General features: G+C 63.4%; 60 protein-coding genes, 4 tRNA genes and 1 rRNA gene (1 of these 65 running past the window's edge). 9 read left to right on the top strand and 56 right to left on the bottom strand.

The window, feature by feature from the left end; translation table 11 throughout:
• A protein-coding gene (locus ACOJCM_RS11110; RefSeq protein ID WP_445212113.1) for a diguanylate cyclase crosses the window boundary here: on the top strand, positions 1–330 show its 3' end. It extends 1,002 nt beyond the left edge of the window; only the last 330 of its 1,332 coding nucleotides appear in the window; its start codon lies beyond the left edge, outside the window; the stop codon is at positions 328–330.
• A 19-nt stretch (positions 331–349) separates the two neighbouring features.
• Here ACOJCM_RS11110 and ACOJCM_RS11105 read toward each other — a convergent pair whose 3' ends face one another.
• The 3 genes from ACOJCM_RS11105 to ACOJCM_RS11095 all read right to left on the bottom strand — a co-directional run bounded on the left by ACOJCM_RS11105 (position 350) and on the right by ACOJCM_RS11095 (position 2,717).
• Entirely contained in the window at positions 350–805 is a 456-nt protein-coding gene (locus ACOJCM_RS11105; RefSeq protein ID WP_445212112.1) for a universal stress protein, read from the bottom strand.
• 99 nt (positions 806–904) lie between these two features.
• Positions 905–2,488, bottom strand: a complete 1,584-nt coding sequence (locus ACOJCM_RS11100; protein ID WP_445212111.1) for a phospholipase D family protein — start codon at positions 2,486–2,488, stop codon at positions 905–907.
• Entirely contained in the window at positions 2,475–2,717 is a 243-nt protein-coding gene (locus ACOJCM_RS11095; protein ID WP_445212110.1) for a hypothetical protein, read from the bottom strand. Before ACOJCM_RS11095 ends, ACOJCM_RS11100 begins: the two co-directional genes overlap by 14 nt.
• Before the next feature lie 132 nt (positions 2,718–2,849).
• Between ACOJCM_RS11095 and ACOJCM_RS11090 the strand changes: the two genes are divergently transcribed.
• Together ACOJCM_RS11090 and rapA are read left to right on the top strand one after the other, a co-directional pair.
• On the top strand, positions 2,850–3,650 hold the full coding sequence (locus ACOJCM_RS11090; RefSeq protein ID WP_445212109.1) for a redoxin family protein: 801 nt from the start codon (positions 2,850–2,852) through the stop codon (positions 3,648–3,650).
• Positions 3,651–3,800: 150 nt separating this feature from the next.
• On the top strand, positions 3,801–6,743 hold the full coding sequence (rapA, locus tag ACOJCM_RS11085) for an RNA polymerase-associated protein RapA (protein WP_445212108.1): 2,943 nt from the start codon (positions 3,801–3,803) through the stop codon (positions 6,741–6,743).
• Here the strand turns inward: rapA and ACOJCM_RS11080 are convergent.
• Positions 6,740–7,648: a TIGR01777 family oxidoreductase gene (locus ACOJCM_RS11080; RefSeq protein WP_445212107.1), complete on the bottom strand. Its 909-nt coding sequence runs from the start codon at positions 7,646–7,648 to the stop codon at positions 6,740–6,742. The genes rapA and ACOJCM_RS11080 overlap by 4 nt on opposite strands.
• 163 nt (positions 7,649–7,811) lie before the next feature.
• On the opposite strand from ACOJCM_RS11080, the gene ACOJCM_RS11075 reads away from it, so the two are divergent.
• The 3 genes from ACOJCM_RS11075 to phrB all read left to right on the top strand — a co-directional run bounded on the left by ACOJCM_RS11075 (position 7,812) and on the right by phrB (position 10,673).
• Positions 7,812–8,192 carry a sirohydrochlorin chelatase gene (locus ACOJCM_RS11075; RefSeq protein WP_445212106.1) on the top strand — a complete coding sequence of 127 codons (381 nt, stop codon included), beginning with the start codon at positions 7,812–7,814 and terminating at the stop codon, positions 8,190–8,192.
• Positions 8,193–8,320: 128 nt separating this feature from the next.
• On the top strand, positions 8,321–9,235 hold the full coding sequence (locus ACOJCM_RS11070; RefSeq protein WP_445212105.1) for a MerR family transcriptional regulator: 915 nt from the start codon (positions 8,321–8,323) through the stop codon (positions 9,233–9,235).
• 19 nt (positions 9,236–9,254) lie between these two features.
• Complete coding sequence (gene phrB, locus ACOJCM_RS11065) at positions 9,255–10,673, top strand: deoxyribodipyrimidine photo-lyase (protein ID WP_445212104.1); 1,419 nt, start codon at positions 9,255–9,257, stop codon at positions 10,671–10,673.
• A gap of 137 nt (positions 10,674–10,810) precedes the next feature.
• Here phrB and ACOJCM_RS11060 read toward each other — a convergent pair whose 3' ends face one another.
• Entirely contained in the window at positions 10,811–12,673 is a 1,863-nt protein-coding gene (locus tag ACOJCM_RS11060; protein WP_445212103.1) for a putative bifunctional diguanylate cyclase/phosphodiesterase, read from the bottom strand.
• Between the two features lie 248 nt (positions 12,674–12,921).
• Here ACOJCM_RS11060 and fabA point away from each other — a divergent pair, with 248 nt between their 5' ends.
• Positions 12,922–13,437: a 3-hydroxyacyl-[acyl-carrier-protein] dehydratase FabA gene (gene fabA / locus ACOJCM_RS11055; RefSeq protein ID WP_445212102.1), complete on the top strand. Its 516-nt coding sequence runs from the start codon at positions 12,922–12,924 to the stop codon at positions 13,435–13,437.
• Between the two features lie 14 nt (positions 13,438–13,451).
• Positions 13,452–14,669, top strand: coding sequence for a beta-ketoacyl-ACP synthase I (gene fabB / locus ACOJCM_RS11050; RefSeq protein WP_445212101.1), 1,218 nt, complete (start codon positions 13,452–13,454; stop codon positions 14,667–14,669).
• Between the two features lie 75 nt (positions 14,670–14,744).
• Here fabB and ACOJCM_RS11045 read toward each other — a convergent pair whose 3' ends face one another.
• The 4 genes from ACOJCM_RS11045 to ACOJCM_RS11030 all read right to left on the bottom strand — a co-directional run bounded on the left by ACOJCM_RS11045 (position 14,745) and on the right by ACOJCM_RS11030 (position 18,527).
• Complete coding sequence (locus ACOJCM_RS11045) at positions 14,745–15,503, bottom strand: lysophospholipid acyltransferase family protein (RefSeq protein ID WP_445212100.1); 759 nt, start codon at positions 15,501–15,503, stop codon at positions 14,745–14,747.
• A complete protein-coding gene (locus tag ACOJCM_RS11040; protein ID WP_445212099.1) occupies positions 15,500–16,393 on the bottom strand; it encodes a sugar nucleotide-binding protein in 894 nt (297 codons plus the stop codon). Before ACOJCM_RS11040 ends, ACOJCM_RS11045 begins: the two co-directional genes overlap by 4 nt.
• Before the next feature lie 34 nt (positions 16,394–16,427).
• The gene (gene ssb, locus ACOJCM_RS11035) at positions 16,428–17,066 is read right to left on the bottom strand and encodes a single-stranded DNA-binding protein (RefSeq protein WP_445212098.1); all 639 of its coding nucleotides are present in this window, start codon (positions 17,064–17,066) and stop codon (positions 16,428–16,430) included.
• A 72-nt stretch (positions 17,067–17,138) separates the two neighbouring features.
• Positions 17,139–18,527: an MFS transporter gene (locus ACOJCM_RS11030; RefSeq protein ID WP_445212097.1), complete on the bottom strand. Its 1,389-nt coding sequence runs from the start codon at positions 18,525–18,527 to the stop codon at positions 17,139–17,141.
• A gap of 162 nt (positions 18,528–18,689) precedes the next feature.
• On the opposite strand from ACOJCM_RS11030, the gene uvrA reads away from it, so the two are divergent.
• Entirely contained in the window at positions 18,690–21,551 is a 2,862-nt protein-coding gene (gene uvrA / locus ACOJCM_RS11025) for an excinuclease ABC subunit UvrA (RefSeq protein WP_445212096.1), read from the top strand.
• Between the two features lie 91 nt (positions 21,552–21,642).
• Here the strand turns inward: uvrA and rplQ are convergent, their stop codons facing one another.
• From rplQ to rrf, 47 genes are all read right to left on the bottom strand, one after another.
• Positions 21,643–22,038, bottom strand: a complete 396-nt coding sequence (rplQ, locus tag ACOJCM_RS11020; protein ID WP_010626491.1) for a 50S ribosomal protein L17 — start codon at positions 22,036–22,038, stop codon at positions 21,643–21,645.
• 39 nt (positions 22,039–22,077) lie between these two features.
• Positions 22,078–23,076 carry a DNA-directed RNA polymerase subunit alpha gene (locus tag ACOJCM_RS11015; protein ID WP_445212095.1) on the bottom strand — a complete coding sequence of 333 codons (999 nt, stop codon included), beginning with the start codon at positions 23,074–23,076 and terminating at the stop codon, positions 22,078–22,080.
• Between the two features lie 82 nt (positions 23,077–23,158).
• Positions 23,159–23,779, bottom strand: coding sequence for a 30S ribosomal protein S4 (rpsD, locus tag ACOJCM_RS11010; RefSeq protein WP_010626489.1), 621 nt, complete (start codon positions 23,777–23,779; stop codon positions 23,159–23,161).
• A 12-nt stretch (positions 23,780–23,791) separates the two neighbouring features.
• Positions 23,792–24,178, bottom strand: a complete 387-nt coding sequence (gene rpsK / locus ACOJCM_RS11005) for a 30S ribosomal protein S11 (protein WP_010626488.1) — start codon at positions 24,176–24,178, stop codon at positions 23,792–23,794.
• A gap of 39 nt (positions 24,179–24,217) precedes the next feature.
• Positions 24,218–24,574: a 30S ribosomal protein S13 gene (rpsM, locus tag ACOJCM_RS11000; RefSeq protein WP_010626487.1), complete on the bottom strand. Its 357-nt coding sequence runs from the start codon at positions 24,572–24,574 to the stop codon at positions 24,218–24,220.
• Positions 24,575–24,696: 122 nt separating this feature from the next.
• Positions 24,697–24,810: a 50S ribosomal protein L36 gene (gene rpmJ, locus ACOJCM_RS10995; protein ID WP_009099023.1), complete on the bottom strand. Its 114-nt coding sequence runs from the start codon at positions 24,808–24,810 to the stop codon at positions 24,697–24,699.
• 52 nt (positions 24,811–24,862) lie between these two features.
• Entirely contained in the window at positions 24,863–26,194 is a 1,332-nt protein-coding gene (secY, locus tag ACOJCM_RS10990; RefSeq protein ID WP_445212094.1) for a preprotein translocase subunit SecY, read from the bottom strand.
• Complete coding sequence (gene rplO / locus ACOJCM_RS10985) at positions 26,195–26,629, bottom strand: 50S ribosomal protein L15 (RefSeq protein WP_445212093.1); 435 nt, start codon at positions 26,627–26,629, stop codon at positions 26,195–26,197.
• A gap of 3 nt (positions 26,630–26,632) precedes the next feature.
• Positions 26,633–26,815 carry a 50S ribosomal protein L30 gene (gene rpmD / locus ACOJCM_RS10980; RefSeq protein ID WP_010626484.1) on the bottom strand — a complete coding sequence of 61 codons (183 nt, stop codon included), beginning with the start codon at positions 26,813–26,815 and terminating at the stop codon, positions 26,633–26,635.
• 5 nt (positions 26,816–26,820) lie between these two features.
• Positions 26,821–27,321 (bottom strand): 30S ribosomal protein S5, encoded by a 501-nt coding sequence (gene rpsE / locus ACOJCM_RS10975; protein ID WP_010626483.1) that lies wholly within the window; start codon positions 27,319–27,321, stop codon positions 26,821–26,823.
• Between the two features lie 11 nt (positions 27,322–27,332).
• Positions 27,333–27,683 (bottom strand): 50S ribosomal protein L18, encoded by a 351-nt coding sequence (rplR, locus tag ACOJCM_RS10970; protein ID WP_111413347.1) that lies wholly within the window; start codon positions 27,681–27,683, stop codon positions 27,333–27,335.
• 9 nt (positions 27,684–27,692) lie between these two features.
• Entirely contained in the window at positions 27,693–28,223 is a 531-nt protein-coding gene (rplF, locus tag ACOJCM_RS10965) for a 50S ribosomal protein L6 (protein ID WP_445212092.1), read from the bottom strand.
• Between the two features lie 9 nt (positions 28,224–28,232).
• The gene (gene rpsH / locus ACOJCM_RS10960; RefSeq protein WP_445212091.1) at positions 28,233–28,625 is read right to left on the bottom strand and encodes a 30S ribosomal protein S8; all 393 of its coding nucleotides are present in this window, start codon (positions 28,623–28,625) and stop codon (positions 28,233–28,235) included.
• A gap of 32 nt (positions 28,626–28,657) precedes the next feature.
• Positions 28,658–28,963, bottom strand: a complete 306-nt coding sequence (gene rpsN / locus ACOJCM_RS10955; RefSeq protein WP_445212090.1) for a 30S ribosomal protein S14 — start codon at positions 28,961–28,963, stop codon at positions 28,658–28,660.
• Between the two features lie 10 nt (positions 28,964–28,973).
• Positions 28,974–29,513 carry a 50S ribosomal protein L5 gene (gene rplE / locus ACOJCM_RS10950; RefSeq protein WP_111413343.1) on the bottom strand — a complete coding sequence of 180 codons (540 nt, stop codon included), beginning with the start codon at positions 29,511–29,513 and terminating at the stop codon, positions 28,974–28,976.
• Positions 29,514–29,531: 18 nt separating this feature from the next.
• The gene (rplX, locus tag ACOJCM_RS10945; RefSeq protein ID WP_086507996.1) at positions 29,532–29,849 is read right to left on the bottom strand and encodes a 50S ribosomal protein L24; all 318 of its coding nucleotides are present in this window, start codon (positions 29,847–29,849) and stop codon (positions 29,532–29,534) included.
• A 14-nt stretch (positions 29,850–29,863) separates the two neighbouring features.
• Positions 29,864–30,235: a 50S ribosomal protein L14 gene (rplN, locus tag ACOJCM_RS10940; RefSeq protein ID WP_010626476.1), complete on the bottom strand. Its 372-nt coding sequence runs from the start codon at positions 30,233–30,235 to the stop codon at positions 29,864–29,866.
• 39 nt (positions 30,236–30,274) lie between these two features.
• Positions 30,275–30,535 (bottom strand): 30S ribosomal protein S17, encoded by a 261-nt coding sequence (rpsQ, locus tag ACOJCM_RS10935; RefSeq protein WP_411796744.1) that lies wholly within the window; start codon positions 30,533–30,535, stop codon positions 30,275–30,277.
• Position 30,536: 1 nt separating this feature from the next.
• Positions 30,537–30,728, bottom strand: coding sequence for a 50S ribosomal protein L29 (rpmC, locus tag ACOJCM_RS10930; RefSeq protein WP_010626474.1), 192 nt, complete (start codon positions 30,726–30,728; stop codon positions 30,537–30,539).
• On the bottom strand, positions 30,728–31,141 hold the full coding sequence (gene rplP / locus ACOJCM_RS10925; protein ID WP_102588120.1) for a 50S ribosomal protein L16: 414 nt from the start codon (positions 31,139–31,141) through the stop codon (positions 30,728–30,730). Before rplP ends, rpmC begins: the two co-directional genes overlap by 1 nt.
• A 15-nt stretch (positions 31,142–31,156) precedes the next feature.
• On the bottom strand, positions 31,157–31,858 hold the full coding sequence (gene rpsC, locus ACOJCM_RS10920) for a 30S ribosomal protein S3 (RefSeq protein ID WP_445212089.1): 702 nt from the start codon (positions 31,856–31,858) through the stop codon (positions 31,157–31,159).
• Between the two features lie 11 nt (positions 31,859–31,869).
• Positions 31,870–32,202 carry a 50S ribosomal protein L22 gene (rplV, locus tag ACOJCM_RS10915; RefSeq protein WP_097790618.1) on the bottom strand — a complete coding sequence of 111 codons (333 nt, stop codon included), beginning with the start codon at positions 32,200–32,202 and terminating at the stop codon, positions 31,870–31,872.
• An 18-nt stretch (positions 32,203–32,220) separates the two neighbouring features.
• Positions 32,221–32,496 carry a 30S ribosomal protein S19 gene (rpsS, locus tag ACOJCM_RS10910; protein ID WP_009098993.1) on the bottom strand — a complete coding sequence of 92 codons (276 nt, stop codon included), beginning with the start codon at positions 32,494–32,496 and terminating at the stop codon, positions 32,221–32,223.
• A gap of 22 nt (positions 32,497–32,518) precedes the next feature.
• Entirely contained in the window at positions 32,519–33,346 is an 828-nt protein-coding gene (gene rplB / locus ACOJCM_RS10905; protein WP_445212088.1) for a 50S ribosomal protein L2, read from the bottom strand.
• Between the two features lie 17 nt (positions 33,347–33,363).
• A complete protein-coding gene (rplW, locus tag ACOJCM_RS10900) occupies positions 33,364–33,660 on the bottom strand; it encodes a 50S ribosomal protein L23 (protein ID WP_111413338.1) in 297 nt (98 codons plus the stop codon).
• Positions 33,657–34,262 carry a 50S ribosomal protein L4 gene (gene rplD, locus ACOJCM_RS10895; protein WP_445212087.1) on the bottom strand — a complete coding sequence of 202 codons (606 nt, stop codon included), beginning with the start codon at positions 34,260–34,262 and terminating at the stop codon, positions 33,657–33,659. The genes rplW and rplD overlap by 4 nt, the downstream gene beginning before the upstream one ends.
• 14 nt (positions 34,263–34,276) lie before the next feature.
• Entirely contained in the window at positions 34,277–34,915 is a 639-nt protein-coding gene (gene rplC / locus ACOJCM_RS10890; protein ID WP_445212086.1) for a 50S ribosomal protein L3, read from the bottom strand.
• Positions 34,916–35,066: 151 nt separating this feature from the next.
• Positions 35,067–35,378 carry a 30S ribosomal protein S10 gene (rpsJ, locus tag ACOJCM_RS10885; protein ID WP_010626466.1) on the bottom strand — a complete coding sequence of 104 codons (312 nt, stop codon included), beginning with the start codon at positions 35,376–35,378 and terminating at the stop codon, positions 35,067–35,069.
• Positions 35,379–35,543: 165 nt separating this feature from the next.
• Positions 35,544–36,737 (bottom strand): elongation factor Tu, encoded by a 1,194-nt coding sequence (gene tuf / locus ACOJCM_RS10880; protein ID WP_445212085.1) that lies wholly within the window; start codon positions 36,735–36,737, stop codon positions 35,544–35,546.
• 29 nt (positions 36,738–36,766) lie between these two features.
• Positions 36,767–38,887, bottom strand: coding sequence for an elongation factor G (gene fusA / locus ACOJCM_RS10875; protein ID WP_445212084.1), 2,121 nt, complete (start codon positions 38,885–38,887; stop codon positions 36,767–36,769).
• Between the two features lie 45 nt (positions 38,888–38,932).
• Positions 38,933–39,403, bottom strand: coding sequence for a 30S ribosomal protein S7 (gene rpsG / locus ACOJCM_RS10870; protein ID WP_010626463.1), 471 nt, complete (start codon positions 39,401–39,403; stop codon positions 38,933–38,935).
• Positions 39,404–39,514: 111 nt separating this feature from the next.
• A complete protein-coding gene (rpsL, locus tag ACOJCM_RS10865; RefSeq protein WP_010626462.1) occupies positions 39,515–39,889 on the bottom strand; it encodes a 30S ribosomal protein S12 in 375 nt (124 codons plus the stop codon).
• Positions 39,890–40,028: 139 nt separating this feature from the next.
• Positions 40,029–44,249, bottom strand: a complete 4,221-nt coding sequence (rpoC, locus tag ACOJCM_RS10860; protein WP_445212083.1) for a DNA-directed RNA polymerase subunit beta' — start codon at positions 44,247–44,249, stop codon at positions 40,029–40,031.
• Between the two features lie 11 nt (positions 44,250–44,260).
• Positions 44,261–48,340: a DNA-directed RNA polymerase subunit beta gene (gene rpoB / locus ACOJCM_RS10855; protein WP_445212082.1), complete on the bottom strand. Its 4,080-nt coding sequence runs from the start codon at positions 48,338–48,340 to the stop codon at positions 44,261–44,263.
• 235 nt (positions 48,341–48,575) lie between these two features.
• Positions 48,576–48,944, bottom strand: coding sequence for a 50S ribosomal protein L7/L12 (gene rplL / locus ACOJCM_RS10850; protein ID WP_445212081.1), 369 nt, complete (start codon positions 48,942–48,944; stop codon positions 48,576–48,578).
• 86 nt (positions 48,945–49,030) lie between these two features.
• Entirely contained in the window at positions 49,031–49,534 is a 504-nt protein-coding gene (gene rplJ, locus ACOJCM_RS10845; RefSeq protein WP_445212455.1) for a 50S ribosomal protein L10, read from the bottom strand.
• 266 nt (positions 49,535–49,800) lie between these two features.
• A complete protein-coding gene (gene rplA / locus ACOJCM_RS10840; RefSeq protein WP_445212080.1) occupies positions 49,801–50,493 on the bottom strand; it encodes a 50S ribosomal protein L1 in 693 nt (230 codons plus the stop codon).
• 2 nt (positions 50,494–50,495) lie between these two features.
• Complete coding sequence (rplK, locus tag ACOJCM_RS10835; protein ID WP_071943762.1) at positions 50,496–50,927, bottom strand: 50S ribosomal protein L11; 432 nt, start codon at positions 50,925–50,927, stop codon at positions 50,496–50,498.
• 92 nt (positions 50,928–51,019) lie between these two features.
• Positions 51,020–51,553: a transcription termination/antitermination protein NusG gene (nusG, locus tag ACOJCM_RS10830; protein ID WP_010626455.1), complete on the bottom strand. Its 534-nt coding sequence runs from the start codon at positions 51,551–51,553 to the stop codon at positions 51,020–51,022.
• 8 nt (positions 51,554–51,561) lie between these two features.
• Positions 51,562–51,930 carry a preprotein translocase subunit SecE gene (secE, locus tag ACOJCM_RS10825; protein ID WP_445212079.1) on the bottom strand — a complete coding sequence of 123 codons (369 nt, stop codon included), beginning with the start codon at positions 51,928–51,930 and terminating at the stop codon, positions 51,562–51,564.
• Between the two features lie 68 nt (positions 51,931–51,998).
• Positions 51,999–52,074 (bottom strand) — tRNA-Trp (locus tag ACOJCM_RS10820).
• Positions 52,075–52,218: 144 nt separating this feature from the next.
• Positions 52,219–52,293 (bottom strand) — tRNA-Thr (locus ACOJCM_RS10815).
• A gap of 34 nt (positions 52,294–52,327) precedes the next feature.
• Positions 52,328–52,401, bottom strand: a tRNA-Gly gene (locus ACOJCM_RS10810).
• 46 nt (positions 52,402–52,447) lie between these two features.
• A tRNA-Tyr gene (locus ACOJCM_RS10805) sits at positions 52,448–52,531 on the bottom strand.
• A gap of 117 nt (positions 52,532–52,648) precedes the next feature.
• Complete coding sequence (locus ACOJCM_RS10800; RefSeq protein WP_445212078.1) at positions 52,649–53,488, bottom strand: type III pantothenate kinase; 840 nt, start codon at positions 53,486–53,488, stop codon at positions 52,649–52,651.
• Positions 53,485–54,468, bottom strand: coding sequence for a biotin--[acetyl-CoA-carboxylase] ligase (locus ACOJCM_RS10795; RefSeq protein WP_445212077.1), 984 nt, complete (start codon positions 54,466–54,468; stop codon positions 53,485–53,487). The genes ACOJCM_RS10800 and ACOJCM_RS10795 overlap by 4 nt, the downstream gene beginning before the upstream one ends.
• 116 nt (positions 54,469–54,584) lie before the next feature.
• A 5S ribosomal RNA gene (gene rrf, locus ACOJCM_RS10790) occupies positions 54,585–54,659 on the bottom strand; the annotation flags it as partial.

Here is a 54,659-nt window from a genome sequence, read left to right as displayed (position 1 = left end):
GATACCGGCGATGCCATCCTCAAGCGCCTCGCCACGCTGGTGAGCCGAACCCTGCGCAGCACCGACCTGCTGGCACGCTGGGGCGGCGAAGAGTTCGTGATCCTGCTGCAGGATACCTCGGCCAAGGGGGCGACCCTTTTTGCTGAGCGGCTGCGCCAGCAGATTGCCGAGACGCGCCTGCACGGGCTTGCCATCACCGTCAGCCTGGGCATCGCCGAATTTCGTCCGGGTAACAGCCCGGAGGGGATGCTGGAGCGCGCCGATGCGGCACTCTATCGCGCCAAGCGCGCGGGGCGTAACCGCGTGGCCATCGCCGAGTCGGATAGCTGACGCGCCGTGCCCGGCAGAATCAGGTGACGGTGACCACCGTGCATGGCGCCGAGTGGGCGACCTCATGGGAAACGCTGCCCATCACCGCCCCTTTCCAGTCACTCAGCCCACGACACCCCAGAACGACGACACCGGCATCCAAGGCCTTGGCCTCGTCGACAATCGCCTCCGCCGCTCGGCCATGGCGTATCACCTCATCAACTGCCAGCCCCGTCATGTCGACCCCACGCCGCGCGTGTTCGAAGACCTGCCGCGCCTGAGGCACGTCCGACTGTGCGAGTTCCTGTCGCCGTTCCTCGGTCAATGGCTGGCCCTGGGTCCCGGCGAGCATCCCCACATCGTCGTCGACGGGCGAATCGGTCACGTGCAGCAGATGCAGGGGGGCGGAGGCCGCACGCGCCAGCTGCACCGCTATGTCCAGCGCCTTTCGAGCATGTTCCGACCCATCGATGGGTACCAGTATCGGCTTCGGCATGGCATTTCCCTCGCGGCTCGATGGAAGGTTGTCCAGCGCAGCATGTGGCTTCCCGGTTAAGGCTAGCCGCTGCCGACGAGGACGCAACGACTATTCACTTCAGAGCCAGGGCTCAAGCAGCGGCAGCCGCCCCAGCAAGGCCCCCAGGCGACGCCAGAAACTGCCGGGCTCGCGCTCGAGCCATGTCGATTCGCCCTGATGCGCCGTGAGCCAGGAGAGTCGACCCTGGCCGTCCCGCTCGACCCGGTAGCTCAAGGCTGGCGACTGGCCGATCTCGGCCAGGGCCTGCAGCTCCCTGGCCAGGTCCCGACTGGTCACCAGCAGGCCCACTTCGGTATTCCACCAGACCGAGCGCGGGTCGGCGTTGGCCGAACCCACGAACACGCGATCGTCGTCGATACCAAGCGCCTTGATATGCAGCGACGACGCCGAGGAGCCCACGCCAAAGCCAACGCTATCGTCGTCGGGCTCGCTCTCGGCACGCATCTCGTACAGGTCAACGCCACTATCGAGCAAGGCGCCGCGCCTCATCTGATAGGCGCCATGCGCCAGCGGCACATCGGTCGCCTCGAGGGAGTTGGTGAATATCTCGACCCTCACTCCGGCCTCGGCCAGTTCGGCGAGCCATTGGGTCGCCTGCTTGCCGGGAACGAAATAGGCGGAAACCACCGTCAGCCTCTCGCTCGGCTCACCGGCCCGCTCGAGCAGTTCGCCGGCCATGGTACGCGCCAGTATAGGTCGACCGCGCCAGGCCAGCTTGCCGGGGGGATCCCAAAGGGCGATGGCCTCCCCCCAGTGCAGCCTGCCGACGAGTGCCCCCTGCTCGGTATCGGCATAGCGTTGGCGAAGGTCGGCGAAGTAGGCCGAATCCGCGTTGGCCGCAAACCACGCGGCAAGTGACGCCAGCAAATCGCGCCAGGCTTGATCGTCGGCGTGATGATAGCGACCGACGGGCTGCGCCAGACCGTGGTTCCAGTAGAGGTGGAAACTCTGCGTCAGCGGCTCCACCACCGGGCCCAGGGCCAGCAGGTCGAGATCGGTGAAATTGCGCGGTTCGCTGGCGCTGTAATATTCATCGTCCAGATTACGCCCACCGACGATGGCCAGCGCGTCATCCACGATCCACAGCTTGTTGTGCATGCGCCGATGCTGACGGGCGGCAAAGGGAACCGAGGCCAGCACGCGGCCGATCAACGTCTCTCGTCCCATGCCCAAAGCGTTGTAGACGCGCACCTGGACGTTGGGGTGGCTATCGAGCGCCGCTAGCGTCCGCCCCTGGCCTACCGTACCGATGTCATCGATCAGCAGCCGGATTTCGACGCCACGCTCGGCGGCACTCAGCAGCCGATACAGCAACACCCGGGTAGTCAGCCCGTCACCGATCAGGTAGGTCTGGATGTCGATGCGGCGATCGGCCTGCTCGCTGAGCAGAACTCGCAGGCTGAAGGCATCCTGGCCGCTTGAGAGCAGCGCGAAGCCGCTCTCGCCAGGATGTTCGGAGCCGCTCAACTGCGCCCATTGCCCCAGCCAGGTGGCCTCGCTCTCAGCCGCAGCCAAGGGCGTGCCATGCTCCCGCGAAACCGGCGCCCCGGCACAGCCCTGCAACAGCACCAGAACCAGACCGCAGAGCGCCAGGCGCCAGTGGCGGCCTCGGCTCGAGCCGTCCGGCTCAGGTGTCGTCATCGTCATCCGCCAGGCGACGCGCCATCGTCTTGCGCGCCTTGTTGCGTCGATAAAGCCGGGCCAAGGCCAAGGCCAGGGCGAACGCCACCATGGCGGCCAGCGTCAGCCCCTGCCAGGGGCGGGCGGCCTCGCCGCCCATCACCGTCTCCAGAGTAATGATCAGGATGAAGCCCAGCGCCTGACTGCCGATGGCCAGGGCGCGCAGGGGATCGAACGACTTGTATGCCATGGAGGGCTCCCGCCGGGTGACAGTGCTGGCCTAGCGCAGTAGGCTTGCCTTGCCTGATGCGATGTTCGGGCAAGTCGATGATTCTACCCGGTCTTGCCGCTTGCGCCGACCCTCATTGCTGGAGCTGTGCCAATGGACGCCTTCGCCCTGGGCCCCGTGCTGATTTCCGTCCCGCGCCTGTATGCCGTTGGCTGCGCTCTGCTTCTGCTCGCCGCGGCCTGGCTGCTGCTGGGGCTGCCCCCTGCCACCCGGGCACGCTGGTTCAACGGGCTCCTTCTGGTCTGGCTGGTTGGCGCGCGTCTGGGCCACGTGGCCATGAACCTCGATGCCTACGCCACCGCCCCGCTGGACGTACTCAAGTTGTGGCAACCCGGCTATCACGGTTTGTGGGGGCTGCTCGCGGCGCTGATCTGGACGGCCTGGTCGCTGCGCGACCGCCTGCTGCCCATGATCGGCGCCATGGGCCTGACGCTCGGCACTTCGGCGCTGTGGCTGGTACTGATCACCCTGGCCCCGCTGGGTGGCGACATGCCGCTTGAGGAGCTACCCCCCGTGACCCTGGAAAATCTCGACGGAGACCAAGTCGCCCTGCATGACCTGCGCGGTGAGCGCGTGGTTGTCAACCTGTGGGCTACCTGGTGCCCCCCCTGCCTGCGTGAGATGCCCCTGCTGGCCGAGGCCGACGCTCGCGAGGACGTCACCGTGGTGGTCATCAACCAGGGCGAGGAGCTGCTGCAAGTGGTGCGCTACCTGGACGAGCAAGGGCTATCCTTCCGCTATCCGCTACTCGACCCCAGCCAGGAGATGATGAAGCGACTGGAGTCGCCGGGGCTACCCACCACCATGCTGTTCGATCGCGAGGGACGCGCCGTGGAGCGCCACGTGGGCGAGCTGTCACGGTCGCAACTGAACGGCTGGCTCGAGCGTCATTGACGCCGCCAAACTCGCCGTCCTACCATTTTCGACTTTTCTCCACCAGCCTTAAGCCACAGCGGGCTTTGCGTTAGAATCCCCCGCCCTGCTGCCGTCGGAATCCGCTCCGCCGGCAGCCCGGGCACCGAATTCCGCATCGACCGAGGCATCATGAGCGACTTTTCACCCGGCCAGCGCTGGATCAGCGACGGCGAGGCCGACCTGGGCCTGGGCACCATCCTGAGTTGCGATCACCGTAGCGTTACCGTGCTGTTCGGCGCCAGCCAGGAAACCCGTACCTACAGCCGCCACCAGGCGCCACTGACCCGCGTGGCTTTCGGCAGCGGCGATCGCATCCAGTCCGCCGAGGGCTGGCGCATGACCGTCGAGGACAGCAAGGAGGTCGATGGGCTGGTCGTCTATATCGGCGAGGACGCCCAGGGACAACTTCGCGAGCTACCCGAGGCCCGCCTGGCCGACAACATGCAGTTCGACCAGGCCCGCGATCGCCTCTTGACCGGCCAGGTCGATCGCAACGACTGGTTCGACCTGCGCTTCCGCACCCTCCATCATCATCATCGCATCGAGCAGAACCCGGCGCTCGGCCTGGCCGGGCCGCGCATCGATCTGATTCCACACCAGCTCTACATCGCCGACGAGGTGGCCCGGCGCCATGCGCCGCGCGTGTTGCTGGCCGACGAAGTGGGCCTGGGCAAGACCATCGAAGCCGGCTTGATCCTGCACCGCATGCTGCTGACCGGCCGTGCCGAGCGCGCCTTGATCCTGGTCCCGCCCAGCCTGATGCACCAGTGGCTGGTGGAACTGCTGCGCCGCTTCGCCCTCGAGGTGACACTGCTCGATGAACAGCAGAGCCTGGCCCAGGCCGAGAGCAACCCCTTCGAATCCGGCCAGTTGATACTGGCCAGCCAGGATTGGCTGTTCGCCAATCCACGGCGTCAGGAACAGGCCGCCAGCAGCGACTGGGACCTGCTGATTGTCGACGAGGCACACCACCTCGACTGGAGTGCCGACCAGGCCGGCCCTGGCTACGCCTGCGTCGAGCGTCTGGCCAAACGCGTACCGGGCGTGCTGTTGTTGACCGCCACCCCCGAGCAGATGGGGCTCGAGAGCCACTTTGCCCGTCTGCGCTTGCTCGATCCGGATCGCTACCACCGTCTCGACGCCTTCCGCGAGGAGGAGCAGCACTACGTGGAAGTGGCCCAGGCCATCGACGCCCTGGAGCACCTGCCCGAGGCAGGCGCCGCAGCTCGCGCCAGCGTGGCGGCGGTGATCGACGAGCCCGACAGCCAGGCCCTGCTCGATACCCTGACCAGCGCCGAAAGCAGTCCCGAACAGCGTGACAGTGCCCGTCACCAGCTGCGCGACCAGTTGCTCGATCGCCACGGCACCGGCCGGGTGATGTTTCGCAACAGCCGCCGCCACGTCGGCGGCTTTCCCGAGCGCCGGCTGCACCTGGCGGAACTTCCGCTGCCCTCGGCCTATCGCCGCGTGCTGCGCAAGCTCGAGCGCGACGAGGACTATCTGGACGAACTGCTGATAGAGACCGGGCTCGACCACCCCGATGTGCTGCTCTATCCCGATGCCACCTACCGGAGGCTCTCCGACGATCCGCTCAATGCCGAACCCTGGTGGCAGATCGACCCGCGCGTGACCTGGTTGCTGGCGCGTCTCGCGGACGAGGGCGAGCAGGGCTTCGCCGATGACAAGGTGCTGGTGATCGCCCATGGGCGCGAAACCGCGCAGGAGCTGGCCGAGGCCCTGCGCGTGCTGGGCGGCGTCCACGCACCGGTGTTCCACGAGGGGCTCACGCTGGTGGAGCGTGACCGCGCGGCGGCGGCCTTCGCCGACGAGGAGGAAGGCAGCCAGGTACTGGTGTGCTCGGAAATCGGTTCGGAGGGGCGCAACTTCCAGTTCTGTCGTCATCTGGTGATGTTCGACCTGCCGCAGCATCCCGACCAGCTCGAGCAGCGCATCGGGCGGCTCGATCGCATCGGCCAGCGCCATGCCATCGAGATCCACGTGCCGCTGTTCGAGGCCAGCCCCGGCGCACGCCTGCTTCGCTGGTATCGCGAGGCCATGGACGCCTTCGATGCGCCGCATGGCGTCGGTAACGAGCTGTTCGACGCCTTCGGCGACGCCATGGCCGAGGCACTGCTGAACGACGAGGCGCTCGACGCTGTCATCGCCGAGACCCGGGCGTTGTTCGAGAACCGCCTGGCCCAGCGCGACGCCGGCCGCAATCGTCTGCTGGAGCTCAATGCCTGCCGTCCGGCCCGCGCCGAAGCGGTGGCCGAAGCGATCCGCGCGCTCGACGACGACCCGGCGCTGCCGCGCTACCTCGACCAGGCGCTGGATATCTTCGGCGTCGACAGCCAGGAGCTGGGCGGCGGCCTGCTGCACCTGCAGCCCGGCCCGCAAATGCTTGACGGCCTGCCCGGCCTGGCCAAGGGCGAGGAGGGCTTCACCGCCACGCTGTCGCGCGCCCGCGCCCTGGCCCGCGACGACGTGCAGCGGCTCTCCTGGGAGCATCCGCTACTACGAGAGATGATGGGGCGGATCCTCGACGGCAACATGGGCAACACCGCCCTGGCGTTGCTCAAGCACCCGGCGATACCTGCCGGTCGTCTGATGGCCGAGCTGGTGTTCCGCACCTATTGCCCCGCACCCGGACGGCTGCACGTCAACCGCTTTCTGCCGCCGACCACGGTGCGCGTACTGCTTGACGAATCGGGTGCGGTACTCAGCGACAAGGTCTCCTTCACCGGCTTGTCGAAAAACCTGAGGAAGGTCAAGAAGGCCATGGCGCGTGACCTGATCCGCAGCCGTCACGACCAGCTGCGCGACCTCCTGGCCCAGGGGGAGCTGGAGGCCGAGCGCGAGTTGCCGAGCATCGTCGAGGCCGCGCAGGAGCGCATGCGCCGCGAACTCGACGGCGAACTCGCCCGTCTCGAAGCCTTGGCGCGGCTCAATCCCGCAGTGCGGGAGGAGGAGCTCGAGGCCCTGCGCCGTGAGCGCGGCGAACTCGACACCGCCATCGACGGCACCCGGCTGCGGCTGGATGCGGTGAGGGTGATCGTCACCGTGGGCGACTAGGCGCCTAGAATATCGGCCAGTGCCTTGCCGAGGGTCGGGAAACGGAACTCGAAGCCGGCCTCGAGCAGGCGCGCCGGGCGCATGTCGGCTCCGGTCAGCAGCAAGCGCGCCATCTCGCCGAAGGCCGTTTCCAGCACAACCGCGGGTACCGGCATGATGGCAGGCCGCTTGAGCTGCCGGGCCAGGGTACGGGTGAATTCGGCATTGGTCACGGGATGTGGCGCGCTGGCGTTGAACGGCCCGTCGAGATCGTCGCGTTGGATCAGGAACAGGATGGCACGCACCAGATCCTCCCGGTGAATCCAGGGCATGTACTGCTGGCCGTCGCCGAAGCGCCCGCCCAGGCCGAGCTTGAACGGCGGCAGCATTTTTTCGAGGCTGCCGCCGCCTGCATCCAGTACCAGACCGGTACGCAGCAACGCAATCCGCGTGCCGAAACCGGCCGCCTCGAGGGCGGCGTCCTCCCAGCGCTTGCACAGGCGATGGGCAAACTCGTCGTGAGGCGGCGTATCCTCGGTCACTTCGCGATCGCCCTGATCGCCGTAAAATCCCATCGCCGAGCCCGACACCATGACCCTGGGCGCCTTGTCGCTTGCCTGCTTGAGCTGTTCGCAGAGGATCCCCAGGTCGCGGGTGACATTGACCCGCGAATCGATCAAGCGTTGTTTCTGTTCATCGCTCCATCGCCTGGCGGCGATAGGCTCGCCGGCCAGGTTGACGATCGCCTCCGGCGGCGCGTCGATGAAGTCGAGTACCGAGCGCCGCACGTCGGCTCCCGAGGGCAACTGGCGTCGGGCATCCTCCGGGTCGCGGGAAACCACCAGCAGGCGATGCCCTGCCTCCTTCAGGCGCAGGCAGAGGCGCTGCCCGACGAAACCACTGCCTCCAGTGACCAATACGCGCATTCGATTCCCCCCGTATCCGGCGGCACCCGGTATGAGACCGTGCTGCCGCCATTCGTTATACAAGCTTTGTACGCCTCTGCTATCCTAGTGGCAACCGGGCATTTTCTTTCGCCGCTGTGGCGACCGTGCCCCACGATTTCGCTTCCCTTGTCGGGAGACTGCCATGTCCTACAGCCTGATCCTGCTCGCCCACGGCTCCAGCGACCCCGCATGGCGCGCCCCCTTCGAACGGCTCCATGAGGCCTTGGCCGCCCGCATGCAGGCATCGTTGAAGCTCGCCTACATGGAGCTTAGCGAACCCTCGCTGGAAAGCACCGTGGCGGAACTCTCTGCTACGGGAATACGACGTGCCGAAATCCTGCCGCTGTTCTTCGCCGCCGGTCGTCACTTGCGCAAGGATGTCCCAGCCCAGGTCGCAGCGCTGCGCAGCGCTCATCCGGGCATCGACCTGACACTGCTGCCGCCGGTCGGCGAACACCCCGCATTCATCGACGCCCTGGCTGCCGTCATCGCCGAACAGGCGGGAGAAGCCCCGTCGACTTGACCATGACCGTCATCAGTTGTACACCGCTCGATTAGCGTACAATATTTATCGACCCGCGGTCGTGGCACGGCAGGCAGCTGTCATCACGCCACGGATTGGGCCAGGACGACAAACAAGCAGAGGCGCGCATGACCCAGAAGGGGAGCCACCCGGCCGACACACCGCTCTATCCGATACGCGAGGTATCCCGTATTACCGGCGTCAACTCGGTTACGCTGCGCGCCTGGGAGCGGCGCTACGGCCTGATCCGCCCCCAGCGTACCCCCAAGGGTCACCGGCTTTATGCGCGAGAGGACATCGAGCGGGTCGAGCGGATCCTGCAGTGGCTGAGTCGCGGCGTGCCTGTCAGCCAAGTCAAGGAGCTTATCGACCAACCCCCGTCGATGACGGCTCCCGAACCCGCTTCAGGCGATTGGCCCAGCCAGCAGCAGCAGCTAGTGACGGCCATCGAAGCCCTCGACCTCGCCCTGATGGAAACGCACTTCACCCAGAGCCTGGCACTCTACCCCGTGACCACTTGCCTGGCAGAACTGTGGCAGCCGGTGGTACGCAAACTCGAGGAGCGCTGGGTCGACCAACTCGGTGCCACCTTGCAGCGACGCTGCCTGGAATCCTTCCTTCGCACTCGCATCGGCATCCGGCTCTACCATGCCAATCAGCGCTCCAGAGGTCCCTTGTTGCTGCTCGCGCCGCTGCCCGACGACCCGGGTCCGTTATGGCTCTTGCTGGCCTCCCTGGCCGCCAGCGATGCCGGTTACCGTGTACAACTGCTGGACAGCGCGCCCCCCTTCGGCGAGCTGCCGCTGGCCGTGGAGCGCCTCCAGGCTGGCGCGGTTGTGCTCGTCAGCGGGCGCGCCGAGCGCGCCGACCTGATCCGACGCCAGCTGCCACGACTTGCCGAGCAGCTCGACGCTCCCCTGGGTCTATGCGGTCCGGTGGCCCGAATCCGCGGAGGCGACCTTTCCGACAGCCTGGTGGAACTGCTGGGTGACGACCTGCCCCTGGCCATGGCGCGCCTCCGCGCTCTGGTCCACGAAACCTGACCGTCACGAGGCGCTCGGCATGGCCTGCTCGCTGGTCTGGTTCCGCAGCGACCTGCGCGTCCGTGACAACACGGCGCTGGCTGCCGCCGCGCGCCATGGAACGGTCATCGCCGTATTCCTGCGCAGCGTCCCCCATTGGCAGGCACACGGCCACGGTGCCAACAAGCTCGACTTCTGGAATCGCGGCGTCGTCGCCTTGGGAGAAGCCCTGGCCGATGTCGGCATCCCCCTGCTGCATCGCGATATCGCGCACTTTGACGAAGCGCCGGCCACGCTGCTCGGCATCGCACAGGAAGTCGGCGCTACGGCACTACACTTCAACCGCGAATACCCGCTCGACGAAGAGCGGCGCGATCAAGCCGTGGTAGCCGCTTTTCAACGGGCCGGAATCAGCCCACGCGGCCATCACGACAGCATAGCCTTCGCTCCGGGCGAGCTGCTCACCGGCAAGGGGGACTTTTATCGTGTGTTCACCCCCTTTGCTCGCGCCTGGCATCGCCAGTTGACGGCACAGCGGCTGGCATTGCACGAACCGCCAGCCAAGCAGTCGCCGCCTCGCAACCCACGCGACACCATTCCACCCCTGCCTCGTCTCGCCGATGCGCCGATTGATGCGAGCCACTGGCCCGCCGGCGAGGCCGCCGCGAGCGACCGACTGGAGCGCTTCCTGCGCTCTCGGGTTCGCCGCTATGCCGCGCAGCGCGATTTTCCGGCGCTCGCCGGCACGAGCGAACTCTCCCCCTACCTGGCGCTCGGCATGATCTCGCCGCGACAGTGCTTGCAGGCGGCACTGAACGAGAACGACGGCAGTCTGGCCGAAGGCGACCCCGGGATCGCCAGCTGGGTCAACGAGTTGGTATGGCGCGAGTTTTACCACCACGTGGCCGCAGGGTTTCCCCGGGTATGCCGTCACCGCGCCTTTCAGCAGCACACCGAGGCGCTGGCCTGGCGCAACGACGAATCGGATTTTCTCGCCTGGTGCGAGGGACGCACGGGCTATCCCATCGTCGATGCCGCCATGCACCAACTGCTCCGCACCGGCTGGATGCACAATCGACTGCGCATGATAGCCGCCATGTTTCTGAGCAAGCATTTGCTGATCGACTGGCGGCGCGGCGAGGCCTTCTTCCTGTACCACCTGGTAGACGGTGAGTTCTGCGCCAACAATGGCGGCTGGCAGTGGGCCGCTTCGACCGGCACCGATGCCGCCCCCTACTTTCGCCTGTTCAACCCCACCACACAGTCGCGTCGCTTCGATCCGGACGGCCGCTTCATTGCCGAGTCCGTCCCCGAGTTGGCCGGGTTGCCGTCACGCGACCGTCACGCACCCAGCGACGCCCAGCGTGCCGGAGCCGGTTACCCGCCCCCCATCGTCGATCACGGAACGGCACGCCTTCGGGCGCTGGACGTCTTCAGGTCGTTACCTTCACTCGACTAGCGCAGCGCACCCCGCCCACCGAAGACATCACCACGCACCGGGACGATAGTCGGGAGCGTGCTGCGTCGCTGTGGGAAAACATTGGCGAGTGCCGTACAGGTTGGCCAAGGGACGAGGCCGGTAACAAGCTTGGCCTGCTATGCCGATGGCTCGGCTCGCAGCATCATCCCCGTCGCCTGCGACGACAGCGCTTGCCACTGGGCTTCGATCACCTCGGCCGGGCCCGGCCGCGCATAGAGATAGCCCTGAACCAGCCGACAGCCCGCCTGCTCCAGGAAATCGAGCTGACCGTGGGTTTCCACGCCCTCGGCCACCACATCCAACCCTAAGCCCCGCGCCATCGCCAGTACGGCACTGACGATGGCGGCATCGGCGGCGTCGTCGGGCAACGAACGGATGAAGGCACGGTCGAGCTTGAGCTTGTCCAGCGGCAGGTTCTTGAGGTAGCTCAGCGACGAGTAACCCATGCCGAAGTCATCGATGGCAATACGGTGCCCCTTGGCGCGCAGCGCCTCCAGCCGCGGCACGATATCGCCGGCGCGCTCGTCGAGCAGTACCGACTCCGTGAGCTCCAGGCCCAACTGGGAGGGTTCGATGCCATGCCTGGCCAGCCCCGCCGAGAGCGCCGTCTCGAGCTCGCCCTGGAACATCTGGATCGCTGAAATGTTGATCCATACGGGCAGCTTGGGTAACCCCCGCTCTCGCCAGCGCGCCATCTGCGACAGCGCCTCGTCGATCACCCAGTTGCCGAGCGGCCCCATCAGGCCATGGCGCTCGGCCAGCGGAATGAAATCGCCCGGCGAAACCATGCCATGCTCGGGATGACGCCAGCGCAGCAGTGCCTCCATGCCCACCACGGCGCCGTCCATGATGCGATGCTGGGTCTGGTAGTGAAGCTCGAGCTGGTCGCCGTTGGCCAGCGCATCGCGCAGGCCGTAGACCAGCGTCATGTGCGGTGTGTTCTGCACGTCCAGCGCGGGACGGAAGCGCTGGCTGACATTGCGACCATGTCGCTTGGCCGAGTAGAGCGCCGATTCTAGGCGCTGGAACAACACGCCGGACTCCTTGCCGTCCTCCGGCGCACGGCAACTGCCGATGGAGAGACCCAGTCGCAGGGTCTTGTTGCTCAGCTCGAACGGCTCGCCCAGGTGCTGGCGCAGACCGGCAACCCACTTATCGTGGTCGTCGAAGGTGGTGGTGCGTATTACCAGAAATTCGTCGCCGCCCAGGCGCCCCACAACGCCTCCCGCTACGTGTCCGGCCAGACGCTGGCCGAAGCGCGCCAGCAGCCGGTCGCCCTGCTCCACGCCGAGGCTGTCGTTGACCGACTTGAAGCCGTCGATGTCGACGATCGCCATGTCGAGGCTTTCGCCGGCCCGCAGGTGGCGCAGGCGTGAGGTCATCAGGTCGTGCAGGCGGCGTCGGTTGGGCAGCCCGGTGAGCGGGTCCTCGAATCCGATACGTCGAAGATCCTGTTCCCGTGCCTTGTGCACCGAGATGTCGGTGAAGGTGCCGACGTAGTGGCTGATGCGACCGCGACCATCAGTGACCGCCTTGACCCGCAGCCACTCGGGAAACTCGTCGCCCTGCTTGCGCCGGTTCCAGATTTCCCCTTCCCAGCGTCCCTTGCTGTGCAGCGTCTGCCAGAAGCGCTTGAAGAAGGCCGGGTCGTGACGCGCCGCGGCCAAATTGGCGGCATTGAGCCCGCGCACCTCCTCTTCGGTGAAACCGGTAATGCGAGTGAACGCAGGGTTGACGGCGAGAATTCGGTTCTCGGCGTCGGTTATCTGTACGCCCTCCTCGGAGAGCATCAGTGCCTGCTGCATCAGATCGGCGTGCTGGCGGTCGCGCTTGATCCGTCGCCAGGCATCCCACAGCCCCACCGCCACGATGGCAACCGCCACCACCCGCAAGCCAGGCCCCGGCAGCCATATACAGGCCGGCAACGCCACCAAGGCGGCCCAGGTCAGCGGTCGATTGAGTGCGAAGGATGGCCGCATGTAAGGTCCCGGAGTAACGGAAATAAGGTAAAAGGTGCGCCCATGCTGTGCATCGACCCTAGATGAAGTATCGACACTTTGCGTCGACACTTTAATCTCTGGTACCGGTCGCGTCATGCCTGACGTGCAATCGCCGCCCACGGCCAGTAGACTAGGCAGGGCCGCCCGGGCGGGTCGGCCCTCTGTGCCATGCCGCCTCTGCCAAGCACGCGGAAGGGCCCACAACAACTGCGACTCGGAACGACTCAGTGACCAAGCAACACTCTTTCGAACGCGAAGAACTGCTGGCATGCAGCCGCGGCGAGCTTTTCGGCCCTGGTAACGCCCAGCTGCCGGCACCCAACATGTTGATGCTCGACCGTATCACGGGCATCCATGAACAGGGAGGCCAGTTCAACAAGGGCGAACTGATTGCCGAGCTGGATATTCATCCCGACCTGTGGTTCTTCGGCTGCCATTTTCCCGGCGACCCCGTCATGCCCGGCTGCCTGGGCCTCGATGCCATGTGGCAGCTGGTGGGCTTCTACCTCGGCTGGCTCGGACATCCCGGTCGTGGCCGCGCCCTGGGCTGTGGAGAGGTGAAGTTCACCGGCCAGATTCTGCCCGAGGCTGACCAGGTCACGTACCATATTCATATCAAGCGCATCATCACCCGGCGCCTCATCCTTGGCATCGCCGATGGGACCGTGTCGGTCGATGGCCGCGAAATCTACCAGGCGAATGACCTTCGGGTCGGCCTGTTCACCTCTACCGCGAATTTCTGATACAGGAGGCTTCCATGCGACGAGTGGTGGTCACCGGTCTGGGCATCGTATCGTGCCTCGGCAACGACTCGCAGACGGTCGTCGAAGCGCTCATGAAGGGGCGCTCGGGTATTCGCTTCAAGGAAGAGTATGCCGAGCGCGGCTTTCGCAGCCAGGTCGCTGGGGTCGTCGACATCGACCTCGACGCATTGATCGACCGCAAGCTGCGCCGCTTCATGGGCGACGCCGCGGCGTATGCCTATGTGAGCATGGCCCAGGCCATCGAGGATTCCGGCCTTACTTCCGAGCAGGTTTCGAGCGAACGCACGGGGTTGATTGCCGGCTCCGGCGGCGCCTCCAGCGCCAACCAGGTCGAGGCCGCCGACGTGATGCGCGATAAGGGGCTGCGCCGGGTAGGGCCCTACCGGGTCACACGCACCATGGGCAGCACCGTCTCGGCGTGCCTGGCCACGCCTTTCAAGATCAAGGGCGTCAATTACTCGATCTCCTCCGCCTGCGCCACTTCCGCGCACTGCATCGGCAATGCCATGGAACAGATCCAGATGGGCAAGCAGGATATCGTCTTCGCCGGCGGCGGCGAGGAGGAACACTGGACGCTGTCGTGCCTGTTCGACGCCATGGGCGCCTTGACGACCCAGTACAACGATACGCCCGACAAGGCCTCGCGCCCCTATGACCAGGCTCGCGACGGCTTCGTCATTGCGGGTGGCGGGGGCATGTTGGTGCTCGAGGAGCTCGAACACGCCAAGGCGCGAGGCGCAAAGATCTATGCCGAGCTGGTCGGCTACGGCGCGACCTCCGACGGCCACGATATGGTCGCTCCCTCCGGCGAAGGCGCCATGCGCTGCATGCGCCAGGCGCTGGCTACCGTCGATGGCAAGATCGACTACATCAATACCCACGGCACCTCGACGCCGGTGGGCGATGTGGCCGAGCTGAAGGCCATTCGCGAAGTCTTCGGCGACAGCACGCCGCCGATGAGCTCCACCAAATCGCTCACCGGCCACTCGCTGGGCGCCACCGGCGTACAGGAAACCATCTATTCCCTGCTGATGATGGAGCACGACTTCATCGCCGCCTCGGCGAACGTCGAGGCACTCGACGACCAGGCGGCCGGCTTCGATATCGTCACCCGCATGCGCGAGGGCGTCAGCGTCGACCGCGTGCTCTCCAACAGCTTCGGCTTCGGCGGTACCAACGCCTGCCTGGTACTCCAGCGTTACCGCGACTGACCGGCAGCCGGACGACCGCTGAACAAAAGGCGCCCCACGGGCGCCTTTTGTGTTTTCAAGACGACTGAGTCAGCGCTACCCGGCCCCGGCTCCCACCGCCGGTTTGGCATCCGTCGGGCGAGGGATTTCGGAAATCTCGGCCAATCGCGCCTCTATCCATGCCTCGACCTCGACCAGCACCTCCTCCGGCGTCCGGCCCACGGTATCGATGGGCTCCCCCACCACCACGTTGAGCACACCCGGGTTCTTCACCCAGTATCGCCCCGGCCAGCGTTCGCCGGCGTTATGGGCCACCGGAAGCACCGGCACCCCGGCACGACAGGCGATGACGGCACCGCTCTTGTTATAGCGGCGTCGCTGGCCCGGATCCACCCGGGTGCCCTCGGGGAAGATCAGTACCGACAAACCTTCCTGCAGGCGTGACACGCCCTGGCTCAGTACCTGCCGCATGGCCCGGGCCGGCTTCGAGCGGTCCACCCCGATGGGATGCAGCAATCGCAGCCCCCAGCCGAACACCGGGATGCGCAACAGCTCCTGCTTGAGCACCGTACATACCGGTGGCTTGAGAATCTGCAGGTAGATGGTCTCCCATTCGCACTGGTGGTTGGCCAGGATCACGCAGGGGCCCTGTGGCAAGTGCTCCCTGCCGCGAACCCGATAGGTCACGCCGCAAGTCCAGCGGAACCAGGCGGTGATGAAATGGTTGTAGAGATTGAGCAGCCGATAGCGGGCCGGCAGCGCCAACAGCGGGGCCACGGGCAGCAACAGCGCACCGAAGACGAAAATGGCAAGAAAGTAGCCGACATAGAACAACAGGCTGCGCAACACATTCATGGGGAAGTGCGGCCCTCTTCGTCGAGGCCGGTGGCGCGGCGAGCCTGACACCATTCGTCGAGCAGGCGGCCCACTTCCAGCCGCCACGGCTTCTGGTGAACGCCGAAGGCTTCCAGTACGCGCCGGCAGTTGAGCACTCGCCGCAGTGGCTGGTCATGATGATGCTTGAGCGCCTTGACCTCGCCCAACGCCACCTGCTCGCCGAGCCCTTCCAGGCGCGTCGAGAGCTGGGTACGCACCATGGAGGTGAAGGTGTAGGCGCTGACCGGTTCCGTACCCGCCAGGTGGTAGGCCCCCCAGGCACTGGAGCCGCAGACCAGCTGGTGCAACATGCCCACCAGCGCCATGGCTACGGCGTCCGCCGACGTGGGGCAGAAGATGACGTCCTGGGCCGCGCGAACCTCCTCCCCGGTCACCAGGCTGTCGATCACGCCGCTGAGCCAGGCGTGCCCGCCCTCCAGCGCGAACAGCGGCCCCAGGCGCACGATCAGGTGCCGCGGATGACTCTGGCGGATGCGGTCGCCAATGGCGATCAGCCGCCGGAGGCTTTCGTCGCGCGGCGCCGGTATCACGTGCTCGTCGATGGGTGTCTCGAAACCGTCCTGGTAGAGCTGATCGGAAACGCACCACACCAGCGGCGTATCCGTTTCACGGCACGCCGCCAGGCAAGTATCCACTCCCTCACCGTGGGCCACCACGGCCGCCGGCTCGATCTCCATCGGCGCCGAAAGAGGCGGGATGATCACCGCATCCGGCGCCAGCTCACGCAGCAGCGCAGCATCGATGTCGAGACCTGCCTCGATGACGAGCTCGGTATCGCTGCGCCGGTGCACGAGCCTGGCCAAGGCCAGGTTGAGGCAGTGACCGGCATCCAGTACCAACAGCTTCACACAATAGCCTCCGGTCGCCTCATGCGGGTGCCAGTCAGAACGGGATCTCGTCGTCGAAGTCGTCGAAGCTGCCCGGGTCGGGGGCACCGTAATTGTTCTGTTTCTGGCCGCCCTGCTGGGGCTGACCGGCCGGCGCGGGTCGCTGCTGGGGCTGACCACCGCCGTAGCCACCCTGCTGGGGGGCATTGCCATAGCCGCCACCTTGGCCTGGGGCGCCATAACCACCCCCTTGCTGTGGGGTGCCCCCTTGCTGCGGGGCTGGTGCGCCCTGGGAGGCACCGTAGCCGCCCTGCTGAGGCGGCATGCTCGCTCCGGGCTGAGCGCCGAAGTCGCCGCTGCGGGTGTCGAGCATCTGCATGTCGTTGACCACGATTTCGGTGGTGTAGCGATCCTGGCCGTCCTGCCCCTGCCACTTGCGCGTCTGCAGGCGACCTTCGAGATACACCCGCGAGCCTTTCTTCAAATACTGCTGGGCGATTTCGGCCAGACGATTGAACAGCACCACCGAATGCCATTCGGTACGCTCCTGGCGCTGCCCGCTCTGGCGGTCGGTCCAGGTATCGGTGGTAGCGACGCGCAGATTGGCAACGGGGCTGCCGGACGGCATGAAGCGAACCTCAGGATCCTGCCCCAGGTTGCCAATGAGAATGACCTTGTTGACGCCACGGGCCATGCTGGACTCCCTCTATGATGAACATGTGCATTGTAATGTTTCGGCCATGCAGACCGATACCTGCCGGGCAGGCTAGCCGCCGCGGTGGCGACTCGAACGGATCAGGCGCGCCAGAGCCTCCTCGTCGAGCCGGCGACGGTCCACCTTAAGATACGCCACTCGCTCCTCAGGCACGACCATAACGTCCTCGACCCCGGCCACTTCGGCGAAACTCGCCATCAGCGTATCGAGCGTATCCTCGTGTTGCTCGTCGCCCAGTGCCACCACTTCGCTCGACAGGTGAGGCGGCGTCGGCATGCCCAGCATCAGCAGCCACCATACGCCGGCCAACAGGGCGCTACCGATGAAGACCGCCGGCAGGCCCCACTGTTGAGCCAGGGAGCCTCCCAGTACGCCGCCGAGGAAGGCGCCGAGAAACTGGCTGGTGGAGTAGACGCCCATCGCCGTTCCCTTGGCGCCGGCCGGTGCGAGCTTGCTGAGCATCGAGGGCAACATCGCCTCGAGTAAATTGAAGGCGGTGAAGAAAAGCAGCAGCCAGGCAAACAGCGACCAACCGCCGCCGAAGCCGGCGAGGCCGGCCAGGCTGACCGTGATGGCGGCGATCGCCGCCAGACTCATGCCCTTCATGCGCTGGCGCTTCTCGGCCACGATCACCAGCGGCACCATGGCGACGAAGGCCAGCGCCATGATGGCCAGGTAGGTCAGGCCATGCCGCTCGGCATCGATGCCCGCCTCGACCAGGCGAAACGGCACGGCAACGAAGATGGCCATCAGCACCAGGTGCAGGGCGAAGATCGACAGGTCGAGCCGCCACAGGTCGGCACGGGTGAGGGTCACCGCCAGCTGCTGCCGGTCGATGCCCACATCGCGGTGGCGCAGCCGACGCGGCGCCGGCGGGACCAGTTTCCACAGCACTGCCAATCCCACGCCAGCGAGCAGGGCAGTAAACCAAAATACCGAGGAAAGGCCGAACGCCGCTGCCAGCCATGGCCCCAGCACCATGGCCACGGCGAACGCCACACCAATGGAGAGTCCAATGGTGGCCATCGCAGCCGTGCGCACCTGTTCCCGGGTCTGATCGGCGAGCAGGGCCATGATCGCCGCAGCCACCGCTCCGCTGCCCTGCAGGCAGCGCCCGGCGATGACCCCGCCGATGGTGTCGGCACTGGCCGCCACCACGCTGCCGAGCAGGAACAGAACGAGCCCACCGGCGATGACCGGCTTGCGCCCCAGACGATCGGAAAGCAGGCCGAAAGGGATCTGCAGCACCGCCTGGGTCAGGCCATAGATGCCCAGCGCCAGGCCCACCAACAGCGGGGTGGCGCCAGCCAGTTCGTCGGCGTACAGCGCCAACACCGGCAGTACCATGAAAAGCCCCAGCATGCGCGTGGCATACAGGCCGGCCAAGCCGATGATGGCACGCCGTTCGGAGGCTAGCAGCAGTCCAGAGACCTTGCGCATAGAGGGCAGACATTTCCATGGGTAGGCGGGCCGGGGCCCTTTGATGAACCGACTATTCTAACGATTCCGGCCCCAGCAGGAAACGTCCCGGCCACTGGTGCTTTGGCGCGCAGTGGGCCGCAGGCGTATAATCGAGGTTTTGCCCAGCGCCATGAGGTGTGAATGGACAGGATCGTGGTCAGGGGTGCGCGCACCCACAACCTCAAGCAGATCGACGTCGAACTGCCCCGCGACAGCCTGATCGTGGTCACGGGCCTTTCGGGCTCGGGCAAGTCGTCGCTGGCTTTCGACACCCTCTATGCCGAAGGCCAGCGGCGCTACGTCGAGTCGCTCTCCACCTATGCCCGCCAGTTCCTGTCCATGATGGAGAAGCCCGACGTCGATCACATCGAAGGGCTGTCGCCGGCGATTTCCATCGAGCAGAAGTCCACCTCGCACAACCCCCGCTCTACCGTAGGCACCATTACCGAGATCTACGACTACCTGCGCCTGCTGTTCGCTCGTGCAGGCACGCCGCGCTGCCCCGAGCACGGCGAGGAGCTCGAGGCCAGCACCATCTCGCAAATGGTCGACCAGGTGCTCGCCCTGCCCGAAGGCAGCAAGCTGATGCTGCTCGCACCGGTGGTCACGGGGCGCAAGGGCGAACACTTGCAGCTGCTGGCCGAACTGCGCGCTCAGGGCTTCGTGCGCGTCATGGTCGACGGCCAGGCGCTCGAGCTCGACGACATCGCACCGCTCGACAAGAACAAGAAGCATGACATCAGCGTGGTGGTCGACCGCATCAAGGTGCGCGAAGGGCTCCAGCAACGGTTGGCTGAGTCGTTCGAGACCGCGCTCACGCTGGCAGACGGCATAGCCGTGGTCCACTTCATGGACGGCGAGGCCGAGGACATCACCTTCTCGGCGCGCTTTGCCTGTCCGGTGTGCGGCTACGCCATCGCCGAACTCGAACCGCGCATGTTCTCGTTCAACAACCCCGCCGGCGCCTGCCCCACCTGCGACGGGCTTGGTGTGCAGCAGGTCTTCGACCCCGACAAGCTGGTCAGCCATCCGGAGCTTTCGCTGGCCGAGGGCGTGATCAAGGGCTGGGACCGCCGCAGCGTCTACTATTTCAGCCAGCTGCAGGCCGTGGCCGACCACTACCGCTTCACCCTCGAGACAGCGTGGCAGGACCTCGCCCGCCACGAGAAGGATATCGTCCTCTATGGTAGCGGCGACGACGAGATCGCCTTCAGCTATGTCAACGATCGTGGGCGGCGCGTTACCCGCGAGCACCCCTTCGAGGGCGTGCTGCCCAACATGCAGCGGCGTTACCGCGAAACCGAGTCGAGCATGGTGCGCGAGGAACTGGCCCGCTACATCGCCGACCGCCCCTGCCCCACCTGCCACGGCTCGCGCCTGCGCAAGGAAGCACGCCACGTCTTCGTGGACGATCATACCCTCCCACAAATCGTGCAGCTGCCGATCGGCGAGGCCTGGGATTACTTCCATCAACTGACCTTGCCCGGGCGTAAGGGCGAGATCGCTCATAAAGTGATCAACGAAATCCAGGCGCGCCTTGAGTTCCTGGTCAATGTCGGGCTCGATTATCTCAATCTCGAGCGCAGCGCCGAAACGCTTTCCGGCGGCGAGGCCCAGCGCATCCGCCTGGCCAGCCAGATCGGCGCCGGCCTGGTGGGCGTCATGTACATCCTCGACGAGCCCTCCATCGGCCTGCATCAGCGCGATAACGATCGTCTGCTCAAGACGCTGATTCACCTGCGCGACCTGGGCAATACCGTGATCGTGGTGGAACACGACGAGGACGCCATTCGCGCCGCCGATCATGTGCTCGACATCGGCCCTGGCGCAGGCGTTCACGGCGGGCGCATCGTCGCCCAGGGTACTCCCGAGGAGGTGATGTCGACGCCCGAATCGCTCACCGGCCAGTACTTGTCGGGGGAGCGTCGCATCGAAATCCCGCCGTGGCGCATTCCCGGCAACCCGGAAAAGCATCTGCGCCTGACCGGGGCGAGCGGCAACAACCTGCACCACGTCACCCTCGAGCTGCCACTGGGCCTGTTCATTTGCGTCACCGGCGTCTCCGGCTCGGGCAAGTCGACGCTGATCAACTCGACCCTCATGCCGATCGCCGCGCGTGAACTCAACCACGCCACGACGTTGACACCTGCGCCCTACGACGCCATCGAAGGGCTCGACCAACTCGACAAGGTGATCGATATCGACCAGAGCCCCATCGGGCGCACGCCGCGGTCCAACCCGGCCACCTATACCGGGATTTTCACCCCCATCCGTGAACTCTTCGCCGGGACCCAGGAGGCGCGCTCACGAGGCTACAAGCCGGGCCGCTTTAGCTTCAATGTCAAGGGCGGACGCTGCGAGGCATGCCAGGGCGAAGGCATGATCAAGGTCGAGATGCACTTCCTGCCCGACATCTACGTGCCGTGCGACGTGTGCAAGGGCAAGCGCTACAACCGCGAGACGCTGGAAATCCAGTACAAGGGCAAGAGCATCGACGAAGTGCTCGAGATGACGGTGGAGGAGGCGCTGGAGTTCTTCAGCCCCGTGCCCGCCATCGCGCGCCGGCTGCAGACACTGCTCGACGTGGGCCTCTCCTACATCCGGCTGGGACAGAGCGCCACCACCCTTTCCGGCGGCGAGGCCCAGCGGGTCAAGCTGGCCCGGGAGCTGGCCAAGCGCGACACCGGCAAGACGCTCTACATCCTCGACGAGCCCACCACCGGGCTGCACTTCGAGGATATTCGCCAGCTGCTCGCCGTGCTGCACCGCCTACGCGACCATGGCAACACCATCGTGGTCATCGAGCACAACCTCGACGTGATCAAGACAGCCGACTGGATCGTCGACCTCGGCCCCGAGGGCGGCTCCGGCGGCGGCCGTATCATCGCTGAGGGAACGCCGGAGCAGGTGGCGAACATGGAAGTCTCGCACACGGGGCGCTTCCTCAAGCCGCTGCTGGAGCGGGCCAGGGAGCGCAAGACCGAGCCGGCGACCACCAAATAGGGTTGTGACAACAATAAAAAAAACCCGGCTTCGCACGAAGCCGGGTTTTTCGTCTTGTACAGCATTGCCGGGCCGGGCCCGCCGTCGAGGATCACTCTTCGGCGGCGGCTTCCTCGACCTCCTCGACGACCGGGCGGTCAACGAGTTCGACGAAGGCCATGGGGGCGTTGTCGCCGGTGCGGAAGCCGCACTTGAGGATACGGACGTAACCGCCCGGACGCTCGGCGTAACGCGGACCCAGCTCGTTGAAGAGCTTGCCGACCGCTTCCTTCGAGCGGGTGCGGCTAAAGGCCAGACGACGGTTGGCGACGCTGTCCTGCTTGGCCAGGGTGATCAGCGGCTCGATGACGCGACGCAGTTCCTTGGCCTTGGGCAGGGTTGTCTTGATCACTTCGTGCTCGATCAACGACACGCTCATGTTCTTGAACATGGCCTGGCGATGCGAACTGGTACGATTCAGGTGACGACCACTCTTACGATGACGCATGGTTGTGATTCCTTACCAAACTGGGACTCGAGTCGACGCTCACGCGGAGGCCTTGTCGTCCTTCAGGCTCGCCGGCGGCCAGTTTTCCAGCCGCATGCCAAGGGAAAGACCACGAGCAGCCAACACGTCCTTGATTTCGTTCAAAGACTTCTTGCCGAGGTTCGGCGTCTTCAGCAGCTCCACTTCGGTGCGCTGGATCAGATCGCCGATGTAATAGATATTCTCGGCCTTCAGGCAGTTGGCACTGCGGACGGTCAACTCGAGATCGTCTACGGGGCGCAGCAGGATGGGATCGACATGATCCTCTTCCTCCTCGACCTCCTGTTCCTTGTCGGCTTCAAGATCGACGAACGCGGCCAGCTGCTCCTGCAGGATGGTGGCGCTGCGGCGAATGGCCTCCTCGGGATCCAGGGTGCCGTCGGTTTCCAGGTCGATGATCAGCTTGTCGAGGTCGGTGCGCTGCTCGACGCGCGCAGCATCGACGGCATACGAGACGCGACGCACGGGGCTGAAGGTGGCATCCAGCTGCAGGCGACCGATGGCGCGAGATTCGTCGTCGGCGCCAACACGGGCATCTGCCGGCTCATAGCCGCGGCCACGAGCGACCTTGAGCTGCATCTTGAGCTCGGCACCCTCGTTGACGTGGGCGATGACGTGATCCGGGTTGACGATCTCGACGTCATGATCGAGGACGATATCGCCCGCAGTCACAACGGCCGGGCCCTGCTTGTTCAGCGAGAGCATCGCCTCGTCGCGACTGTGCATGCGGATGGCCACGTCCTTGAGGTTCAGGAGGATCTCGATGACATCTTCCTGAACGCCCTCGATCGCGCTGTACTCATGCTCGACACCCGTGATCTCGACTTCCACCACGGCGCAGCCGGGCATGGACGAGAGCAGAATGCGACGCAGCGCATTGCCCAGGGTATGGCCAAAGCCACGCTCGAACGGCTCGAGCACGATCTTCGCGTGATGCGCGCTGATCTCTTCGACCTTGATATCGCGCGGACGGAGAAACTCTGTCACTGAACGCTGCATAACTACACCTTTGAGGCTGCCTAACGGTTACTCGGTACTCGCTACCGGCCCCGAAGGGCCGGCACGACGCGGTCAGCGACGATTACTTCGAGTACAGCTCGACGATCAGGTTTTCGTTGATGTCGGCCGACAGGTCGCCGCGCTCCGGGATAGCCTTGAAGGTGCCTTCCATCTTCTTCGCGTCCACCTCGATCCAGGCGACGTCGCCACGGTTGGCGGCAATGGAAAGCGCACTCTGGATGCGCGCCTGGTTCTTCGCCTTCTCGCGAACGGAAACCACGTCGCCGGGCTTGACCTGATAGGAGGCCACGTTGACGGTACGGCCGTTGACCGCAATCGCCTTGTGGCTCACCAGCTGGCGTGCCTCGGAGCGGGTGGAACCGAAGCCCATGCGGTAGACGACGTTGTCCAGTCGGGATTCGAGCAGCTGCAGCAGGACTTCACCGGTGGCGCCGGAGCGACGGGCGGCCTCCTTGTAGTAGCTGCGGAACTGCTTCTCGAGCACGCCGTAGATACGACGCACTTTCTGCTTCTCACGAAGCTGCAAGCCGTAGTCGGAAAGACGCTGACGGCGCTGGCCGTGCACACCCGGAATCTGCTCGGATTTGCACTTCTTCTCGAAGGGAGTCACACCGCTCTTCAGAAAGAGGTCGGTGCCTTCACGACGAGACAGTTTGCACTTCGGTCCAATATAACGAGCCATGAATCTGTCTCCTTAAACGCGGCGTTTCTTCGGCGGACGGCAGCCATTGTGGGGAATGGGCGTCGCGTCAGTGATGCTCTGCACGCGGAAGCCGGCAGCGCTCAGTGCGCGCACGGCGGATTCACGACCAGGACCGGGGCCCTTGACCAGCACGTCGACGTTTTTCACACCATACTCGGCTGCAGCGGTCGCTGCACGTTCGCTTGCCACTTGAGCAGCGAACGGGGTGCTCTTGCGAGAACCACGAAAACCCGAACCACCGGCAGTCGCCCATGAAAGAGCGTTGCCCTGGCGGTCTGTGATCGTCACGATCGTGTTGTTAAAAGAGGCGTGGATATGCGCAACGGCGTCCACTACCTGCTTTTTAACCTTTTTACGGTTGCTACGCGGGTTAGCCATGTTGATGTCTATTCCTGTCTTTACGCCAGAACGTGCGTGTTACTTGCGGATCGGCTTGCGCGGGCCCTTGCGGGTACGCGCGTTAGTCTTGGTCCGCTGACCACGCAGCGGAAGACTACGACGATGACGCAGACCACGATAGCAACCCAGGTCCATGAGACGCTTGATATTCAGCGTCACATCACGACGAAGGTCACCTTCCACGGTGTACTTGCCGACCTCGGCACGCAGGGCATCGACCTCTTCCGAGGAGAGCTCCTGAATCTTGGTGGTCGGCGCGATGCCGGTAGCGGCACAGATTTCCTGCGCACGCGTACGGCCAATCCCGAAGATATAGGTCAGCGAGATCGCCGCATGCTTGTTGTCCGGGATATTGACGCCTGCAATACGGGCCATCAGCTTTCTCCGAAATTTGAGCGGCTTGCTCGATTAGTTGCTACAAAAGGCGCAACAGCATACCCCTTTACCCGCCTTGGGGCAAGAGGTATGCCGGCGCCGCCATTCTATTCGCGCCGGGATCAACCCTGGCGCTGCTTGTGCCGCGGCTCGATGCAGATGACGCGGACCGCGCCATTGCGCCGAATGATCTTGCAGTTGCGGCACATCTTCTTGACGGAAGCTCGAACTTTCATCGTTCCTTCTCCAAAATCGGCACACGGCGCGCCAGTTCACCGGCGGCGCGACTCAGCGCATGATGCCGCCGCTGCCATAGCCTTTCAGGTTGGACTTCTTCATCACCGACTCGTACTGATGCGACATGAGATGCGACTGCACCTGGGCCATGAAGTCCATGATCACCACCACCACGATCAAAAGCGAGGTACCGCCGAAAAAGAACGGCACGTTCCACGCCACGATCAGGAACTGGGGCATCAGGGAAACCGCAGTGATGTAAAGGGCACCGAATAAGGTCAGACGGGTCATGACCTTGTCGACATAGCGAGCGGTCTGCTCACCAGGGCGAATACCCGGGAGGAAGGCCCCTGACTTCTTGAGGTTGTCAGCGACATCCTTGGGGTTGAAGACCAGCGCTGTGTAAAAGAAGCAGAAGAATACCACCGCCGCCGCGAAAAGCAAGATGTACAGCGGCTGGCCCGGGCCCAAGGCCTGGGAAGCACGCTGCAGCCACTCCATGCCATCCCCGGCTCCGACCCACTGGCCAATGGAGGCGGGGAAAAGCAGGATACTGGAAGCGAAAATCGGCGGAATCACGCCCGCCATGTTCACTTTCAGCGGCAGGTAACTGCTCTGCCCAGCGTACATCTTGTTTCCGACCTGACGTCGCGGGTAGTTCACCGTGATACGGCGCTGGCCGCGCTCGATGAACACCACGAAAGCCACGGTCGCCACACCCAGCGCGGAGAGGGCCAGCAGCGGTAGCACGTTCCACGCACCTTCGTTGCGGGCCAGCTCGAACGCCTGGCCCACCGCACCCGGCAAACCAGCGACGATCCCCGCGAAGATCAGCAGCGAGATACCGTTGCCGATACCTTTCTCGGTGATCTGCTCACCCAGCCACATCAGGAACACTGCGCCCGACACGAAAGTGACGATGGCAGTGAAATAGAAGCTGAAGTCGGCGGTATAAGCAATGCCCTGGCTGGCCAGGCCCACCGACATGCCGGTGGCCTGGACGAAAGCCAGCACCACGGTGCCGTAGCGGGTGTACTGGCTGATCTTGCGACGACCAGCCTCGCCCTCCTTCTTCAACTGCTCGAGGTGGGGCGAGACTGCGGTCAGCAGCTGCATGATGATCGACGCTGATATGTAGGGCATGATGCCCAGGGCGAAGATACTCATGCGTTCCAGCGCACCGCCCGAGAACATGTTGAACAGTCCCAGGATGGTGCCCTGCTGCTCCCTGAACAAGGCAGCAAGCTGGTCAGGATTGATACCGGGAACGGGGATATGGGCACCGATGCGGTACACCACGATGGCGAGGAGCACGAAGCGCAGGCGCGCCCACAGTTCACTCAGACCGCTGCCCATCGCCGGCATGTTTCCTGACTTGGCCATTTAGTCCTCTACCTTGCCGCCGGCGGCCTCGATCGCGGCACGGGCACCCTTGGTGACCTTGAGACCGCGAACGATAACCGCCTTGTTGACGTCGCCGGAAAGAATGATCTTCGCGTGCTGGGTGGCACCCTTGAGGACGTTCGCCTGCTTCAGGGTCTCCAGGGTGACTTCGTCACCGCTGACCTTGGCCAGCTCGCTCAGACGCACCTCTTCGGTGACCAGAGACTTCATGGAGGTGAAGCCGAACTTCGGCAAGCGCCGCTGCAGCGGCATCTGACCGCCTTCGAAACCGGGCTTCACGCTGCCGCCGCTGCGCGACTTCTGGCCCTTGTGGCCACGGCCACCGGTCTTGCCCAGACCGGAACCCATGCCACGGCCGACGCGCTTCTCGGCGTGCTTGGAGCCCGGAGCCGGGCTTAAGCTATTGAGTTTCATGGATTACTCTCCCTCTACCCGCACAAGGTAGTTGACCTTGTGGATCATGCCGCGGACGGCAGGGGTGTCTTCCAGTTCGACCGTATGACCGATGCGGCGCAGCCCCAGGCCCTTCATGGTGGCCTTGTGCTTGGGCAGTGTGCCGATGGTGCTACGGATCTGGGTAACCTTGAGTGTGGCTGCCATGGTATTTACCCCGTGATCGCTTCGACAGACAGGCCACGCTTGGCGGCGATGTCTTCCGGCGACTGCATGGAAGCGAGACCCTTGACGGTCGCGCGCACCACGTTCACCGGATTGGTGGAGCCGTAGCACTTGGCCAGGACGTCGTGGACGCCAGCCAACTCGAGCACGGAGCGCATGGCGCCGCCGGCAATGATCCCGGTACCTTCGGAAGCCGGCTGCATGTACACCTTGGAGGCACCATGACGGGCCTTGACCGGGTACTGCAGCGTGTGGCCCTTGAGGCTCACCTTGACCATATTGCGGCGCGCCTGATCCATGGCCTTCTGGATCGCGACCGGCACTTCACGCGCCTTGCCGCGACCGAAGCCGACACGACCATTGCCGTCGCCCACGACGGTCAGTGCGGTGAAGCCGAAAATACGGCCACCCTTGACCACCTTGGCGACGCGGTTGACCTGCACGAGCTTTTCCTGCAGGTCGCCGGTGTTCTGTTCGTTCTTCGCCATCGTAAAACCCTTTAGAATTCCAGGCCGCCTTCACGTGCGGCGTCGGCCAGGGCCTTCACGCGACCGTGGTACTTGTAACCGGCACGATCGAAGGCCACCTGGGTGATGCCAGCCTGCTTGGCGCGTTCGGCAATCAGCGCACCGACCTTGGCGGCGGCGTCAGAGTTGCCAGTCGCCCCCTCACGCAGGTCCTTGTCCAGCGTGGAAGCGCTGGCCAGCACCTTGCCACCATCCGGCGAGATGATCTGCGCGTAGATGTGGCGGGGGGTACGATTGACGCACAGGCGATACACGCCCAGCTCGCGCATCTTGGCGCGAGCGCGGCGGGCACGACGGAGACGAGATTCTTTCTTCGCGTTCATAACCCTGCCTTACTTCTTCTTGGCTTCTTTACGACGCACCTGCTCGTCGGCATACCGCACACCCTTGCCCTTGTAGGGCTCAGGCGGACGGAAGGCACGAACCTCGGCGGCGACCTGGCCCAGCTTCTGCTTGTCCGCGCTCTTCAGCACGATGACGGTGTTCTTCGGCGTTTCCGCGGAGACACCCTCAGGCAGCGAATACTCGACCGGGTGAGAGAAGCCCAGTGACAGATTCAGCGTCTGGCCACTTGCCTGGGCACGATAGCCGACGCCAACGATTTCGAGGGTCTTGGTAAAACCCTCGGAGACGCCGGTGACCAGGTTCTGGACCAGAGCACGAGTAGTGCCGACCATGGCCCAGGACTTGGCGCTCTCGCTCGGATTGAAGGTCAGCTGACCCTCTTCCTGACCGATGGCCACGTCCGGGTGAACGGTCATGGACAGCGCGCCCTGGCTGCCCTTGACGGTCAACTGGTCGCCGTCGAGCTTGATGTCGACGCCGGCGGGCACTTTAACCGGATATTTGGCTACGCGGGACATTCCAGACTCCTAGAATACGGTGCAGATGACTTCGCCACCGACGCCCGCCTGGCGAGCGGCACGGTCGGTCATCACGCCCTGGGAGGTGGTGACGATCGCCACACCCATGCCGTCCGCGACTTTGGGCAGTGCATCCTTGCCCTTGTACTGACGCAGGGACGGCTTGGATACCCGCTGCAGGTGCTCGATGACCGGCCTGCCCTCGAAGTACTTGAGGGTCACGGTCAGCTCGGGCTTGGTACCTTCAGCGACCGCGAAGTCGTTGATATAGCCCTCTTCCTTCAATACGCGGGCCACCTGGACCTTGAGCTTGGAGGACGGCATGGTGACCGTCTCCTTGGTGGCCATTTGCGCATTGCGGATACGGGTGAACATATCCGCCAGAGTGTCTTGCATGCTCATTTACATTGCGCTCCTGATGTTTCCGTGGCGGCTTACCAGCTGGACTTCTTCAGCCCAGGGACCTCGCCACGCATAGCGGCTTCACGCAGCTTGTTACGGGCAAGCCCGAACTTGTTGTAGTAGCCGTGCGGACGGCCGGTCATACGGCAGCGGTTACGCTGACGAACCGGGCTGGAGTCCCGCGGCAACTGCTGCAGTTTCAGCGTCGCCTCGAAGCGCTCTTCGTCGGAAGTGTTCACGTTCTGGATGATCGCCTTGAGCTCGGCACGGCGGGCCGCATACTTCTCGACCAGCTTGGTGCGCTTGAGCTCGCGTTCAATCATGCTTTTCTTTGCCATGATCCCACCCTTATTTCTTGAACGGGAAGTTCAGCGCGCTCAGCAGCGCACGACCTTCCTCGTCGGTGTTGGCAGTAGTGGTGATGGTGACATCCAGCCCACGAATCCGATCGATCTTATCATATTCGATCTCGGGGAAGATGATCTGCTCACGCACACCCATGGAGTAGTTGCCGCGACCGTCGAAGGACTTCGGGTTGAGACCACGGAAGTCACGTACGCGGGGAATCGCGATATTGACCAGACGATCAAGGAATTCCCACATGCGCTCGGCGCGCAGGGTCACCTTGATGCCGATCGGCCAACCTTCGCGCACCTTGAAGCCCGCGATGGACTTGCGCGCCTTGGTCACCAGCGGCTTCTGACCGGAGAGCTTCTCCAGGTCGCCGATGGCATTCTCGATCAGCTTCTTGTCGCTGGTCGCGTCACCGATACCCATGTTGAGGGTCACCTTGGTGATCCGCGGCACTTGCATCACGTTGGCGTAGCTGAACTGCTCTTTGAGCTGAGCCACCACCTCGTTCTGATAACGTTCTTTCAAGTTCGCCATTTTGCTACCCGACTCGCGTTAGGCGTCGATCTGCGTCTGCGTCGACTTGTAGATACGTACCTTGGTACCGTCTTCCTTAACCTGGAAGCCGACGCGATCCGCCTTACCGGTCTCCGAGTTGAAGATCGCCACGTTGGACGCGTGAATCGGAGCCTCGCGCTCGACGATACCGCCCTGATTGCCCGCCATAGGGTTGGGCTTGGTGTGACGCTTGATCATGTTCACACCGGACACGACGAAGCGTTCGTCCTTAAGGACGCGCTTGACGGTGCCACGCTTGCCCTTGTCCTTGCCGGCGATGACGATCACTTCATCGTCACGTTTGATCTTTTGCATATCCGCCTCGCTCCTTACAGCACTTCGGGCGCCAGGGAAATGATCTTCATGAACTTCTCGGTACGAAGCTCACGGGTCACCGGTCCGAAGATACGGGTACCGATCGGCTGTTCGTTGGTGTTGTTCAACAGAACCGCCGCATTTCCATCGAAGCGGATCAGCGAACCGTCGGAACGACGGACACCGCTGCGGGTGCGAACCACTACCGCCTTGAGGACCTGGCCTTTCTTGACCTTGCCACGCGGAATGGCTTCCTTCACCGTGACCTTGATGATGTCACCGACACGCGCGTAGCGGCGGTGTGAGCCGCCAAGCACCTTGATGCACTGCACCCGGCGCGCTCCGCTGTTGTCGGCGACATCCAGCATTGTCTGAGTCTGAATCATCGGTTTTCTCCAAACCTAATCTGACTGCTCTCGCCGAGCTCAGCCCTTGGCCTGCTCGATCACCTCGACCAGCGTCCAGGCCTTCTTCTTGGACAGCGGACGGCACTCCTGAATGGAAACCGTGTCACCGGCCTTGGCCTGGTTCGTCTCGTCGTGGGCGTGCAGCTTGGTGGAGCGCTTGACGTACTTGCCGTAGATCGGATGCCGCTCGCGGCGCTCGATCATGACGACGATGGATTTTTCCATCTTGTCGCTCACCACCTTGCCGGTGAGCGTACGGGCTTTCTTTTCTTCGGCCATCTCAGTCACCTGCCTTCTCGTTGAGCACAGTCTTCACCCGGGCGATATCCCGACGAACCTGCTTGAGCAGATGAGTCTGGCTGAGCTGGCCGGTGGCCTTCTGCATGCGCAGGTTGAACTGCTCGCGGAGGAGTTCGAAGAGCTGCTCCTGGAGCTGCTCGACTGACTTTTCACGAATTTCCTGGGCTTTCATCACATCACCGTCCGTTTCACAAAGGTGGTGGATATGGGCATCTTCTGCGCGGCCAGGGAGAAGGCCTCACGGGCCAGCTCTTCGGATACGCCTTCGATCTCATAAAGGACCCGGCCCGGCTGGATCTGTGCGACCCAGTACTCGACGGAGCCCTTGCCCTTACCCATACGGACTTCGAGCGGCTTCTTGGAAATCGGCTTGTCGGGGAAGACGCGGATCCAGATCTTGCCGCCACGCTTGACGTGACGGGTGATCGCACGACGGCCGGCTTCGATCTGACGCGCCGTGATGCGGCCGCGACCGGTTGCCTTCAGGCCGTATTCCCCGAAGCTGATCTTGCTTCCGCGATGCGCCAGGCCACGGTTGCGGCCTTTCATCATCTTGCGGAATTTCATGCGCTTGGGCTGTAACATCGACTCGCTCTCCCCTTACCTGGAACCTTTCTTCTTGGAGGGCGCGGCCTGCGGCTGTTGCTTGGCCTTGGCGCGGACCTCTTCGATGCCCCCGAGGATTTCACCCTTGAAGACCCACACCTTGACACCGATGATGCCGTAGGTGGTCTTGGCCTCGTAGGTGGCGTAGTCGATGTCCGCACGCAGGGTATGCAGCGGCACGCGACCTTCCCGGTACCATTCGGTGCGGGCGATTTCCGCGCCGCCGAGGCGACCGGAGAGCTGCACCTTGATGCCACCCGCACCCAGGCGCATGGCGTTCTGCACCGCACGCTTCATGGCGCGACGGAACATCACGCGGCGCTCGAGCTGGCCGGCAATGTTCTGCGCGACGAGCTTGGCATCGAGCTCCGGCTTGCGGACCTCTTCGATGTTGACGTGCACGGGCACGCCCATCATCGCGGTGACATCGCGACGCAGACGATCGACGTCCTCGCCCTTCTTCCCAATCACGATGCCCGGACGGGCAGTGTGAATGGTGATACGCGCGTTGTTCGCCGGCCGCTCGATAGTGATGCGGCTGACGGACGCGTTCTTCAGACGCTCTTCGAGGAAGCGACGCACCTCGAGATCGTTGTTCAGCTTGTCGGCGTAAGCATCGCCCTCGGCGTACCACACCGAGGAGTGATCCTTGACGATACCCAGCCGAATACCTGTCGGATTGACTTTCTGACCCATCTGGTCGACTCCTACTTCTCGGCTACCTTGACGGTGATGTGGCAGGTGCGCTTCAGGATGCGATCCGCACGACCCTTGGCGCGCGGACGGATGCGCTTGAGCGTCATGCCCTCATCGACGCAGATGGTCGAGACACGCAGCTCGTCGATATCCATGCCGTTGTTCTCTTCCGCATTCGCGATGGCGGACTGCAGCACTTTCTTGACCAGCTTGGCAGCCTTCTTCGGTGAGAAGGTCAGCAGGTCGAGCGCCTCGGCGACCGGTTTACCGCGCACCTGGTCAGCCACCAAACGGGCCTTCTGGGCGGATAAACGAGCGCCACGCAGCTTAGCTGTGACTTCCATCTCTCAATCCTCTCTGGCTTACCGTTTGGCTTTCTTGTCCGCCGCATGGCCGCGATAGGTGCGGGTGGCAGCGAATTCGCCCAGCTTGTGGCCAACCATTTCCTCGGAGACGTGCACCGGGACGTGTTGGCGACCGTTATGGACAGCAATGGTGAGTCCAACCATGTTCGGCAGAATCATGGAACGACGCGACCAGGTCTTGATCGGTTTGCGGTCGTTCTTTTCCACTGCAGCCTCAACCTTCTTCAACAGATGAAGGTCGATAAAAGGACCTTTCTTCAGTGAACGTGGCACAGCCGTTACCCCTTAATGTCTGTTACTTGGCCTTGCGGCGACGAACGATCAGCGCGTCAGTGCGCTTGTTCTTGCGGGTCTTGTGGCCCTTGGTGGGAACGCCCCACGGCGTCACCGGGTGACGACCACCGCTGGTGCGGCCTTCGCCGCCACCGTGCGGGTGATCTACCGGGTTCATGGCCACACCGCGAACGGTCGGACGCACGCCTCTCCAGCGCTTCGCACCGGCCTTGCCAAGTTGACGCAGGCTGTGCTCAGAGTTGCTCACTTCACCCAGGGTTGCGCGACAGTCGGCCAGCACCTTGCGCATCTCGCCGGAGCGAAGACGCAGGGTGGCATAGCTGCCCTCGCGGGCGACCAACTGGGCGCTAGTACCGGCACTGCGCGCGAGCTGGGCACCCTTGCCGGGCTTGAGCTCGATGCAGTGAACGGTGGAACCCAGCGGGATGTTGCGCAGCGGAAGGGTGTTGCCCTTCTTGATCGCCGCATTCACGCCGGACTCGAGACGGTCGCCTGCGCTCACGCCCTTGGGCGCGATGATGTAGCGACGCTCGCCGTCCAGGTACTTCAGCAGCGCGATGTGAGCGCTGCGGTTCGGATCGTACTCGAGACGCTCGACGATGGCGGGAACGCCATCCTTGGTGCGCTTGAAGTCGATGATCCGGTAGTGCTGACGGTGACCACCGCCCACGTGGCGGGTAGTGATGCGACCGTTATTGTTACGACCGCCGCTGCGCGACTGCTTCTCGAGCAGCGGGGCGTAGGGCTTACCCTTGTGCAGATCTTCGCTGACGACCTTGACGACGTGGCGACGACCGGCGGATGTGGGTTTAGTCTTGACGATTGCCATGATCCGTACTCCTGCCCTTATTCGGCGCCAGTGAAGTCTTCGAGCGTCTCACCAGCCGCCAGAGTCACGTAGGCCTTGCGGTAACCCTGACGACGGCCCAGACCGTGCGCCGTGCGCTTGGTCTTGCCCTTCATGTTCAGCACCTGGACACGATCGACCTTCTTGCCAAACAGCACCTGAACGGCCTGCTTGATTTCGGGCTTGGTCGCGTCGCTGGCCACCTTGAACACATACTGGTTGCGCTCGGCGGCGAAAGCGGCCTTCTCGGTCACGTGGGGACCAAGCAGAACCTTGAATACGCGCTCCTGGTTCATGCCAGCTTCTCCTCGAATTTACGCAGAGCAGAGACGGTGACCAGCACCTTGTCGAAGGCGATCAGGCTCACCGGATCGGCGGCGGCCACGTCCACCACATCCACGTTGGGGATGTTGCGGGCGGCCAGATAGAGCTTCTCGTCGACTTCCTCGGTGACGATCAGCGCCTTCTCCAGACCCAGCTCGCCCAGCTTGGCGACCAGCTGCTTGGTCTTGGGCGCATCGACGGTAAACTCGTCGATGGCAATCAGGCGTTCCTGACGCACCAGCTCGGACAGGATGGAGCGCATGGCTGCGCGATACATCTTGCGATTGACTTTCTGCGAGTGGTCCTGCGGGCGCGCAGCGAAGGTCACGCCACCACTGCGCCACAGCGGCGAGCGGATGGTGCCGGCACGTGCACGACCGGTGCCCTTCTGGCGCCACGGCTTCTTGCCGCCGCCACTCACATCGGAACGGTTCTTCTGGGCGCGGGAACCCTGACGCGCACCGGCCAGATAGGCGGTGACGACCTGGTGAACCAGCGCCTCGTTGAATTCTTTGCCAAAGGTGGCGTCGGCGACTTCGACAGTACCCGCGCCTGCAGCAAGATTCAGATTCATCGGTTCTATCCCCTTCAGCCAGCTTTGACGGCGCTGCGAACGATGACGTCGCTGCCGGTAGCACCAGGCACGGCACCCTTGATCAGCAGCAGGTTGCGCTCGGCATCGACCCGCACGACTTCGAGGCTCTGAACGGTGCAGCGGACGTTGCCCATCTGACCGGCCATTTTCTTGCCCTTGAAGACGCGACCCGGCGTCTGACACATGCCGATGGAGCCCGGCGCGCGATGCGACAGGGAGTTGCCGTGGGTGGCATCCTGGGTACGGAAATTCCAGCGCTTGACGGCGCCCTGGAAACCCTTGCCCTTGGAGGTGCCGGTCACGTCGACCATCTGACCAGCTTCGAAGAGAGATACGGTGAGTTCGCCGCCCACTTCCGGAGTCTCATCGCCTTCGGCGAGTCGGAACTCCATCAGGGAACGACCGGCCTCGACACCCGCCTTGGCGTACTGACCTGCTTGCGCCTTGGTGAGATGCTTGGCCTTGCGGGAGCCGGTTGTTACCTGAATCGCAGCGTAGCCATCGCTTTCGACAGACTTCACGCTAGTGACGCGATTCGGCTCAACCTCGATCACGGTTACGGGCACGGAGGCGCCATCTTCGGTAAAGACACGGGTCATACCGGCCTTTCTACCGACCAAACCGATAGTCATTCTCAGTCTCCTTTAGTGTACGGGGCTATCACCCGCTATGGCTGCCCTTTCCAGAGCATTCCACTAGCACGTTGTATGACGCCATCACGGCGTGGCGGCTGCTGCTCGATGCGTCAGGCGAAGAGCGCTGGGCCGCGGGTGTCTAGTGTGGTTAGTCGAGCTTGATCTGCACGTCCACGCCAGCGGCGAGGTCGAGCTTCATGAGGGCATCGACAGTCTTTTCGGTCGGCTCGACGATATCGAGCACACGCTTGTGAGTACGAATCTCGTACTGGTCGCGCGCGTCCTTGTTGACGTGCGGCGAGATCAGCACAGTGTAGCGCTCACGATTGGTCGGCAGCGGGATCGGACCGCGCACCTGGGCGCCAGTACGCTTGGCGGTATCAACGATCTCCGCGGCGGACTGGTCGATCAGGCGATGGTCGAAAGCCTTCAACCGAATGCGAATCTTCTGGTTCTGCATTTGCCCTAAACTCCAATGGATGTCGACGGCAATCTGCCGCCTACCCACGCATTCAAAGGATGCGCATTATATGCATGCCCGAGACGAGAGTCAAACAACTCCGCTCGGGTGCGCAGAAAGGGGGCTCCTCACGGAGCCCCCTTCGATCTCTCAGAAGTCCAGGACTTACTGAACGATCTTGGCCACGACGCCGGCGCCGACGGTGCGGCCGCCTTCGCGGATGGCGAAGCGCAGACCTTCGTCCATGGCAATCGGAGCGATCAGGGTGACGACCATCTGGACGTTGTCGCCCGGCATGACCATCTCGACGCCTTCCGGCAGCTCACAAGTACCGGTCACGTCGGTGGTACGGAAGTAGAACTGCGGGCGGTAGCCCTTGAAGAACGGAGTGTGGCGACCACCCTCTTCCTTGGACAGCACATAGACTTCGGCTTCGAAGACGGTGTGCGGTGTGATGGTGCCCGGCTTGGCCAGAACCTGGCCGCGCTCGACCTCGTCACGCTTGGTGCCACGCAGCAGGGCGCCGACGTTCTCACCGGCACGACCTTCGTCGAGCAGCTTGCGGAACATCTCGACACCGGTAACGGTAGTCTTGGTGGTGTCCTTGATACCCACGATCTCGACTTCTTCGCCGGCCTTGACGATGCCACGCTCGATACGGCCGGTGACAACGGTGCCGCGACCGGAGATGGAGAACACGTCCTCGATCGGCATCAGGAACGGCTGATCGATCGCACGCTCCGGCTCGGGGATGTAGTCGTCCAGCGCCTTGATCAGGTTGGCAACGGCGGTGGTGCCCATTCCGTTGTCGTCTTCGCCGTTCAGCGCCATCAGCGCGGAGCCGGTGATGATCGGCGTGTCGTCGCCCGGGAAGTCGTACTCGTTCAGGAGTTCGCGCACTTCCATTTCGACCAGCTCGAGCAGCTCCTCGTCATCGACCATGTCGGCCTTGTTCAGGAACACGACGATGTACGGAACGCCGACCTGGCGTGACAGCAGGATGTGCTCACGCGTCTGCGGCATGGGGCCGTCGGCAGCGGAACAGACCAGGATGGCGCCATCCATCTGCGCGGCACCGGTGATCATGTTCTTGACGTAGTCGGCGTGCCCCGGGCAGTCGACGTGCGCATAGTGGCGCTGCTCGGACTGATACTCGACGTGAGAGGTAGCGATGGTGATACCACGCTCACGCTCTTCCGGCGCATTGTCGATGGAGTCGAACTGACGCCATTCACCGCCGAAGACCTCAGCAGAAACGCGAGTCAGGGCCGCAGTCAGAGTGGTCTTGCCGTGGTCGACGTGACCGATGGTGCCGACGTTGACGTGCGGTTTGGAACGTTCGAATTTTTCCTTAGCCACTTCGATAACCTCTTTACGTTTGCTAGCGGTTAGCCTTTCTGGTTGATGACGGCTTCAACGATGCTGGAGGGCGCCTCTTCGTAGCTCGCGAACTCCATAGTGTAGCTCGCACGACCCTGGGTCTGAGAACGCAGATCGGTCGCGTAACCGAACATCTCGCCCAGAGGCACCATCGCGCGGATGACCTTGCCGGAGGAAGAGTCATCCATGCCCTGCACCAGACCACGGCGACGGTTCAGGTCACCCATGACGTCACCCATGAAATCCTCGGGCGTCACGACTTCGACCCTCATCACCGGCTCCAGCAGCACGGCCTTGGCCTTGCGGGCCCCTTCCTTGACTGCCATGGAAGAGGCGACCTTGAACGCGTTCTCGTTCGAGTCCACGTCATGGTAGGAACCATCGTACAGCGTGACCTTGACGTCGATCATCGGGTAGCCCGCGATGACGCCGTTCTGCAGCTGCTCATAGGCCCCTTTCTCGACGGCACCCACGTACTCCTTGGGTACCACACCGCCGACGATCTCGGAAGCGAACTTGAAGTGCATGTCTTCATCTTCGCCCTTGTCCGCCTCGGTGAGCGGCTCGATACGCAGCCAGACATGACCGTACTGGCCACGACCGCCGGACTGACGTACGAACTTGCCTTCCTGCTCGACCTTTCCGCGAATGGTTTCGCGGTAGGCGACCTGCGGCTTGCCGATATTGGCCTCGACCTTGAACTCGCGACGCATGCGGTCGACGATGATGTCCAGGTGCAGCTCGCCCATGCCGGAGATGATGGTCTGGCCAGTTTCCTCGTCGGTCTTGACGCGGAACGACGGGTCCTCCTGGGCCAGCTTGCCCAGCGCCACGCCCATCTTCTCCTGGTCGGCCTTAGATTTCGGCTCCACGGCCACGGAAATCACAGGATCGGGGAACTCCATGCGCTCCAGCACGATCTTGTTCTCAAGGTCACACAGGGTATCACCGGTGGTGACATCCTTGAGCCCGATACAGGCAGCGATGTCGCCAGCCCGCACTTCCTTGATCTCCTCGCGCGAGTTGGCATGCATCTGCACGATACGACCCACGCGCTCCTTCTTCTGCTTGACCGAGTTGAATACGCTATCACCGGAGTTGAGGACACCGGAGTAGACGCGAATGAAGGTCAGCGTGCCAACGAAGGGATCGGTGGCGATCTTGAAGGCCAGCGCGGCGAAGGGAGCGCTATCGTCGGCCTCGCGGGTAGCGATGGTGCCGTCCTTGTCGTCGAGCTCACCCTCGATGGCCTTGACCTCGGTGGGTGACGGCATGTACTCGATGACGCCATCCAGCACCGCCTGTACGCCCTTGTTCTTAAACGCTGAGCCGCACGTCACCAGCACGATCTCGTTGTCCAGGGTGCGACGACGCAGACCGGACTTGATCTCCTCGACGGACAGCTCACCCTCTTCGAGGTACTTGTCCATCAGCTCTTCGGAGGCCTCGGCAGCGGCTTCGACCATCTGCTCGCGGTATTCCTCGGCGGTTTCCTGGAGCTCGGCCGGGATATCGACCAGCTCGTAGTTCATGCCCAGGCTCTCCTCGTCCCACAGGATAGCCTTCATCTGGATCAGGTCGATGACGCCCTTGAAATCCTCTTCGGTGCCCCAGTTGATCTGGATCGGCACCGCATTGGCGTTCAGGCGCTTCTTGAGCTGATCGACGACCATGAAGAAGTCTGCGCCGGTACGGTCCATCTTGTTGACGAACACCATGCGCGGCACTTCGTACTTGTTGGCCTGACGCCACACGGTCTCGGTCTGCGGCTGCACGCCGGAGGAGCCGCACAGCACCACCACGGCGCCGTCGAGCACGCGCAGGGAACGCTCCACCTCGATGGTGAAGTCGACGTGCCCGGGGGTGTCGATGATGTTGATGCGGTGCTCATCGAACTGCTTGTTCATGCCCTGCCAGAAGCAGGTGGTCGCCGCGGAGGTGATGGTGATGCCACGCTCCTGCTCCTGCTCCATCCAGTCCATGGTGGCAGCGCCGTCATGAACCTCGCCCACCTTGTGGGACAGGCCGGTATAGAACAGGACGCGCTCGGTCGTGGTGGTCTTGCCGGCATCGACGTGAGCGACGATACCGATATTACGATAGCGCTTGAGTGGAGTCTTGCGAGCCACGGTGGAACTCCCCGTTGGTTGGCGATGCGTTTAGAAGCGCTGCACTTAGAAGCGGTAGTGCGAGAACGCCTTATTGGCCTCGGCCATGCGATGCACGTCTTCACGCTTCTTGACTGCAGAGCCCTTGCCCTCGGCGGCATCGAGCATCTCACCGGCGAGACGCTGCACCATGGTCTTCTCACCACGCTTGCGCGCCGCATCCACCAGCCAGCGCATGGCCAGTGCCTGACGACGCGAGGGACGGACTTCAACCGGCACCTGATAGGTCGCACCGCCGACGCGGCGGGATTTCACTTCGACCATCGGCTGGATCGCTTCCAGCGCGCGATCGAAAATCTCCAGCGGCTCTTCCTTGCTACGCTCGGCAACCGTGTCCAGCGCACCATAGACGATACGCTCAGCTGTGGACTTCTTGCCGCTGACCATCAGGTGGTTCATGAACTTGGCCAGGCGCTCGCTTCCGAACTTGGGATCCGGCAGGATCTCGCGCTTGGCTACTACTCTTCTTCTAGGCATGACAAGCCCTCTAGCGAAGGGTCTTTCAGGCAAACCCGGGACTCTCGCCTAGCGACGCCCGGCCTTACTCTTATCAGACCGAAATTGATTCTGGTTGCGTACCGATGCCGATCAGGACTTCGGACGCTTGGTGCCGTACTTGGAACGGCCCTGCTTACGATTCTGCACGCCGGAGGTGTCGAGGGCGCCGCGAACGGTGTGGTAACGCACACCGGGCAAGTCCTTGACACGGCCGCCGCGGATCAGCACGACAGAGTGTTCCTGAAGGTTGTGGCCTTCACCGCCGATATAGGACGAAACCTCGAAACCGTTGGTCAGGCGCACACGGCAGACCTTACGCAAGGCCGAGTTCGGCTTCTTCGGGGTGGTGGTGTAGACGCGGGTGCAAACGCCGCGCTTCTGCGGGCAGGCCTGCAGCGCCGGCACGTCGCTCTTGGCGGCGGGGCGCTTGCGCGGCTTGCGCACGAGCTGATTGATCGTTGCCATGTTGTGTAGCTGACTCCAATGGTTGCCTTGCCTTCCAGCGGGCGCGGGCGCACCCACCCCACTGTTAAAGGCTGCGCATTCTAAGGTCTAACGGGGTAGGGCGTCAAGCGCACGCGCCTGACACCCTTCCCCGCACTGCTTACAGCTCGTCGTCGTCCGAATCGAGGGCAGTGAGCTGGGCACCCAGCTCCTGCTCGACGTCGAAAGCCGACGGATGGAGCAGCCGCTCGGTGTCTTCGCGCTTGCGGCGACGCTCCTGGTGATGAGCCAACCCTGTACCCGCCGGGATCAGGCGGCCGACCACCACGTTCTCCTTGAGGCCGCGCAGGTAGTCGCGCTTGCCGGTCACCGCCGCTTCGGTCAGCACCCGCGTGGTCTCCTGGAAGGAGGCGGCGGAGATGAACGATTCGGTGGCCAGGCTGGCCTTGGTGATCCCCAGCAGCACGCGCTGGTACTTGGCCGGAAATTTCTCGGCCTGCTCCAGCCGGGCATTTTCCTCAAGCACCCGGACCAGCTCGACCTGGTCGCCCGGAATGAACTCGGAGTCGCCGGAATCCGTGATCTCGACCTTGCGCAGCATCTGTCGCACGATCACTTCGATGTGCTTGTCGTTGATGCCCACGCCCTGGAGGCGGTAGACCTCCTGGATCTCGGCGGTGATGTACTTGGCCAGCTCCGCCACGCCCAGCAGCCGCAGGATGTCGTGCGGATTGCTCGGCCCGTCGGAGATCACCTCGCCCTTCTCCACCGTCTCGCCTTCGAACACCGCGATCTGTCGCCACTTGGGAATCAGCATCTCGAACGGATCACTGCCGTCATCCGGCGTGATCGTCAGGCGCCGCTTGCCCTTGGTCTCCTTGCCGAAGCTGATCGTGCCGCTGATCTCGGCGAGGATTGCCGGCTCCTTCGGCTTACGCGCCTCGAACAGGTCGGCCACGCGGGGCAGACCGCCGGTGATGTCCTTGTTACCTGACGCTTCCACCGGGATACGCGCAACGATCTCGCCGACGCCAATCTTGGCGCCATTGTCCACCGAGACGATCGCCTTGCCCGGCAGCAGGTACTGCACCGGGGTGTTGGAGCCCGCCACGCTGACCGGCTCGCCGCTTTCGTCGGTGAGCAGAATCATCGGGCGGCTGTCGCGGCCGGCTTGCGGACGCGCTGCCGATTCGATCACCTCGATGGAGGAGAGGCCGGTCATCTCGTCCACGCTGCGGTGGATGGTGACGCCCTCGACCATGTCGACGTACTGCACCTTGCCCTCGACCTCGGCGATGATCGGGTGGGTATGCGGATCCCACTTGGCAACCATCTGGCCGGCATCGACCGCCTCGCCATCCTTCACCGACAGCTCGGCGCCGTAGGGCAGCTTGTAGTACTCGCGCTCGCGGCCGTGCTCGTCGGCCACCGCCAGTGCGCTGGAGCGGGACACCACCACCAGCTTGCCGTCGGTGCGCTCGACGAACTTCATGTTATGCAGGCGTACCTTGCCGCCGTGCTTGACCTGGACGCTGTCCACTGCAGAGGCGCGCGATGCCGCACCACCGATGTGGAACGTCCGCATGGTCAGCTGTGTACCCGGCTCGCCGATCGACTGGGCGGCAATGACGCCGACTGCCTCGCCGATGTTGACCTGATGCCCGCGCGCCAGGTCGCGGCCATAGCACGACGAACAGACCCCATGGGTCGACTCACAGGCGATGGCGCTGCGCACCACGATCTCGTCGACACCCATGGTGTCGAGACGCTCACACCAGGCCTCGTCGAGCAGTGTGCCCTTCTCGATCAACACCTCGTCGGTGCTGGGGTCGATGACATCCTGAGCCACCACGCGGCCCAGCACACGCTGTGCCAGCGAGACGATGATGTCGCCACCCTCGATGACCGGATGCAGGGTCAGGCCCTGCTCGGTGCCGCAATCGGTCTCTGTGATCACCATGTCCTGCGCCACGTCGACCAGGCGACGAGTCAGGTAACCGGAGTTGGCGGTCTTGAGCGCCGTGTCCGCCAGGCCCTTCCGCGCGCCGTGGGTCGAGATGAAGTACTGCAGTACGTTCAGGCCCTCACGGAAGTTCGCGACGATCGGCGTTTCGATGATCGAGCCGTCCGGCTTGGCCATCAGGCCGCGCATGCCCGCCAGCTGGCGAATCTGGGCGGCACTACCACGCGCTCCGGAGTCGGCCATGATGAATACGCTGTTGAACGAGTCCTGCTCCACCTCGTTGCCGTCGCGGTCGATCACGGTCTCCTTGGAGATACCCGCCATCATTGCCTTGGCCACCTTGTCGTTGGCCTTGGACCAGATGTCGATGACCTTGTTGTACTTCTCGCCGGCGGTCACGAGACCTGAGGAGAACTGGTCCTCGATCTCCTTGACCTCGGCTTCGGCTGCCTCGACGATTTCGCCCTTGGCCTCGGGAATGACGAAGTCGTTGACACCAATGGAGGCACCCGACCAGGTCGCCATGCGAAAGCCGGTGTACATCAGCTGGTCGGCAAAGATGACGGTCGGCTTGAGGCCGGCGCGGCGATACACCTCGTTGAGGAGCCTGGATATCGCCTTCTTCTTCATCGGCTGGTCGACCAGCTCGAAGGGTACGCCGTCGGGCAGAATACGGAACAGCAGCGCACGGCCCACGGTAGTATCGTACAGCGTACGCGCGGTGCTGCGCTCACCGGTTTCCTCGTCGACCAGCACCTCGGTGAGGCGCACCTTGACCCGCGAGTGCAGCGACACGCTCTGGGTACCGAAAGCGCGCTCGACCTCGTTGAGGTCGGAGAACACCATGCCCTCGCCCTTGGCATTGATCTTCTCGCGGGTCATGTAGTACAGACCCAGCACCACGTCCTGGGACGGCACGATGATCGGATCGCCGTTGGCCGGTGACAGCACGTTGTTGGTCGCCATCATCAACGCGCGCGCTTCTAGCTGGGCTTCCAGGGTCAGCGGCACGTGCACCGCCATCTGGTCGCCGTCGAAGTCGGCGTTATAGGCCGCACACACGAGCGGGTGCAGCTGGATCGCCTTGCCCTCGATCAGCAGCGGCTCGAAGGCCTGGATGCCCAGGCGGTGCAGGGTCGGGGCGCGATTGAGCAGCACCGGATGCTCGCGAATGACATCGGCGAGGATATCCCACACCTCGGGCAGTTCGCGCTCGACCATCTTCTTGGCGGCCTTGATGGTCGACGCATGGCCCAGCGCCTGCAGCTTGGAATAGATAAACGGCTTGAACAGCTCCAGCGCCATCTTCTTGGGCAGACCGCACTGGTGCAGGCGCAGGGTCGGGCCGACGGTGATGACCGAGCGGCCGGAGTAGTCGACGCGCTTGCCCAGCAGGTTCTGACGGAAACGCCCCTGCTTGCCCTTGATCATGTCGGCCAGCGACTTCAGCGGGCGCTTGTTGGACCCGGTGATCGCACGACCGCGACGACCGTTGTCGAGCAGCGCATCGACCGCTTCCTGCAGCATGCGCTTCTCGTTGCGCACGATGATATCCGGCGCATTGAGGTCGAGCAGTCGCTTGAGACGGTTATTGCGGTTGATCACCCGGCGATAGAGGTCGTTGAGGTCGGAGGTGGCGAAACGGCCGCCGTCCAGCGGCACCAGCGGACGCAGGTCCGGGGGCAGCACCGGCAGCACCTCCATGACCATCCACGCCGGATCGTTGCCGGAGTTGAGGAAGGCCTCCAGCAGCTTGAGCCGCTTGGAGAGCTTCTTGATCTTGGTCTCGGAATTGGTCTGCGGGATCTCCTCGCGCAGGCGGTCGACCTCCTCGCCGAGGTCGATGTCCTTGAGCAGGGCCTGGATCGCCTCGGCGCCCATGCGGGCGTCGAAGTCGTCGCCGAACTCCTCGAGTGCCTCGAAGTACTGCTCGTCATTGAGCAGCTGACCGCGCTCGAGCGTGGTCATGCCCGGGTCGATGACCACGAAGCTTTCGAAGTAGAGCACCCGCTCGATGTCGCGCAGGGTCATGTCGAGGAACATGCCGATGCGCGACGGCAGCGACTTGAGGAACCAGATGTGGGCAACCGGCGAAGCCAGCTCGATGTGGCCCATGCGCTCGCGGCGCACGGCCGCCTTGGTCACCTCGACGCCGCACTTCTCGCAGATGATACCGCGGTGCTTCATGCGCTTGTACTTGCCGCACAGGCACTCGTAGTCCTTCACCGGACCGAAGATCTTGGCGCAGAACAGCCCGTCCCGCTCCGGCTTGAAAGTGCGGTAGTTGATGGTCTCGGGCTTCTTGACCTCACCGTAGGACCAGGAGCGAATCATGTCCGGCGAGGCGAGCGAAATCTTGATCGCGTCGAACTCTTCGGACTGTGACTGCGATTTGAGTACTTTCACCAAATCTTTCATGGAGTCGGCTCCTAGCTCTCTAACTCGATATCGATGCCCAGCGAGCGGATTTCCTTCACCAGTACGTTGAAGGATTCCGGCATGCCGGCATGCATGGTGTGGTCGCCGTCGACAATGCTCTTGTACATCTTGGTGCGACCTTCCACGTCGTCGGACTTCACCGTGAGCATCTCCTGGAGCGTGTAGGCGGCGCCGTAGGCTTCCAGCGCCCACACCTCCATCTCACCGAAACGCTGGCCACCGAACTGCGCCTTGCCGCCCAGCGGCTGCTGGGTAACGAGCGAGTAGGAGCCAGTGGAACGGGCGTGCATCTTGTCGTCCACCAGGTGGTTGAGCTTGAGCATGTACATGTAGCCCACCGTCACCGGGCGGTCGAAGGCGTCACCGGTACGCCCGTCGTACAGCGTCATCTGGCCAGAATCCGGCAGGTCGGCCAGGCGCAGCAGGTGCTTGATCTCGCCTTCGGCCGCGCCATCGAATACCGGCGATGCCATTGGCACGCCGCCGCGCAGGTTCTTGGCCAGGGCGATGACCTCGTCGTCGCTCAGCGAATCGATGTCTTCGGTGCGCGTGCCCGGCGTGGAGTTGTACACCTCGCCGAGGAACTCGCGGATCTGCGCCACCTGCTGCTCGCGTGCGTCGCGCAGCATGGCATCGATCTTGACGCCAAGGCCCTGAGCGGCCAGGCCCAGGTGGGTCTCGAGGATCTGGCCCACGTTCATGCGCGAAGGTACGCCCAGCGGGTTCAGGACGATGTCGACCGGCACGCCGTTGTCGTCGAAAGGCATGTCCTCCACCGGCATGATGGCGGAGATGACACCCTTGTTGCCGTGGCGCCCGGCCATCTTGTCGCCCGGCTGGATGCGGCGCTTGACCGCCATGTAGACCTTGACGATCTTGAGCACGCCCGGCGCCAGGTCGTCGCCCTGGGTCAGCTTGCGCTTCTTGTCCTCGAAGCGCTCTTCCATTTCCTTGCGGCGGTTTTCGAGCTGTTCGTCGGCCTGAGCCAGCAGCTCATTGAGCGACTCGTCCTGCAGACGCAGCTTGAACCACTGCTGACGCGGCAGCTCCTCCAGATAGCTGTCGGAGAGCACGTCTCCTTTTTTCAGCTTGGGACCGCCATTGACCGGCTGGCCGGCCAGGGCCCGCTTGAGTCGCTCGAAGGTGGCGTCCTCGGCGATGCGGTAGGTCTCCTGAAGGTCCTTGCGCACTTCGTCGAGCTGCATCTGCTCGATGGCAAGCGCACGTGAATCCTTCTCCACGCCGTCACGCGTGAACACCTGCACATCGATGACGGTGCCCTTCATGCCGGTGGGTGCGCGCAGCGAGGTGTCCTTCACGTCGGAGGCCTTCTCGCCGAAAATCGCCCGCAGCAGCTTCTCCTCGGGCGTCAACTGAGTTTCGCCCTTGGGCGTGACCTTGCCCACCAGGATGTCGCCCGGCCCCACTTCGGCACCGATATACACCACGCCGGCCTCATCGAGCTTGGCCAGCGCCGACTCACCGACGTTGGGGATGTCGGAGGTGATCTCTTCCGGCCCCAGCTTGGTGTCTCGCGAGACGCAGGTCAGCTCCTGGATATGGATGGTGGTAAAGCGATCTTCCTGTACCACCCGCTCCGAGAGCAGGATCGAATCCTCGAAGTTGTAGCCGTTCCAGGGCATGAAGGCGATGCGCATGTTCTGGCCCAGGGCCAGGTCACCCATGTCGACGGAGGGGCCGTCGGCCAGGATATCGCCGCGTTCGACCACATCACCGGGGCGTACGATCGGGCGCTGATTCATGCAGGTGTTCTGGTTGGAGCGCACGTACTTAGTGAGGTTGTAGATATCGACGCCGGCCTCGCCGCCGATGATCTCGTCCTCGTTGATACGCACCACGATACGCTTGGCATCGACCGAATCGATCACACCGCCGCGACGCGCCACGGCGCAGACGCCGGAGTCGCGGGCGACGAAGCGCTCCATGCCGGTGCCCACCAGCGGCTTCTCGGCACGCAGGGTCGGCACCGCCTGACGCTGCATGTTCGAGCCCATCAGGGCGCGGTTGGCGTCGTCGTGCTCAAGGAACGGGATCAGCGCCGCGGCCACGGAGACGACCTGACGCGGCGACACATCCATCAGCGTCACCTGCTCGGGACGCATGAAGGTGGTCTCGCCCTTGTGACGCACCTGCACCAGATCATCCACCAGCTTGTTCGACTCATCCACGCTGGCCGATGCCTGGGCGATGATGTAATCGCCCTCTTCGATGGCCGAGAGGTGCACCACCTCGTCGGTCACCTGGCGATCCACTACTTTACGATACGGCGTCTCGAGGAAGCCGTAGCTGTTGGTGTGGCTGTACGTGGCCAGCGAGTTGATCAGGCCGATGTTCGGCCCTTCCGGCGTCTCGATCGGGCACAGACGTCCGTAGTGCGTGGCGTGAACGTCGCGCACCTCGAAGCCGGCCCGTTCACGCGTCAGGCCGCCCGGGCCAAGCGCGGAGACGCGGCGCTTGTGGGTGACCTCGGAAAGCGGGTTGTTCTGGTCCATGAACTGGGACAGCTGGCTTGAACCGAAGAACTCCTTGACCGCCGCGGCAACGGGCTTGGCATTGATCAGGTCCTGCGGCATCAGGCCTTCGCTCTCGGCCATGGAGAGACGTTCCTTGACCGCACGCTCGACACGTACCAGGCCCACGCGGAACTGGTTCTCGGCCATTTCGCCGACGCAGCGGATTCGGCGGTTGCCCAGGTGATCGATATCGTCGACTTCACCAAAGCCGTTGCGGATATAGATCAGCTCCTTGAGCACATCGAGGATGTCGCGATTGTCGAGCACGCCGGAGCCGGTGTCGGAATCCCGACGCAGGCGACGATTGAACTTCATGCGACCGACGCCGGAGAGGTCGTAGCGGTCCTCGGTGAAGAACAGATTGTGGAACAGCGTCTCGGCGGCTTCCTTGGTCGGCGGCTCGCCGGGGCGCATCATGCGGTAGATCTCGACCAGCGCCTCGAGCTGCGAACCAGTGGTGTCCAGGCGCAGGGTCTCGGAGATGAACGGACCGCAATCGAGATCGTTGGTGTACAGGGTCTCGAGCGAGGTGATACCCGCCTGGCCGATCTTTTCCAGCAGCTCGGGTGTGATCACGCTGTTACAGGGGCAGATGAGCTCGCCGGTATTCGGGTCGACCTGATCCTTGGCCAGGGTCTTGCCGAACAGGTAATCCATCGGCACCTCGAGGCGCTCGAGGCCGGCCTTCTCCAGCTGGCGGATATGCTTCTGGGTGATGCGACGCCCCTCTTCGACGATCAGGTTGCCGTCGGCATCCTTGATGTCGAAGGTCGCGGTCTCGCCGCGCAGGCGCGACGGCACCAGATCCACCGAGAAGCCGCTCTTCTCGATATGGAAGGTGCTGGTGTCGAAGAACTCGTCGAGGATCTCCTCGGCGCTCATGCCCAACGCACGCAGCAGTACCGTGGCCGGCAGTTTGCGGCGACGGTCGATGCGCACGAAGACGTTGTCCTTGGGATCGAACTCGAAGTCGAGCCAGGAGCCACGGTAGGGAATCACGCGTGCCGAGTAGAGCAGCTTGCCGGAGGAGTGGCTCTTGCCCTTGTCATGGTCGAAGAACACACCCGGCGAGCGGTGCAGCTGGGAAACAATGACCCGCTCGGTGCCGTTGACCACGAAGGTGCCGTTCTCAGTCATCAGGGGGATTTCCCCCATGTAGACTTCCTGCTCCTTGATGTCCTTGATGGCCTTGTTCGAAGAGTCGCGATCATAGATGATCAAGCGAACCTTCACCCGCAGGGGGGCGGAATAGGTAACACCACGCAGCTGGCACTCCTTGACGTCGAATGCCGGGGTACCGAAGCGGTAGCTGACATACTCGAGCGCGGCGTTGCCGGAGAAGCTCTCGATCGGGAACACCGACTTAAAGGCCGCATGCAGCCCCACCTCGAGGCGCTCATCGGCCGAGCGGTCCTGCTGGAGAAAGTCGTAGTAGGAATCAAGCTGGATCGCCAGCAGGTAGGGCACATCCATCACTTGGGGCAGTTTGCCGAAATCCTTGCGGATGCGTTTTTTCTCAGTGTATGAGTAAGCCATCTGTATTCCCCAGCTTGTTCACCATGGGTGACCGATGCGTGGTCGGCGCCGCCTGACGGGACCGCTCCCGTCAGGCGCTGACGGCAAGCTCCACAAGAGGTAGCTCGCCGTCGGGATTCTTCTAGCGACGCTGCGTCAGCAAGGCGCTAGTGCAACAGAAAAAGGCCGGCAGCGGGAAGGCCCGCCACCAGCCATGGAAGCTTACGCAGCGCGTGAAGCCATGGAAACCAAGGGGTTACTTGAGTTCCACGGTTGCGCCGGCTTCTTCCAGCTTCTTCTTGGCCTCTTCGGCCTCGTCCTTGGACATGGCTTCCTTGATGGTCGCCGGAGCGCCGTCGACGGCACCCTTGGCTTCCTTCAGGCCCAGACCGGTGATCTCGCGCACGGCCTTGATCACGTTGACCTTCTTGTCGCCGGCGCTGGTCAGCACCAGGTCGAATTCGGTCTGCTCTTCGGCGGCTTCGCCAGCAGCAGCGGGGCCGGCCACGACAGCGGCGGCAGCAGAAACGCCGAACTTCTCTTCCATGGCAGAGACCAGCTCGGCCACTTCCATGACGGACATTTCAGCGACGGCGTTGATGATATCTTCTTGAGACAGTGCCATTTTCATATTCCTAACTTTGCGGGAGCCTCGGCGCACCGAGCGCTCTATTCAGTGTTCGATTCAGGCTATAGCCATGAGTTCGACGATCAGGCGGCTTCTTCCTGCTTCTTGTCGCGCAGGGCAGCCAGAGTACGAACCAGCTTGCCGGCGGAAGCCTCCTTCATGACGGACATCAGCTTGGCGATGGCCTCGTCATAAGTCGGCAGGGTCGCCAGACGGTCAAGGTCGGAAGCCGGGATCAATTCGCCTTCGTAGGCCAGCGCCTTGACTTCGAAGTCCTTCTGTCCTTTGGCAAATTCCTTGAACAAGCGAGCGGCAGCGCCCGGATGCTCATAGGAAAAGGCCAGCAGAGTCGGACCAACGAAGCTCTCATTCAGACACTCCCACTGAGTGCCCGAGAGGGCGCGGCGCGCCAGGGTGTTGCGAACAACACGCATCTGGACGCCATTCTCGCGCGCCTGCTTGCGCAGGTCGGTCATTTTCTCGACCGTAACGCCACGAGAATCGGCAACTACGACGGAGAGTGCGCCCTTGGCGGCTTCACTGACCTCGGCAACTATCGCCTTCTTGCCTTCGAGTGCTAGTGGCACAGTGATCACTCCTTCGTGCCGGAACCACAGGGAGTTCCGGGGGTTACCATCTCTTCCGCCAGGCACGAGGCGTCGACGGAAGTCCTGGGTGATGGTGCTCACCAGCGTTCTGGCGGCCACACCATCTGCGCAGGCCCCCTAGGGGAGATTAAGCCGCCCACTCGAGAGAGGGCGGCACCTGCGGTCTTTGACGGCGCCCCTCACACCCTGACGAACTGGGCATTCGGGGACCGCAAAGTTCTTGCAACGTTTACTTCTGCCTGCGCTTAGACGAAAGCAGAATGATCGACGGTCAGGCCCGGGCCCATGGTAGTGGACAGGGTGACCTTCTTGAAATAAATACCCTTGGACGTACTCGGCTTGAGCCGCTTGAGGTCGGCAACCAGTGCCTCCAGGTTGCCCCGGATGGCATCGGCGTCGAAGTCGACCTTGCCCAAAGTGGTGTGGATGATGCCGTTCTTGTCGGTACGGAAGCGCACCTGACCGGCCTTGGCATTCTTCACCGCCGTGGCCACGTCCGGCGTCACAGTACCGACCTTGGGGTTCGGCATCAGGCCTCGCGGACCGAGGATCTGGCCCAACTGGCCGACGACGCGCATGGCGTCCGGCGAGGCGATGACCACATCGAAGTCGAGCTGGCCCTTCTTGACCTGCTCGGCCAGGTCGTCCATGCCGACGATATCGGCACCGGCTTCCTTGGCGGCATCGGCATTGGCGCCCTGGGCAAACACGGCGACACGCACGTCCTTACCGGTACCGTTGGGCATGACGGTCGCCCCGCGCACCACCTGGTCGGATTTACGCGGATCGACGCCCAGGTTGATGGCGACATCCAGCGATTCCTTGAACTTGACGGTGGAGAGTTCGGCGAGCAGGGCCACAGCCTCTTCCAGGCTGTACGCCTTGGAGGCGTCGACCTTCTCGCGAATCATCTGAGCACGCTTGGACAGTTTGGCCATGATCAGAGACCCTCCACGTTGAGGCCCATGCTACGGGCACTGCCGGCAATGGTACGCACCGCGGCGTCGAGATCGGCAGCCGTCAGGTCCGGCTCCTTGGTCTTGGCAATCTCCTCGAGCTGCTCGCGTGTCACGGTACCGACCTTCTTCTTGTTCGGCTCACCCGAGCCGGACTTGATGCCAGCCGCTTTCTTCAGCAGGACGGCCGCGGGGGGCGTCTTGGTGATGAAGGTAAAGCTGCGGTCGGAATAGACGGTAATGACCACGGGAGTCGGCAGACCCGGCTCGATATCCTGGGTCGCAGCGTTGAACGCCTTGCAGAATTCCATGATATTGACACCGTGCTGACCCAGCGCGGGCCCCACGGGCGGACTCGGATTGGCTTTACCCGCTGCCACCTGCAGCTTGATGTAAGCCTGTACTTTCTTGGCCATGATGCACTCCAGTTGGGTATTAGCGCCTTGCGGCTCCCCGGGTTAAACGGCCACCGCAGCGGCCGGACGATAAAATCTGAAGCCGAGAACGCTCACTCTTTCTCGACTTGGGAGAACTCCAGCTCGACCGGCGTCGCCCGACCGAAGATCAGCACACTGACCTGAAGGCGGCTCTTGTCGTAGTTGACCTCTTCGACCACACCATTGAAGTCGGCGAAGGGCCCGTCGATGACTCGCACGGACTGGCCCGGCTCGAACATGGTCTTGGGCCGCGGCTTGTCGCTTCCGTCCTTCACCCGCCGCAGAATCGCATCGGCTTCCTTCTGCGTGATCGGCGCAGGCTTCTCCTTGGTGCCACCGATGAACCCCATGACACGGGGCGTCTCGTTGACCAGGTGCCAGGTCCCGTCGTCCATCTCCATCTCGACCAGTACATAGCCGGGATAGAACTTGCGCTCACTCTTGCGGCGCTTGCCGTCACGCACCTCGACCACCTCTTCGGTCGGCACCAGGATCTCGCCGAAGCGATCCTCCATGCCATACATCTTCACGCGCTCCTTGAGGGAGCGCATGACATGCTTCTCGAAGCCGGAGTAGGCGTGAACGACGTACCAACGCTTGGACATGAAGACTCCTAACCGATGACGCCGGACATCGCCCAGCTAAGAAGGGTGTCGATCAGCCACAGCATCAGCCCGACGACAAGCACGGCCACCAGGACGATGGCGGTCGTCTGCACTGTCTCGGGGCGGGTAGGCCACACCACACGCTGAATTTCTTTCTTGGCGTTCTTGGCTAGCTCGGCGAGATCCCGCCCCTTGGCGGTCGTCAGCGCAATCGCTGCAGCACACGCGCAGAGCAGGACGACACCTAGCACACGATAGAGAAGCGGCTGGGCGGAAAAATAGGTATTGCCCACCACCGCCAGCACTACCAACGTGACGACAACCGCCCACTTGAGCCCGTCGTGGCGCGACTCCTGCACCTCGGCGTTATGTTTCATGAAAACGAGACTCCTCAGGGTGCGGCAATCGAGTATGTTCGTATGAAAGATGCCAACCTGGGGAAGGTTGGCAGGCCAGGAGGGAATCGAACCCCCAACCTGCGGTTTTGGAGACCGCTGCTCTGCCAATTGAGCTACTGGCCTGAATCTGATATGCCCCACCTCTTGCAGGCAGCATGCACAACAGCGGGCGCCATGATAGCGGATGACTCGCCGACTGGCAACCCTTCCCGGCAGACTCCTACCGGGAGGAAAAGAAAAGGCGAGCCTTAGCCCGCCTTTTCGAATTGGAGCTCATGGACGGATTTGAACCGTCGACCTCACCCTTACCAAGGGTGTGCTCTACCCCTGAGCTACATGAGCGCAATTTACAGCTACCACTTCACTTTCCAGTTTCTGGAGCGGGCAGCGGGAATCGAACCCGCATCATCAGCTTGGAAGGCTGAGGTTCTACCATTGAACTATGCCCGCCTACCCACTCTTCCTGCCCCGGCACAACGCCCAAGGCGGGGCAATCTGGTGGAGGGGGAAGGATTCGAACCTTCGAAGCTTTCGCGGCAGATTTACAGTCTGCTCCCTTTGGCCACTCGGGAACCCCTCCAGATGGCGGACTATTCTACCGCCTGCCGAGGCCATGTCAAGTGCTTGTTTTTTAGCAACTTGTCACTATCGGGCGCCGAACCGGCTCACCCTAGGCCCTGGAACGCGCTGCATTGTGTCAAAGCAACATCGAGAATGCAAGGCCCGCACGGATTTTTTCCAGCCCTGCCGGGGCGGGCACCTGCGGCGCTCCGGACATGCGTCCGGCCCGCTCGGCCGCGGTCAACGGGAAGCAGGCCTCCAGCCCCCCGTAAACCATGTCAGGCCATACCGCATGGGGGGATTGCACACCACGCGCCACCACGCGGGCATCGCCGCCTGTGAGTATCATCGGCAGGGCAACCCCTTCGCGATCGCACACTTCGGCATAGATGCGATTGACGGCACTGACGGCAGCCAGATAGATGCCATGGTTGACCGCCTCGACGGTGCGCCTGCCAGGAAGCAACAACTCCTCGGCTTCGCTGTCCGGATCGATGGCGACATTACGTGTGCCGAGCTTGAGGCTCTCCTTCATCAGACGCAGGCCCGGCAGAATATAGCCCCCCAGGTGGCGCCCTCCCGGCAGCACGAAATCGATGGTGATGGCGCTACCGCAATCCACGGCGCAGCAGCCACCGGCCAGCTGGTAGCCTGCCAGCACGCCCATCCACCGGTCGACACCCAGCCGGTGGGGCTCCTCATAGCCATTGACGACTCCCAGCGCCTCGGGTACTGAACGTGCCACGTGTACGCTACGCACACGACTTTGCAGCAGTGGCACGGTCTGCTCCAGTACCGCCTGTCGCGCAACGCTGGAGATACGCACCGCCTCGACCACGTCGAGATCGGGAATATCGGAGCCGGGCTTCCACTCCTCGCGGGTCCAGACAGCGCCGCGAGAGCGAATCTCGCTGCTGTCGGCATCCTTCAACCGCCACTTGGAAAGCGTGTTGCCGATATCCAGGTCAAGGATCATGTACGCCCACGCACGCTGATCTCCCCTCCCCCCAGGCGCTCGCGCCTCTCACCATGACGGACCCACAAATGGCCCGCCTCATCCACCGCCTCGGCTATAGCCTCGATGCGCTGATGCCCCCTTAAAACATCGACCGTACATCCTTGGAAGGCGTGACGCTTGTTCCATTCGCCCTGCCAGGCTGCGAAGCCAATCGACTCATAGCCTGACAGCAGCGGCATTAATTCGTCCAGCAATTCAGCGGCTAGCCGGTTTCGCGAAAGCGATGAAACCTGGTCGGCCACCGCCGCCACGCGCTGCTCAATTCTTTCACGAAAACTCACAGGTAGGTCGAAATTGATTCCCATGCCCACCACGACCTCACACGGCCCAGTCGTATCGCCACTGATCTCGACCAGGATGCCGGCCAGCTTGCCGAGCCCCCCCTCATCATCTTCCAACAAGACGTCATTGGGCCACTTGAGCCTGGGAGTCATGCCGTGGCGTTCCAGCACCCGGGCCAGGGCCACACCTACCGCCAGGCTCAGCCCTTCAAGGACGGCAATGCCGGACTCGAAACGCCAGCCAATCGACAGCATGAGCGCCCGACCCCAAGGGGTCGACCAGACGCGCCCACGGCGACCGCGGCCCGCGCTCTGCTGCTCCACCAGGCACACCTCGCCATGCCCGGCCCCTTGCGCAAAGCGTTGACGAACAAATTCGTTGCTGGACGGCAACGTTTCCTCGACAAATAGCCGGGCCAGATGCTGGCGCCCCTGCCGTGACAGACCGGCAACGATCTGGCTTCCATCCAGCAGCTCCAACGGCTGTGTTAGTCGATATCCCTGCCCCTTGACCGCTTCGAGAGGGATGTCCATGGCCTCTAGCTTTTTCAGTTGTTTCCATACCGCGGTGCGAGATACACCCAACCGCTCTCCCAGCTGCTCGCCGGAGTGAAACTCACCGTCACTCAGCAGCCGAATGAGGTCGCCAATGGTCATGCCCTATGCCCCGATGGGAAAAAAGCCATTCTAGCGAACTGCCGCTGTTACGGAAACGCATTGATCGGATAAACAAAAACCCCGCGTTCTTTCGAACGCGGGGTTTGGGAAGAGATGCCTGACGATGACCTACTCTCGCATGGGGAAGCCCCACACTACCATCGGCGCTGAGCGGTTTCACTGCTGAGTTC

The organism is Billgrantia hypersalina (assembly GCF_052584175.1).
Note: the sequence above shows the minus strand (reverse complement) of the source record. Positions and strands in the feature narration are given on the sequence as shown.

What these genes read in the sequence shown, in the direction of transcription:
- ACOJCM_RS11105 (WP_445212112.1), bottom strand. Translation starts at nt 805, where the DNA reads ATGCCGAAGCCGATACTGGTACCCATCGATGGGTCGGAACATGCTCGA.
- ACOJCM_RS11100 (WP_445212111.1), bottom strand. Translation starts at nt 2,488, where the DNA reads ATGACGACACCTGAGCCGGACGGCTCGAGCCGAGGCCGCCACTGGCGC.
- ACOJCM_RS11095 (WP_445212110.1), bottom strand. Translation starts at nt 2,717, where the DNA reads ATGGCATACAAGTCGTTCGATCCCCTGCGCGCCCTGGCCATCGGCAGT.
- ACOJCM_RS11090 (WP_445212109.1), top strand. Translation starts at nt 2,850, where the DNA reads ATGGACGCCTTCGCCCTGGGCCCCGTGCTGATTTCCGTCCCGCGCCTG.
- rapA (WP_445212108.1), top strand. Translation starts at nt 3,801, where the DNA reads ATGAGCGACTTTTCACCCGGCCAGCGCTGGATCAGCGACGGCGAGGCC.
- ACOJCM_RS11080 (WP_445212107.1), bottom strand. Translation starts at nt 7,648, where the DNA reads ATGCGCGTATTGGTCACTGGAGGCAGTGGTTTCGTCGGGCAGCGCCTC.
- ACOJCM_RS11075 (WP_445212106.1), top strand. Translation starts at nt 7,812, where the DNA reads ATGTCCTACAGCCTGATCCTGCTCGCCCACGGCTCCAGCGACCCCGCA.
- ACOJCM_RS11070 (WP_445212105.1), top strand. Translation starts at nt 8,321, where the DNA reads ATGACCCAGAAGGGGAGCCACCCGGCCGACACACCGCTCTATCCGATA.
- phrB (WP_445212104.1), top strand. Translation starts at nt 9,255, where the DNA reads ATGGCCTGCTCGCTGGTCTGGTTCCGCAGCGACCTGCGCGTCCGTGAC.
- ACOJCM_RS11060 (WP_445212103.1), bottom strand. Translation starts at nt 12,673, where the DNA reads ATGCGGCCATCCTTCGCACTCAATCGACCGCTGACCTGGGCCGCCTTG.
- fabB (WP_445212101.1), top strand. Translation starts at nt 13,452, where the DNA reads ATGCGACGAGTGGTGGTCACCGGTCTGGGCATCGTATCGTGCCTCGGC.
- ACOJCM_RS11045 (WP_445212100.1), bottom strand. Translation starts at nt 15,503, where the DNA reads ATGAATGTGTTGCGCAGCCTGTTGTTCTATGTCGGCTACTTTCTTGCC.
- ssb (WP_445212098.1), bottom strand. Translation starts at nt 17,066, where the DNA reads ATGGCCCGTGGCGTCAACAAGGTCATTCTCATTGGCAACCTGGGGCAG.
- ACOJCM_RS11030 (WP_445212097.1), bottom strand. Translation starts at nt 18,527, where the DNA reads ATGCGCAAGGTCTCTGGACTGCTGCTAGCCTCCGAACGGCGTGCCATC.
- uvrA (WP_445212096.1), top strand. Translation starts at nt 18,690, where the DNA reads ATGGACAGGATCGTGGTCAGGGGTGCGCGCACCCACAACCTCAAGCAG.
- rplQ (WP_010626491.1), bottom strand. Translation starts at nt 22,038, where the DNA reads ATGCGTCATCGTAAGAGTGGTCGTCACCTGAATCGTACCAGTTCGCAT.
- ACOJCM_RS11015 (WP_445212095.1), bottom strand. Translation starts at nt 23,076, where the DNA reads ATGCAGCGTTCAGTGACAGAGTTTCTCCGTCCGCGCGATATCAAGGTC.
- rpsD (WP_010626489.1), bottom strand. Translation starts at nt 23,779, where the DNA reads ATGGCTCGTTATATTGGACCGAAGTGCAAACTGTCTCGTCGTGAAGGC.
- rpsK (WP_010626488.1), bottom strand. Translation starts at nt 24,178, where the DNA reads ATGGCTAACCCGCGTAGCAACCGTAAAAAGGTTAAAAAGCAGGTAGTG.
- rpsM (WP_010626487.1), bottom strand. Translation starts at nt 24,574, where the DNA reads ATGGCCCGTATTGCAGGCGTCAATATCCCGGACAACAAGCATGCGGCG.
- rpmJ (WP_009099023.1), bottom strand. Translation starts at nt 24,810, where the DNA reads ATGAAAGTTCGAGCTTCCGTCAAGAAGATGTGCCGCAACTGCAAGATC.
- secY (WP_445212094.1), bottom strand. Translation starts at nt 26,194, where the DNA reads ATGGCCAAGTCAGGAAACATGCCGGCGATGGGCAGCGGTCTGAGTGAA.
- rplO (WP_445212093.1), bottom strand. Translation starts at nt 26,629, where the DNA reads ATGAAACTCAATAGCTTAAGCCCGGCTCCGGGCTCCAAGCACGCCGAG.
- rpmD (WP_010626484.1), bottom strand. Translation starts at nt 26,815, where the DNA reads ATGGCAGCCACACTCAAGGTTACCCAGATCCGTAGCACCATCGGCACA.
- rpsE (WP_010626483.1), bottom strand. Translation starts at nt 27,321, where the DNA reads ATGGCGAAGAACGAACAGAACACCGGCGACCTGCAGGAAAAGCTCGTG.
- rplR (WP_111413347.1), bottom strand. Translation starts at nt 27,683, where the DNA reads ATGAACGCGAAGAAAGAATCTCGTCTCCGTCGTGCCCGCCGCGCTCGC.
- rplF (WP_445212092.1), bottom strand. Translation starts at nt 28,223, where the DNA reads ATGTCCCGCGTAGCCAAATATCCGGTTAAAGTGCCCGCCGGCGTCGAC.
- rpsH (WP_445212091.1), bottom strand. Translation starts at nt 28,625, where the DNA reads ATGAGCATGCAAGACACTCTGGCGGATATGTTCACCCGTATCCGCAAT.
- rpsN (WP_445212090.1), bottom strand. Translation starts at nt 28,963, where the DNA reads ATGGCAAAGAAAAGCATGATTGAACGCGAGCTCAAGCGCACCAAGCTG.
- rplE (WP_111413343.1), bottom strand. Translation starts at nt 29,513, where the DNA reads ATGGCGAACTTGAAAGAACGTTATCAGAACGAGGTGGTGGCTCAGCTC.
- rplX (WP_086507996.1), bottom strand. Translation starts at nt 29,849, where the DNA reads ATGCAAAAGATCAAACGTGACGATGAAGTGATCGTCATCGCCGGCAAG.
- rplN (WP_010626476.1), bottom strand. Translation starts at nt 30,235, where the DNA reads ATGATTCAGACTCAGACAATGCTGGATGTCGCCGACAACAGCGGAGCG.
- rpsQ (WP_411796744.1), bottom strand. Translation starts at nt 30,535, where the DNA reads ATGGCCGAAGAAAAGAAAGCCCGTACGCTCACCGGCAAGGTGGTGAGC.
- rpmC (WP_010626474.1), bottom strand. Translation starts at nt 30,728, where the DNA reads ATGAAAGCCCAGGAAATTCGTGAAAAGTCAGTCGAGCAGCTCCAGGAG.
- rplP (WP_102588120.1), bottom strand. Translation starts at nt 31,141, where the DNA reads ATGTTACAGCCCAAGCGCATGAAATTCCGCAAGATGATGAAAGGCCGC.
- rpsC (WP_445212089.1), bottom strand. Translation starts at nt 31,858, where the DNA reads ATGGGTCAGAAAGTCAATCCGACAGGTATTCGGCTGGGTATCGTCAAG.
- rplV (WP_097790618.1), bottom strand. Translation starts at nt 32,202, where the DNA reads ATGGAAGTCACAGCTAAGCTGCGTGGCGCTCGTTTATCCGCCCAGAAG.
- rplB (WP_445212088.1), bottom strand. Translation starts at nt 33,346, where the DNA reads ATGGCAATCGTCAAGACTAAACCCACATCCGCCGGTCGTCGCCACGTC.
- rplW (WP_111413338.1), bottom strand. Translation starts at nt 33,660, where the DNA reads ATGAACCAGGAGCGCGTATTCAAGGTTCTGCTTGGTCCCCACGTGACC.
- rplD (WP_445212087.1), bottom strand. Translation starts at nt 34,262, where the DNA reads ATGAATCTGAATCTTGCTGCAGGCGCGGGTACTGTCGAAGTCGCCGAC.
- rplC (WP_445212086.1), bottom strand. Translation starts at nt 34,915, where the DNA reads ATGACTATCGGTTTGGTCGGTAGAAAGGCCGGTATGACCCGTGTCTTT.
- rpsJ (WP_010626466.1), bottom strand. Translation starts at nt 35,378, where the DNA reads ATGCAGAACCAGAAGATTCGCATTCGGTTGAAGGCTTTCGACCATCGC.
- rpsG (WP_010626463.1), bottom strand. Translation starts at nt 39,403, where the DNA reads ATGCCTAGAAGAAGAGTAGTAGCCAAGCGCGAGATCCTGCCGGATCCC.
- rpsL (WP_010626462.1), bottom strand. Translation starts at nt 39,889, where the DNA reads ATGGCAACGATCAATCAGCTCGTGCGCAAGCCGCGCAAGCGCCCCGCC.
- rpoC (WP_445212083.1), bottom strand. Translation starts at nt 44,249, where the DNA reads ATGAAAGATTTGGTGAAAGTACTCAAATCGCAGTCACAGTCCGAAGAG.
- rpoB (WP_445212082.1), bottom strand. Translation starts at nt 48,340, where the DNA reads ATGGCTTACTCATACACTGAGAAAAAACGCATCCGCAAGGATTTCGGC.
- rplL (WP_445212081.1), bottom strand. Translation starts at nt 48,944, where the DNA reads ATGGCACTGTCTCAAGAAGATATCATCAACGCCGTCGCTGAAATGTCC.
- rplA (WP_445212080.1), bottom strand. Translation starts at nt 50,493, where the DNA reads ATGGCCAAACTGTCCAAGCGTGCTCAGATGATTCGCGAGAAGGTCGAC.
- rplK (WP_071943762.1), bottom strand. Translation starts at nt 50,927, where the DNA reads ATGGCCAAGAAAGTACAGGCTTACATCAAGCTGCAGGTGGCAGCGGGT.
- nusG (WP_010626455.1), bottom strand. Translation starts at nt 51,553, where the DNA reads ATGTCCAAGCGTTGGTACGTCGTTCACGCCTACTCCGGCTTCGAGAAG.
- secE (WP_445212079.1), bottom strand. Translation starts at nt 51,930, where the DNA reads ATGAAACATAACGCCGAGGTGCAGGAGTCGCGCCACGACGGGCTCAAG.
- ACOJCM_RS10800 (WP_445212078.1), bottom strand. Translation starts at nt 53,488, where the DNA reads ATGATCCTTGACCTGGATATCGGCAACACGCTTTCCAAGTGGCGGTTG.
- ACOJCM_RS10795 (WP_445212077.1), bottom strand. Translation starts at nt 54,468, where the DNA reads ATGACCATTGGCGACCTCATTCGGCTGCTGAGTGACGGTGAGTTTCAC.